Annotated in this window: 46 protein-coding genes (2 of these 46 only partly in view); 27 read left to right on the top strand and 19 right to left on the bottom strand. The window is 71.4% G+C overall.

The annotated features are described in order from the left end of the window. On the bottom strand, positions 1 to 525 hold the 5' portion of the coding sequence (locus JJ691_RS33865; RefSeq protein ID WP_211763636.1) for a TetR/AcrR family transcriptional regulator. Its footprint begins 102 nt before the window's first position; the window shows 525 of its 627 coding nt (coding positions 1-525); its start codon is at positions 523 to 525; the stop codon falls past the left edge of the window. A 160-nt stretch (positions 526 to 685) separates the two neighbouring features. On the opposite strand from JJ691_RS33865, the gene JJ691_RS33860 reads away from it, so the two are divergent. From JJ691_RS33860 to JJ691_RS33815, 10 genes are all read left to right on the top strand, one after another. Next, a complete protein-coding gene (locus JJ691_RS33860; RefSeq protein WP_211763635.1) occupies positions 686 to 1,717 on the top strand; it encodes an alpha/beta fold hydrolase in 1,032 nt (343 codons plus the stop codon). A gap of 130 nt (positions 1,718 to 1,847) precedes the next feature. Next, positions 1,848 to 2,879 (top strand): DUF3152 domain-containing protein, encoded by a 1,032-nt coding sequence (locus JJ691_RS33855; protein WP_249227189.1) that lies wholly within the window; start codon positions 1,848 to 1,850, stop codon positions 2,877 to 2,879. An 87-nt stretch (positions 2,880 to 2,966) separates the two neighbouring features. Further along, a complete protein-coding gene (gene moeZ / locus JJ691_RS33850) occupies positions 2,967 to 4,139 on the top strand; it encodes an adenylyltransferase/sulfurtransferase MoeZ (RefSeq protein ID WP_211763633.1) in 1,173 nt (390 codons plus the stop codon). Positions 4,140 to 4,292: 153 nt separating this feature from the next. Beyond that, entirely contained in the window at positions 4,293 to 5,090 is a 798-nt protein-coding gene (locus JJ691_RS33845; RefSeq protein ID WP_249227188.1) for a TIGR02569 family protein, read from the top strand. A 97-nt stretch (positions 5,091 to 5,187) separates the two neighbouring features. Beyond that, on the top strand, positions 5,188 to 7,629 hold the full coding sequence (gene nirB / locus JJ691_RS33840; protein ID WP_211763631.1) for a nitrite reductase large subunit NirB: 2,442 nt from the start codon (positions 5,188 to 5,190) through the stop codon (positions 7,627 to 7,629). Then, entirely contained in the window at positions 7,626 to 7,967 is a 342-nt protein-coding gene (gene nirD / locus JJ691_RS33835) for a nitrite reductase small subunit NirD (protein ID WP_211763630.1), read from the top strand. The genes nirB and nirD overlap by 4 nt, the downstream gene beginning before the upstream one ends. After that, complete coding sequence (locus JJ691_RS33830) at positions 7,964 to 9,076, top strand: uroporphyrinogen-III synthase (RefSeq protein WP_211763629.1); 1,113 nt, start codon at positions 7,964 to 7,966, stop codon at positions 9,074 to 9,076. The genes nirD and JJ691_RS33830 overlap by 4 nt, the downstream gene beginning before the upstream one ends. Beyond that, complete coding sequence (locus tag JJ691_RS33825; protein WP_211763628.1) at positions 9,076 to 9,813, top strand: sirohydrochlorin chelatase; 738 nt, start codon at positions 9,076 to 9,078, stop codon at positions 9,811 to 9,813. Before JJ691_RS33830 ends, JJ691_RS33825 begins: the two co-directional genes overlap by 1 nt. 25 nt (positions 9,814 to 9,838) lie before the next feature. Beyond that, positions 9,839 to 10,828 (top strand): pirin family protein, encoded by a 990-nt coding sequence (locus JJ691_RS33820; protein ID WP_211763627.1) that lies wholly within the window; start codon positions 9,839 to 9,841, stop codon positions 10,826 to 10,828. 101 nt (positions 10,829 to 10,929) lie between these two features. Beyond that, positions 10,930 to 11,805 (top strand): aminoglycoside phosphotransferase family protein, encoded by an 876-nt coding sequence (locus JJ691_RS33815; RefSeq protein ID WP_249228306.1) that lies wholly within the window; start codon positions 10,930 to 10,932, stop codon positions 11,803 to 11,805. Between the two features lie 86 nt (positions 11,806 to 11,891). On the opposite strand, the gene JJ691_RS33810 is transcribed toward JJ691_RS33815, so the two are convergent. From JJ691_RS33810 to JJ691_RS33800, 3 genes are all read right to left on the bottom strand, one after another. Beyond that, entirely contained in the window at positions 11,892 to 12,233 is a 342-nt protein-coding gene (locus JJ691_RS33810; protein WP_211763625.1) for an MGMT family protein, read from the bottom strand. Positions 12,234 to 12,236: 3 nt separating this feature from the next. Continuing rightward, complete coding sequence (locus JJ691_RS33805; RefSeq protein WP_211763624.1) at positions 12,237 to 13,004, bottom strand: alpha/beta fold hydrolase; 768 nt, start codon at positions 13,002 to 13,004, stop codon at positions 12,237 to 12,239. A 117-nt stretch (positions 13,005 to 13,121) separates the two neighbouring features. Then, on the bottom strand, positions 13,122 to 14,093 hold the full coding sequence (locus JJ691_RS33800) for a chitinase (RefSeq protein WP_211763623.1): 972 nt from the start codon (positions 14,091 to 14,093) through the stop codon (positions 13,122 to 13,124). A gap of 244 nt (positions 14,094 to 14,337) precedes the next feature. Between JJ691_RS33800 and JJ691_RS33795 the strand changes: the two genes are divergently transcribed. Further along, entirely contained in the window at positions 14,338 to 15,333 is a 996-nt protein-coding gene (locus JJ691_RS33795; RefSeq protein ID WP_211763622.1) for a chitinase, read from the top strand. A 109-nt stretch (positions 15,334 to 15,442) separates the two neighbouring features. Beyond that, positions 15,443 to 16,471 carry a chitinase gene (locus tag JJ691_RS33790; protein WP_211763621.1) on the top strand — a complete coding sequence of 343 codons (1,029 nt, stop codon included), beginning with the start codon at positions 15,443 to 15,445 and terminating at the stop codon, positions 16,469 to 16,471. Here the strand turns inward: JJ691_RS33790 and JJ691_RS33785 are convergent. Beyond that, the gene (locus JJ691_RS33785) at positions 16,468 to 17,244 is read right to left on the bottom strand and encodes a VOC family protein (RefSeq protein ID WP_211763620.1); all 777 of its coding nucleotides are present in this window, start codon (positions 17,242 to 17,244) and stop codon (positions 16,468 to 16,470) included. The genes JJ691_RS33790 and JJ691_RS33785 overlap by 4 nt on opposite strands. 293 nt (positions 17,245 to 17,537) lie before the next feature. On the opposite strand from JJ691_RS33785, the gene JJ691_RS33780 reads away from it, so the two are divergent. Further along, the gene (locus tag JJ691_RS33780) at positions 17,538 to 20,720 is read left to right on the top strand and encodes an ATP-dependent helicase (RefSeq protein WP_249227187.1); all 3,183 of its coding nucleotides are present in this window, start codon (positions 17,538 to 17,540) and stop codon (positions 20,718 to 20,720) included. A gap of 55 nt (positions 20,721 to 20,775) precedes the next feature. On the opposite strand, the gene JJ691_RS33775 is transcribed toward JJ691_RS33780, so the two are convergent. Together JJ691_RS33775 and JJ691_RS33770 are read right to left on the bottom strand one after the other, a co-directional pair. Further along, a complete protein-coding gene (locus JJ691_RS33775) occupies positions 20,776 to 21,969 on the bottom strand; it encodes a helix-turn-helix domain-containing protein (protein ID WP_211763618.1) in 1,194 nt (397 codons plus the stop codon). A 13-nt stretch (positions 21,970 to 21,982) separates the two neighbouring features. Further along, positions 21,983 to 23,188 (bottom strand): YncE family protein, encoded by a 1,206-nt coding sequence (locus JJ691_RS33770; RefSeq protein ID WP_211763617.1) that lies wholly within the window; start codon positions 23,186 to 23,188, stop codon positions 21,983 to 21,985. A 158-nt stretch (positions 23,189 to 23,346) separates the two neighbouring features. Between JJ691_RS33770 and JJ691_RS33765 the strand changes: the two genes are divergently transcribed. Then, complete coding sequence (locus JJ691_RS33765; protein ID WP_211771869.1) at positions 23,347 to 26,607, top strand: ATP-dependent helicase; 3,261 nt, start codon at positions 23,347 to 23,349, stop codon at positions 26,605 to 26,607. A gap of 12 nt (positions 26,608 to 26,619) precedes the next feature. Here the strand turns inward: JJ691_RS33765 and JJ691_RS33760 are convergent, their stop codons facing one another. After that, entirely contained in the window at positions 26,620 to 27,174 is a 555-nt protein-coding gene (locus JJ691_RS33760) for a hypothetical protein (protein WP_211763616.1), read from the bottom strand. 72 nt (positions 27,175 to 27,246) lie between these two features. Beyond that, positions 27,247 to 27,615, bottom strand: coding sequence for a DoxX family protein (locus JJ691_RS33755; RefSeq protein WP_211763615.1), 369 nt, complete (start codon positions 27,613 to 27,615; stop codon positions 27,247 to 27,249). Positions 27,616 to 27,782: 167 nt separating this feature from the next. Here JJ691_RS33755 and JJ691_RS33750 point away from each other — a divergent pair, with 167 nt between their 5' ends. Both JJ691_RS33750 and JJ691_RS33745 read left to right on the top strand, forming a co-directional pair. Further along, positions 27,783 to 28,844 (top strand): potassium channel family protein, encoded by a 1,062-nt coding sequence (locus tag JJ691_RS33750; RefSeq protein WP_211763614.1) that lies wholly within the window; start codon positions 27,783 to 27,785, stop codon positions 28,842 to 28,844. Between the two features lie 81 nt (positions 28,845 to 28,925). Beyond that, positions 28,926 to 30,329, top strand: a complete 1,404-nt coding sequence (locus tag JJ691_RS33745; RefSeq protein ID WP_211763613.1) for a M14 family zinc carboxypeptidase — start codon at positions 28,926 to 28,928, stop codon at positions 30,327 to 30,329. 118 nt (positions 30,330 to 30,447) lie between these two features. Here JJ691_RS33745 and JJ691_RS33740 read toward each other — a convergent pair whose 3' ends face one another. Next, the gene (locus JJ691_RS33740) at positions 30,448 to 33,507 is read right to left on the bottom strand and encodes an AfsR/SARP family transcriptional regulator (RefSeq protein WP_211763612.1); all 3,060 of its coding nucleotides are present in this window, start codon (positions 33,505 to 33,507) and stop codon (positions 30,448 to 30,450) included. 139 nt (positions 33,508 to 33,646) lie between these two features. Here JJ691_RS33740 and JJ691_RS33735 point away from each other — a divergent pair, with 139 nt between their 5' ends. The 3 genes from JJ691_RS33735 to JJ691_RS33725 are packed head-to-tail and all read left to right on the top strand — an operon-like array spanning position 33,647 to position 35,396. Beyond that, positions 33,647 to 33,874, top strand: a complete 228-nt coding sequence (locus JJ691_RS33735; RefSeq protein ID WP_211763611.1) for a hypothetical protein — start codon at positions 33,647 to 33,649, stop codon at positions 33,872 to 33,874. Then, entirely contained in the window at positions 33,874 to 34,482 is a 609-nt protein-coding gene (locus JJ691_RS33730; protein WP_211763610.1) for a hypothetical protein, read from the top strand. The genes JJ691_RS33735 and JJ691_RS33730 overlap by 1 nt, the downstream gene beginning before the upstream one ends. Next, the gene (locus tag JJ691_RS33725; protein WP_211763609.1) at positions 34,470 to 35,396 is read left to right on the top strand and encodes a sporulation-delaying protein SdpB family protein; all 927 of its coding nucleotides are present in this window, start codon (positions 34,470 to 34,472) and stop codon (positions 35,394 to 35,396) included. Before JJ691_RS33730 ends, JJ691_RS33725 begins: the two co-directional genes overlap by 13 nt. Before the next feature lie 785 nt (positions 35,397 to 36,181). Here the strand turns inward: JJ691_RS33725 and nudC are convergent. The 3 genes from nudC to JJ691_RS33710 are packed head-to-tail and all read right to left on the bottom strand — an operon-like array spanning position 36,182 to position 39,797. Further along, positions 36,182 to 37,150, bottom strand: coding sequence for an NAD(+) diphosphatase (gene nudC, locus JJ691_RS33720; RefSeq protein ID WP_249227186.1), 969 nt, complete (start codon positions 37,148 to 37,150; stop codon positions 36,182 to 36,184). Beyond that, entirely contained in the window at positions 37,147 to 38,517 is a 1,371-nt protein-coding gene (locus JJ691_RS33715) for a M16 family metallopeptidase (protein ID WP_211763608.1), read from the bottom strand. Before JJ691_RS33715 ends, nudC begins: the two co-directional genes overlap by 4 nt. Next, positions 38,514 to 39,797 carry a M16 family metallopeptidase gene (locus tag JJ691_RS33710; RefSeq protein WP_211763607.1) on the bottom strand — a complete coding sequence of 428 codons (1,284 nt, stop codon included), beginning with the start codon at positions 39,795 to 39,797 and terminating at the stop codon, positions 38,514 to 38,516. The genes JJ691_RS33715 and JJ691_RS33710 overlap by 4 nt, the downstream gene beginning before the upstream one ends. 102 nt (positions 39,798 to 39,899) lie before the next feature. On the opposite strand from JJ691_RS33710, the gene JJ691_RS53115 reads away from it, so the two are divergent. After that, positions 39,900 to 41,330: a M1 family metallopeptidase gene (locus tag JJ691_RS53115; protein ID WP_211763606.1), complete on the top strand. Its 1,431-nt coding sequence runs from the start codon at positions 39,900 to 39,902 to the stop codon at positions 41,328 to 41,330. Here the strand turns inward: JJ691_RS53115 and JJ691_RS33700 are convergent. Continuing rightward, on the bottom strand, positions 41,272 to 42,942 hold the full coding sequence (locus JJ691_RS33700) for a DUF2207 domain-containing protein (RefSeq protein WP_305873763.1): 1,671 nt from the start codon (positions 42,940 to 42,942) through the stop codon (positions 41,272 to 41,274). The two genes, JJ691_RS53115 and JJ691_RS33700, sit on opposite strands and share 59 nt — an antisense overlap. Before the next feature lie 95 nt (positions 42,943 to 43,037). On the opposite strand from JJ691_RS33700, the gene JJ691_RS33695 reads away from it, so the two are divergent. From JJ691_RS33695 to JJ691_RS33680, 4 genes are all read left to right on the top strand, one after another. Continuing rightward, on the top strand, positions 43,038 to 43,931 hold the full coding sequence (locus tag JJ691_RS33695) for a neutral zinc metallopeptidase (protein WP_211763604.1): 894 nt from the start codon (positions 43,038 to 43,040) through the stop codon (positions 43,929 to 43,931). After that, positions 43,928 to 45,100 carry a neutral zinc metallopeptidase gene (locus JJ691_RS33690; RefSeq protein WP_211763603.1) on the top strand — a complete coding sequence of 391 codons (1,173 nt, stop codon included), beginning with the start codon at positions 43,928 to 43,930 and terminating at the stop codon, positions 45,098 to 45,100. The genes JJ691_RS33695 and JJ691_RS33690 overlap by 4 nt, the downstream gene beginning before the upstream one ends. A gap of 178 nt (positions 45,101 to 45,278) precedes the next feature. Beyond that, a complete protein-coding gene (locus JJ691_RS33685) occupies positions 45,279 to 46,328 on the top strand; it encodes a neutral zinc metallopeptidase (RefSeq protein WP_249227185.1) in 1,050 nt (349 codons plus the stop codon). Positions 46,329 to 46,345: 17 nt separating this feature from the next. Next, positions 46,346 to 47,098 carry a maleylpyruvate isomerase family mycothiol-dependent enzyme gene (locus tag JJ691_RS33680; RefSeq protein ID WP_211763602.1) on the top strand — a complete coding sequence of 251 codons (753 nt, stop codon included), beginning with the start codon at positions 46,346 to 46,348 and terminating at the stop codon, positions 47,096 to 47,098. A gap of 5 nt (positions 47,099 to 47,103) precedes the next feature. On the opposite strand, the gene JJ691_RS33675 is transcribed toward JJ691_RS33680, so the two are convergent. Continuing rightward, entirely contained in the window at positions 47,104 to 47,706 is a 603-nt protein-coding gene (locus JJ691_RS33675) for a hypothetical protein (protein ID WP_211763601.1), read from the bottom strand. A gap of 43 nt (positions 47,707 to 47,749) precedes the next feature. Beyond that, positions 47,750 to 48,163 carry a hypothetical protein gene (locus JJ691_RS33670; protein ID WP_211763600.1) on the bottom strand — a complete coding sequence of 138 codons (414 nt, stop codon included), beginning with the start codon at positions 48,161 to 48,163 and terminating at the stop codon, positions 47,750 to 47,752. Between the two features lie 83 nt (positions 48,164 to 48,246). On the opposite strand from JJ691_RS33670, the gene JJ691_RS33665 reads away from it, so the two are divergent. The 3 genes from JJ691_RS33665 to JJ691_RS33655 all read left to right on the top strand — a co-directional run bounded on the left by JJ691_RS33665 (position 48,247) and on the right by JJ691_RS33655 (position 50,829). Then, entirely contained in the window at positions 48,247 to 48,930 is a 684-nt protein-coding gene (locus JJ691_RS33665; RefSeq protein ID WP_211763599.1) for a response regulator transcription factor, read from the top strand. Further along, positions 48,927 to 50,276: a sensor histidine kinase gene (locus JJ691_RS33660; protein WP_211763598.1), complete on the top strand. Its 1,350-nt coding sequence runs from the start codon at positions 48,927 to 48,929 to the stop codon at positions 50,274 to 50,276. Before JJ691_RS33665 ends, JJ691_RS33660 begins: the two co-directional genes overlap by 4 nt. 232 nt (positions 50,277 to 50,508) lie before the next feature. Continuing rightward, positions 50,509 to 50,829 (top strand): hypothetical protein, encoded by a 321-nt coding sequence (locus JJ691_RS33655; RefSeq protein ID WP_211763597.1) that lies wholly within the window; start codon positions 50,509 to 50,511, stop codon positions 50,827 to 50,829. An 85-nt stretch (positions 50,830 to 50,914) separates the two neighbouring features. Here JJ691_RS33655 and JJ691_RS33650 read toward each other — a convergent pair whose 3' ends face one another. The 3 genes in view from JJ691_RS33650 to JJ691_RS33640 are tightly spaced (each overlapping or abutting the next) and all read right to left on the bottom strand, a layout consistent with a single transcriptional unit that may run on beyond the window. After that, a complete protein-coding gene (locus JJ691_RS33650) occupies positions 50,915 to 54,988 on the bottom strand; it encodes a TIGR02680 family protein (protein WP_249227184.1) in 4,074 nt (1,357 codons plus the stop codon). Next, positions 54,985 to 56,226: a TIGR02678 family protein gene (locus JJ691_RS33645; RefSeq protein ID WP_211763596.1), complete on the bottom strand. Its 1,242-nt coding sequence runs from the start codon at positions 56,224 to 56,226 to the stop codon at positions 54,985 to 54,987. The genes JJ691_RS33650 and JJ691_RS33645 overlap by 4 nt, the downstream gene beginning before the upstream one ends. Further along, positions 56,223 to 57,671: the 3' portion of a DUF2397 domain-containing protein gene (locus JJ691_RS33640; RefSeq protein WP_249227183.1), read on the bottom strand. 135 nt of this gene lie beyond the right edge of the window; only the last 1,449 of its 1,584 coding nucleotides appear in the window; the start codon falls outside the window, past its right edge — the gene reads right to left on this strand; it ends in the stop codon at positions 56,223 to 56,225. Before JJ691_RS33640 ends, JJ691_RS33645 begins: the two co-directional genes overlap by 4 nt.

Raw genomic sequence — 57,671 nt, 5'->3', positions numbered from 1 at the left:
GAAGCGGGCGGTGACCTGGCTCAGGCCGGTGAGGCCGACGGCGAGCAGGCGCGCGCGGTCCCGGTCGAGGGCGGCGTCGGCCATGATGGTCTCGGTGATGGCGTCGACGCTGGCCGAGGTGGCGCGCTCGATGGCCTGCTGGACGGCGGGCTCGCCGCGCAGGTCGGACTCGAAGACCATGCGGTAGGCCTGGCCCTCGTTGTCGACGAAGTCGTAGAAGGCGCTGACCGCGGCCACCACGCGCTGCTTGTTGTCGGTGGTGGACTCCATGGCCTGGCGGACCGAGGCGACCAGGGCGTCGACATGGCTCTCCAGCAGCGCGAGGTAGAGCTCGAGCTTGCCGGGGAAGTGCTGGTACAGCACGGGCTTGCTGACGCCGGCCCGCTCGGCGATCTCGTCCATGGCGGCGGCGTGGTAACCGTTTGCCACGAACACGTCCTGCGCGGCGGCCAGCAGCTGGGCGCGTCGTGCCGACCTGGGCAGCCGCACTCCTCGCCCGATGCCCTGTTGTGCCGTCTCCGTCATCTCGCCTCCCGCCAGCGTCGCCCACCCTGATCGAGTCAGATCGGCCGGGTCAACAAACCTTACTCGTCGGTAGCGGCCTGTGGTGACTTCCCTAGGTCTGCACATGTACGGAAGGTGTCGGAACTTCGCTCCCGAGGTGAACAGGAGGCATCATTGGGGTATGACGACCGTATCCGCGGCCGCGCCACTCGGAGCCGGCATCCCGCTGACCCTGCCCGCGCGCCCGCGGACGCAGTCGCTGACCAGCGTGCCCCTCTCCACGGCGGCGCTGCCCCCGCTCGATCTGACGATCCCGCCCTGGCCGGGCGAGATGATGACCTCCGGCGGCGTGACGCTGCATGTCCGTCGCACGCCGGGGCCCAGCCCGGACGCACCGAAGGCGGTCTTCGTGCACGGCCTGGGCGGCTCCTCGACAAACTGGACGGACTTCGCCGGCCAGCTGTCGGCCAGGGTCGACGGCCTCGCGCTCGACCTGCCGGGATTCGGCCGCACGCCGCCGCCGGACGGCTATGACTTCAGCATGGGCGCGCACGCCGACACGGTGTTGCGCTTCCTGGACGGCCTGGACGAGCCGGTTCACTTGTTCGGCAACTCGCTCGGCGGTGCGGTCTCGCTGGCGGTCGCCGCGCAGCGGCCGGACCTGGTGCGCTCGCTCACACTGATCTCCCCGGCCGTGCCGGATCTGCGCCCCGACCTGCGGCGCTGCGCGAACCCGATGATGCCGCTGGCCTTCGTGCCGGTCATCGGTGACCGGGTGCGCCGCCGGCTGGCCTCGATGACGCCGCGCGAGCAGTCGCTGCAGATCCTGCGGCTGTGCTTCGCCCAGCCCTCGGTCGTCCCGGACCACCGGGTGGACCAGGGCGTTCGCGAGACGATCGAGCGCAACGGCCTGCCGTACTACCGGTCGGCCCTCGCGGCCACCACGATCGGGTTGATTCGATCTTGGTTGGCCCCCGCCCACAGGTCGATGTGGCGGGTGGTGCCGAAGGTCACGGCCCCCTCGCTGGTGGTGTGGGGCGCGCAAGACCGCCTGGTCAGCGTGCGCAAGGCCCCGCGAACCGCTCAGCTGCTGCAACGCGGTCGGCTGCTGGTGCTGCCCCGGGTCGGGCACTGCGCCCAGATCGAGCGTCCGGTCACGGTCGCGCGGGCCGTTCTGGGCATGTGGGAGGCCGTGGACCGAGCCCAGTGGTGAGCCCCGCCTGCGTGGCGCCCAGTCACGGATGTGGCACTCTGAGTCGGTGACCCGGACGACTGAGGAAGGCCGTGGCGAGGGCAGCCCCGCGAAGCCCACGCCGAGCAAGGTCTCGCCTATCCGTCCGGCCGTGACCCGTCGTCCCCCGGAGGAGCGCTACCGCAGCGGCGGCCGCCGCACCGCGGCCCAGCCGCTGGCCGCGTCGTGGCGTCCGGAGGGCAAGGAGGACAAGCCCGAGCCCGGCCGCGGCAAGCCCCGCAAGGGCGTGAAGGGCTTCGCCGCCACCTACGGCTGGCGGGTCTACGCCCTGCCGGTGCTGGTCGTGGTGACGGCCCTGGTCGTGTTCAACGTCGCCCGCACGCCCTCGTCCGACACGAACGGCGGCGGCATCGACGGCCTGGCCGCGCAGAACCCCGCCGCCACCTCGGGCCCGCCGGTGGCCACCGAGAACTCGGCTGTGCCGGTGGACCCGAAGACGGGCACCGCCGTGCTGCCCCAGGGCGACTCGTTCCCGCAGGCCGGCGCCGGCACCTGGCACCTGGTGCCGGGCAGCGGCTCGAAGGTCGGCAGCGGGCCGAAGCTCTATCACTACGCGATCGCCGTCGAGGACGGCATCGACGCCTCCGCCTACGGCGGTGACGACGCGTTCGCCAAGACCGTGGAGAACATCCTGTCCGATCCGCGCAGCTGGATCGGCGGCGGCTCGATCTCGCTGCAGCGGGTCGGGCCGGAGTTCCACAACCCCGACTTCGTGGTCAGCCTGACCACGCCCAACACCGACCACCGGCCGGACATGTGCGGCTACCAGATCCAGTACGAGGCGTCCTGCTGGAACCCGACCTACAAGCGGGTCGTGATCAACCTGTCCCGCTGGATCCGAGGCGCGCTGGCCTTCAACGGCGACATCGGCCTGTACCGCGAGTACGCCATCAACCACGAGGTCGGCCACGTGTTCAACAACCCGCACGTGGGCTGCTCCACCGAGGGCGGACTGGCCCCGGTGATGATGCAGCAGACCTTCGGCGTGTCCGACGACTACGTGTGGCAGCTCAACCAGGCCGACCCGTACAACCGGACCGCGGTGACCAAGGACGGCAAGGTGTGCCGACCCAACGCCTGGCCCAATCCGCAGGGCTCACCGGGCGGCCAGTCCAACCAGTGAGACGACTTTCCCATGGGGAAGACAGTGGGGCAGGCTGGACGTTGAAGTGGGGGCAGGATGAATTCCCCCTGCGTCGAGGAGGAGCAGATGCCGCTTCCGCCGCTCGTTGAGCCAGCCGCGGAGCTGACCAAACAAGAGGTCGAGCGCTACAGCCGCCACCTGATCATCCCGGATGTCGGGGTGGACGGGCAGAAGCGGCTGAAGAACGCCAAGGTGCTGGTGGTCGGCGCCGGCGGCCTCGGCAGCCCGGCGCTGCTGTACCTGGCCGCGGCCGGGGTCGGCACGCTGGGCATCGTGGAGTTCGACGTCGTCGACGAGTCCAACCTGCAGCGACAGGTGATCCACGGGCAGTCCGACGTCGGGCGGCCCAAGGCCGAGTCGGCCCGCGACTCGATCGCCGAGATCAACCCGTTCGTCAAGGTGAACCTGCACCAGCTGCGCCTGGAAGCGGACAACGTGCTGGACGTGTTCCGGGACTACGACCTGATCCTGGACGGCACGGACAACTTCGCCACCCGGTACCTGGTCAACGACGCCGCCGTGCTGCTGGGCAAGCCGTACGTGTGGGGCTCGATCTTCCGGTTCGAGGGCCAGGCCAGCGTGTTCTGGGACGACGCGCCGAACGGCCAGGGCCTCAACTACCGGGACCTCTACCCGGAGGCGCCGCCTCCCGGCATGGTCCCCTCCTGTGCCGAGGGCGGCGTGCTGGGCGTGCTCTGCGCGTCCATCGGCTCGATCATGGTGACCGAGGCGATCAAGCTGATCACCGGCATCGGCGAGACCCTGCTGGGTCGGCTGATGGTGTACGACGCGCTGGAGATGACCTACCGGACCATCAAGATCCGCAAGGATCCGGAGGCCAAGCCGATCACCGAGCTGATCGACTACGAGGCGTTCTGCGGCGTCGTCTCCGACGACGCCCGGTCCGCCGCGGCCGGCCACACCATCACCCCGCTGGAGCTCAAGCAGAAGATCGACGCGGGTGAGGACTTCCTGCTGGTGGACGTGCGGGAGCCGCACGAGTACGAGATCGTCAAGATCCCGGGCTCGGTGCTGATCCCCAAGGACCGGATCCTGTCCGGCGAGGCGTTCTCCGAGCTGCCGCAGGACAAGCCGCTGGTGCTGCACTGCAAGTCCGGCGCCCGGTCCGCGGAGGCCCTGGCGGCCCTGCACCAGGCCGGTTTCTCCGACGCCGTGCACGTCGGCGGCGGTGTGCTGGCGTGGGCCCGCGAGGTCGACCCCAGCCTGCCCACCTACTGACAGTAGTCGAGAGGAATGCCCCTCCCTGACGCGTTGGATGTCAGGAAGGGGGCATTCCTCTCGTTCAACGTCAGGAATGGTCCCTTCACTGCGTTGAAGACACCTGGTGGCGGTCCCCCCTTTTCGCGGCGCGGCAAGGTAGCGTCGCGGGCTGTGACGACCTCCCTGCAGCCTCCGCCGCCACATGTGTGCGCGGCTTTCGGCGCGAGGGGCGTGGAGCCGGAGCTGATCGACGGCGGTCCGGTCTGGCGCTGCGGCGAAGCGGCGATCCGGCCGGCGCCCAACCCGGCGGAGGCGGCCTGGGTGGCGCAGACGCTGGACGGGCTGACCGTGGACAACCTGCGGCTGGGCCGCCCCCTGCGCTCGACGGACGGCCGCTGGGTCGTCGGCGGCTGGTCCGCCACCCGCTACCTGTCCGGCCGGGCCGAGCCCAAGCACGACGAGGTCGTCGCGGTGTCGGTCCGCCTGCACGGGGCCACCGACACGCTGCCGCGGCCGCGGTTCCTGGACGCCCGCAAGGACGTCTTCGCCACCGCCGACCGCGCCGCCTGGGGCGAGGAGCTGGTGGAGCTCGACCACGACAAGGGTGGCCGGCTGTTCGAGCTGGTGGCCCCGTCCCGGGTGCCGATCGGGCTGAAGTCCCAGGTGGTGCACGGTGACCTGTTCGGCAACGTGTTGTTCGCCGGCACCGCGCCGCCGGTGCTGATCGACTTCGCGCCGTTCTGGCGGCCGCCGGAGTGGGCGGCGGCGGTGATCGTGGTGGACGCGCTGGCCTGGGGCGGGGCCGACCAGGGCATCCTCAAGCGCTGGGCGCACCTGGCCGAGTGGCCGCAGGCGCTGGTCCGGGCGCTGCTGTTCCGGCTGGCCGTGCACGCTCTGCACCCGCGCTCGACCTCGCAGTCGCTGCGTGGCCTGGAGCGGGCCACCACCCAGATTCTCGACATCGTCTGACGCGCACCAGTTTCTGACCTGCGGTGGGAGCACCACGTAACCCGCAGGCAACCCGGGTGACCCGGCGGGGTCACGGTTTCTGCCCAGCATTGGCCGCATGACGCGGACACTGGTCGTGATCGGCAACGGGATGGTGGGCCACCACCTCGTGCGCACGCTGACCGAGCGCGGCGGCGACTGGCGCGTCGTCGTGCTGGCCGAGGAGCCGCGTCCGGCCTACGACCGGGTGGCACTGTCCTCGTACGTGGACGGCTGGGACGCCGACAAGCTCAGCCTGCCGCCGGTGGACGTGGAGACCCGGCTGGGCGACAAGGTCGTGGAGATCGACCGCGCGGCCCGGAAAGTCGTCACCGCGCAGGGCTTCGTGCAGGACTACGACGCCCTGGTGCTGGCCACCGGCTCCTACCCGTTCGTGCCCCCGGTCTCTGGGCATGACCGCGCGCACTGCTTCGTCTACCGCACGATCGACGACCTGGACGCGATTCGGGCCCACGGCGGTGCCAGCGGTGTGGTGATCGGCGGCGGCCTGCTCGGCCTCGAAGCGGCGAATGCCTTACGGCTCATGGGAGTTCGGCCGCAGGTGGTCGAGCTGGCGCCGCGGCTGATGCCGTTGCAGGTCGACGAGGGCGGCGGTGCGCTGCTGCGCCGCGAGATCCTCCGACTCGGCCTGGATGTCCACTGTGGAGTATCGGTGTCCGGGGTCGAGGACGACCGGGTGGTGCTCTCCGACGGCAGCGAACTTCCCGCCGACATCGTGGTTTTCTCCGCCGGTGTGCGACCCCGCGACGATCTCGCCCGCACGTTCGGGCTGGAGGTCGGCGAGCGCGGCGGCATTGTCGTCGACGACGGGTGCCGCACGTCCGACGAATCCATCTACGCCATCGGGGAATGCGCCTGCGTCGGCGGTCGCGTGTACGGCCTGGTCGCCCCCGGTTACGCGATGGCCGAGGTGGTCGCCGACCGGCTCCTGGGCGGCGACAAGAAATTCCGCACCGCGGACACCTCGACCAAGCTCAAGCTTCTCGGCGTCGACGTGGCCAGCTTCGGCGACGCCCACGCGACCTCGCCCGGCGCCCTCGAAGTGGTGCACAACGACCCGGTCTCCGGCTCGTACAAGAAGATCGTGGTCTCCGACGACGCCAGGACGCTGCTCGGCGGCGTCCTCGTCGGCGACGCCAGCGCCTACGCGACGCTGCGGGCCTTCGTCGGCCGGCCGCTGCCCGACGACCCCGGTTCGCTGATCGCCCCGGCCGCCGCCACCAACATGGCGCTGCCCGACGACGCCCAGGTCTGCTCCTGCCACGGTGTCACGAAGGCGGCCATCGTCGAGGCCATCGGGACCGGGTGCGCCGACGTGCCGTCACTCAAGGCGTGCACCAAGGCCGGCACCGGCTGCGGATCCTGCGTGCCGACGCTCAAGCAGTTGCTCACCAGCTGCGGCGTCGAGCAGTCCAAGGCGCTGTGCGAGCACTTCAGCCAGTCCCGGGCCGAGCTGTTCGAGATCATCCGCGCCACCGGCATCCGCACGTTCAGCGCGCTGATCGCCGAACACGGCCGCGGCGCCGGCTGCGACCTGTGCAAACCGTCCGTGGCCTCCATCCTGGCCTCCCTGAACAGCGGGCACGTGCTGGAGGGCGAGCAGGCGACCCTGCAGGACACCAACGACCACTTCCTGGCCAACCTCCAGCGCAACGGCACCTACTCGGTGGTGCCGCGCATCCCCGGCGGCGAGATCACCCCGCAGAAGCTGATGGTGATCGCCGAGGTGGCCCAGGACTTCGGGCTGTACACGAAGATCACCGGCGGCCAGCGCATCGACCTGTTCGGCGCGACCGTGGACCAGCTGCCGCTGATCTGGCGGCGGCTGGTGGACGCCGGCTTCGAGTCCGGCCACGCGTACGGAAAGGCCCTGCGCACGGTCAAGTCCTGCGTCGGCAGCACGTGGTGCCGCTACGGCGTGCAGGACTCGGTCGGCCTGGCCATCGAGCTGGAGCTGCGCTACCGGGGCCTGCGCTCGCCGCACAAGCTCAAGGCCGGCGTCTCCGGCTGCGCCCGCGAGTGCGCGGAGGCCCGGAGCAAGGACTTCGGCGTGATCGCCACCGAGCAGGGCTGGAACCTGTACGTGGGCGGCAACGGCGGCTTCACGCCCCGGCACGCCGACCTGCTGGTGTCCGATGTGGACACCGAGATGCTGGTCAGGACCATCGACCGGTTCCTGATGTTCTACGTGCGCACCGCGGACCGCTTGCAGCGCACCTCGGCGTGGATCGAGGCCATGGAGGGCGGCCTCGACCACCTGCGGGACGTGATCGTGCACGACAGCCTGGGCATCGCCGCCGACCTGGAGGCGGCGATGCACGCGCACGTGCGCGACTACGCCGACGAGTGGCGCGGCGTGCTGGAGGACCCGGTGAAGCTGGCGCGCTTCAGCTCGTTCGTGAACGCGCCCGGCGTCCCCGACCCGACGATCTCCTTCCGCGAGGAGCGCGGCCAGCGTGTCCCCGTTCAGCTGGGAATTCCGGAGGTGATGGCCCGATGACCGCCGTACAGGAACGCACCTGGACCACCGTGTGCCGCTACACGGACCTGTTGCCCGGCCGAGGGGTCGCGGCCCTGCTGCCCGGCGGCGATCAGGTCGCGGTGTTCCGCACCGAGGACGGACTACACGTATTGTCCAACCATGACCCGTTCAGCTGCGCCGCCGTCCTCTCCCGGGGCATCGTCGGCGACCGTGGCGGCGTGCCGGTTGTCGTGTCGCCCGTCTACAAGCAGGCCTTCGAGCTGGCCACCGGCCGCTGCGTGGACGACGCCGGGGTCGCGGTGGCGACGTACCCGGTCGACGTGTGGGACGGCTACGTCCGGGTGGGCTCACCGTGACTGAGGTCGACCCGCTCGCCGGCTACACCGTGGGCCTCACCGCCGCGCGACGGGCCGACGAGCTCGCCGCGCTGCTGGTCCGGCGCGGCGCGGCCGTGCAGCACGCGCCGGCGATCCGGATCGTGCCGCTGCTGGACGACGCCCAGCTGCGGGCCAGCACCGAGCAGCTGATGGCCCGGCCGGTGGACGTCGTCGTGGTCACCACGGCCATCGGCTTCCGGGGCTGGATCGAGGCCGCCGACGGATGGGGCCTGGGCGACGACCTGATCAAGCACCTGGGCGAGGCCGAGGTGCTGGCCCGGGGGCCGAAGGTGCGTGGCGCGGTGCGGGCGGCGGGGCTGAGCGAGGCCTGGGCTCCGGAGTCCGAAAGCAATGCCGAGCTGCTCGAATACCTGCTGGAACGGGGTGTCGCCGGCAAGCGCGTCGCCGTGCAGCTGCACGGTGAGCCGCTGCCCGACTTCGTCAACGCGCTGAAGGACGCCGGGGCCGACGTCACCGAGGTCTCCGTCTACCGCTGGACCGCGCCCGCCGACACCAATCCGTTGGACCGCCTGCTGGACGCCATCGTCGGACGTCAGGTCGACGCCCTGGTCTTCACCAGCGCCCCCGCCGTCGCGTCGACCTTGGCCCGGGCCAAGGCCACCGGCCGGCGTGAGGCCGTGGTTTCCGCACTGCGCGAGGACATTCTCGTCGCCTGCGTGGGCAAGATCTGCGCCGGTCCGTTCCAGCCCTACGGCGTGCCGTGTGTCATTCCGGAACGGGCCCGGATCGGGTCCCTGGCCCGGGCGCTGGCCGTGGAACTGCCGGCCCGGGCGCGGCGGATCCAGTTCGCCAGCACCGAGGTCCAGATGCGGGGCCAGGCCGTTGTCGTCGACGGCGACCTGCGGCCCATCGCCCCCGCGCCGATGGCCGTGCTGCGGGCCCTGGCCGAGCAGCCCGGGCATGTCGTGTCCCGGCAGCGGCTGATGTCAGTGTTGCAGCGGGATTCCACGCCCGTGCAGGAGCACGCTGTCGAGACCGCTATCGGCCGGCTGCGCACCGCCCTGGGGCAGCCCAAGCTGGTGCAGACCGTGGTCAAGCGTGGTTACCGGCTGGCCCTGGAGGCCTGATGACCCTGGTGCTGGCCGCCCACGGCACCCGTGATCCGGCCGGCGCCGTTGTCGTCGAGGAGATCGCCGCCGCCGTCCGGCTGCGGTTGCCCGGGATCCCGGTCTCCGTGGCCTACGTCGATGTCCGCTCGCCGTCGTTGACCGAGGTGTTGCGATCGGTAGATGGGCCGGCGGTGGTCGTGCCGGCTTTTCTGGCCGCCGGCTACCACGTTCGGGTGGATGTGCCGGAGCAGATCCTGGCGTCCGGGTGTTCTTCGGTGGTCGTCACGCCGGCCCTGGGGCCGTCTGACCTGGTGCTTGACGCCGTGTACGACCGTCTTGTCGCCGCCGGGTGGGAGCATGGGGACGGCGTGGTGCTGGCCGCCGCCGGCTCATCGGATGCCCGGGCCGTGGCCGACGTGCACCAGGCCGCTCGCCGGCTGTCGGTGCTGATCCGGTCGGACGTACAGGTCGGGTTCATCACCTCGGCCCAGCCCTCAGTGCCCGAGGCGGTTGCAGCCAGCTCGGCCGCCGACCGCTGCCTGGTCTCCGACGCTTGTCCGGCCTCTGGGTCCGGTCGCGTCGCCATCGCTTCCTGGCTGCTCGCCCCTGGCCTCTTCCACCAGCGGCTCGCCGACATGGGGGCGGACCTGGTGTCCGAGCCCATCGGCGCGCATCCCCGCCTGGTCGACCTGGTCGTGCGGCGCGCCCTGGCCGCCGGAATAGTTGACCTCTCAACCATGTTGGTGGGACAGTAGGCACAATCCGTCGAGGAGGCCCGCCATGCCCGCCGTCACCGCCGACACGCTCACCCTGCCGCGGCTGCCCGAGCTGCCCGCCGCCGCCATCGAGTGGCGGCCCGTGCTGAAGGTGGTCACCGCCGGCAAGTTCCTGGAGGGCGAGGGCTTCCAGGTCCGCCGGCCGTTCCCCAGCGCCGAGATGCCGCTGGCGGACCCGTTCCTGCTGCTCGACCACATGGGCGCCGTCGAATACGGGCCCGGCGAGGCCAAAGGCGCGCCGTGGCATCCGCACCGCGGCTTCGAAACCGTCACCTACATGATCGACGGCGTCTTCGAGCACGAGGACTCCACCGGTGGCGGCGGCGTCATCACCGACGGCGGCACCCAGTGGATGACCGCCGGGGCCGGTGTTCTGCACAGCGAGCTGCCGTCCCAGGAGCTCGTCACCAAGGGCGGGCTGTTCCACGGCGTGCAGCTGTGGGTCAACCTCCCGCGTGCCGCCAAGTGGACTCCGCCGCGCTACCAGGACATCGGCGCTCGCGACGCCGCCCTCGTGTCGTCCGCCGACGGTGGGGCGCTGGTTCGGGTCATCGCCGGCGACCTCGACGGTCACCAGGGCCCCGGTGACACGTACACGCCGATCATCTACCTGCACGCCACCGTTGCCGCCGGCGCGCAGCTGGACATGCGCTGGCCCACCAACTTCAACGCCATGGTCTACGTCCTGTCCGGCCGCGGCACCGTCGGCCGCGAGGGCCGGCCCATCGAGGAGGGCCAGCTGGCCGACTTCGGCTACGGCGAGGCCGTCACCCTCCGCGCCGCCGACACCCAGCCCTCGGCCGCCGCCAACGCCATGGACGTCCTCGTGCTCGGCGGCCGCCCCATCCGCGAGCCCGTCGCCCGCTACGGCCCGTTCGTGATGAACACCAAGGAAGAGATCTACCAGGCCATGGACGACTTCCAGGCCGGACGGCTGGCCACCGTGCAACCCCAGCACCTGGCCCACCGCAGCGCCGCCGACACCGACCTCTGACCCCTCGGGCGAAAATCTGCCACATGCGCGCTCTTCGTGTGGCATCAGGGCGCAAATGGGAAGCGCATGTGGCAGAACCTGGGTTAGCTGGCTCGGTGGACATGGAAGATGTCGCCGTCCGGCTGACGAGCAGGTTCGGGTCCCAGGTCGAGGGCTGGCTGGCCGAGATCCCGGTCGTCGCCGCACGGCTGGGATCCCGATGGGGGCTCGTGCTCGGCGAGCCGTTCGCCAGCGGGGCAGCCTCGATCATCATGCGTTGTCAGTGGCCGGACGGAACCCTGGCGGTGCTCAAGTTCAGCCCGGATCGGGAGTTGTTGGCCAAGCAGGCCGAGATGCTCGCCCTCTTCGCGGCAACCGGCCGGGTGCCGGCGGTGTTGGCCGCGGACACCGAAGCCGGGGCGATGGTGCTGGAGGAGATCCGGCCCGGCACCGAGGCGGAGGACATGCCGCCGGAGTTTTTGCCGCAGCAGTGGGGAGAACTGCTCGCCGCGCTGCACTCCGTGACGCCGGCGGACTGGCCGTTGGATCTGCGTGGGCGCTGCGAGGAAGCATTCGACCGAATCGGCCGCCGGTTGTCCGAGCCCGCCATCGCCGCCCGGATCGACCAGGACACGTGGCAGCGGGCGATTCGGCGCTGCGAGACGTTGCTGGACACCCAGACTCGGCCCGTGCTGCTGCACGGCGATCTGCACCTCGGCAACGCCCTCGACGGCGGCCCCTCGCGCGGCCTGATCGCGATCGATCCCAAGGCATGTATCGGAGATCCATGCTTCGACGCCGTCGACTACGTCGTTGCCGCCGCCGGCCAGGAGGGCGTCGAGGCTCGCTGCCAACGAGTGGCGACGGCGTGCGGCCTCGACGGGGACCGGCTGTTCGCCTGGGCTCAGGTGATCGCACCGATGCTGGCCATTGCACACCTCACTTACGACGGCCCGGCGTCGGCGATCGACGAACTGCTTGCCCTGGCCGGCACCTGACACCCCGCTTTTTTGCCACATGTGGCGCACATTCGACTTCCAGCGCCACATGTGGACCACATGTGGCAAAAAGTAGGGGCTGGGGGCTAGAACAGCCCCAACTGTGGCTCCTCCGGCGGCTCGGGCACGGCCTCCTCCCAGCGGTACCTCCGCAGGTCGACCTTGCCGTCGATGGATGGAACGCCCTCGGCCTCCAGCAGGCTGAGCTGCTCGTCGGCCAGGTGCGGGGCGCATGTCCCGTTGGCCCGCAGCACCCGCTGCCACGGCAGGTCGTGCCCGTTCTGCAGCACCCGGCCGACCAGCCGCGCGGACGGGGCCCGGGAGATGTCGGCGACGTCGCCGTAGGTGGCGACCCGCCCGGCGGGGATGCGGGCGATCACCGCCCGCACCTGCTCGACGATCACCGGGTCGAGGATCTCGGCATCCATCGGTCAAGCCTCGCAGAGGAACCCGCGCAGCAGCGCACCCACCTCCGCCGGCCGTTCGAGGTACACGGCGTGACCGCAGTCGATCTCGCGCACGGTGAGGTCGGCGCCGAGCCGGTCCCGCAGCGCGGCCACCAGTTCCGGTGCCACGAAGTCCGCCTTCGTCGCTGGTACGAGAAGTGTGCGCGTACCTCGTGGCGGCAGCATCGGCCGGCGGGACATCTCGCTCCACGCGGTCACGGCCATCGGGGTGGAGTACCGCCGACGCCACCGGCCGTCCGACATCTGCACGAAGTTGGCCGGCACCTCGACGTCGACGCCCTCGGTCGTGTGCCACGTCTCGGCGAAGGTGGCCCGCGCGGCGTCGAGGTCGGGCCACGTGTCCGGCACCAGCTCCTCGAGGGCGATTTCCTCGCACGTCACCGGGGAGAGCCCGGTCGCCGGGTCCAGCAGCGCCAGCCGGGCCACCCGTTCAGGGGCCCGAGCGGTCACGTGCAACGCGGTCGCGCCGCCGTAGGAGTGGCCGACGAGCGGCACCCGGTCCAGCTCCAGGGCGTCGAGCAGATCGATCACGTCCGCCGCGTGCTGTTCGAGGTGCCACGGCGGCAACCGGGTCGAATCCCCATGACCACGCAGATCCGGCGCTATCACACGGAAATCGGCCAGCTCACGCTCGGCCAGCAGTCGCCACCGGCCGCCGTGGCCGGACAGCCCGTGCAGAAACACGACGGGCCTGCCGTCGGCAGGCCCGAACTCGTGGACGTGAAGTGTCATGGGCGGATTATCCGGCGCGCAGTGCTTTTTCACTGGGCCATTTTTCCCACCGTGAAGGGGGATGCGGGGCCACCGCCGATCCGCCGCCAGCTCGGCGGGGGGCCCCGCAACTCGTGGTCAGCCGGTGAACTTGCCGATCACCTTGCTGAAATCGTTGGGACTCTGGGAGACACCGGAGCAGGTGTCGCCGTCCCCGCCGGAGCCGCAGGCGCGGTCCCGGTTGGCCGACCAGTAGGTCAGCCGGGCCAGGTGGTTGGTCTGGGCGTAGGACAGGATGCTGTTGAAGTTGGCCAGCGTCACCGTCTCACCCGCGTTGTCGGTCTTGCCGTTCATGGACGAGATGCCCATGTGCGGGTAGGCCTGCGCGTCGGTCCAGCCGAAGGCGCTCTTGAGCTGGCTCTTCAGCCCCTCGGCGGCGGACTTGGTGTGCGCCCACATGTCGCCGCCGCTGCTGAAGTCGAACGGCATGATCGACCAGACGTCGACGTTCGCGCCCAGGGCCTTGCCCTGCTTGATCAGTCGCTGGCCGTCGCCGTCCGGACCGGAGGTGGTGGTGCCCATGGTCACCACGACCTTGAGGCCGGCGTTGTTCTGCTTCACGGTCTTCAGCGCGCCGAGGACCCGGTCCTGCACCGCGGGGGTGCTCATCTCGGTGGCCTCGATGTCGATGTCGATGGCCTTCAACGAGTACTGCGTGATCACCTTCTGGTAGGCCGCGGCCAGCGCCGACACACTCGAGCAGTGCTCGCCGAGCTTGGCGCCGCCCCAGCCGCCGAAGGAGACGATCACGTCGCCGCCGGCCTTGCGGATGGCGTTGATCGTGTTGGACGCGGCCGACGCGCCGCCGTCGAACACCGGCGTGCAGCCGCCGTTGGACAGCACGAACGCGATGGTGAAGGCCTTGAGGCCGGTCGCCGACATCGTCGAGGCGACGTTCGGCTGCCAGCCGGCGCCCAGGTAGATGTACGGCGAGGCGGTCACCGGGTTCACCGCGGCCGGAGCCGCGTCCGCGACCGTGCCGGCCAGCGCCCCAGTGCCCACGAGGCCGGCGGTGAGCAGGGCCGCCAGGCCACGTCGGGTCAGCTTCATCGACGTCCTCCGCAGGGTGAGTCAGGTCACTCCGGTGAAGCGCTTTCCACACTGGACTAGACCAGTCGAAACCGTCAAGAAGGTAGACGATCGGGATCGGTTCAGATGGTTTTTCTCGGCCGTCCGGCCCAGTCGGCATTGCGCCGAACCGCCGTCTGGCGGCGATTGCCCAATCTGGTCTATACCAATTGAGCACGCTCCACCGACCGCCGCGTGGTCCCCTGCCCGCTCCTGGAGGTCCGTCATGCGCTTGCGTTCCATGACCATCGCCGCGATCGCCCTCATGGGCGCATTCGTCGCGCCGATCGCGGCCACGGCCGCCGCGGCGCCGCAGTCCGCCGCCCAGCCACAGGCCGCCGGCTCGCCGATCCCCGTCGCCCCCTACGTGGACATGGGCGAGTGGCCGACGCCGGTGCTGTCCACGATGGCGAAGTCGGGCAACCTCAAGGGTTTCACCCTCGGCTTCGTCACCTCGGCCGGCTGCAAGGCCAGCTGGTTCAACGCCTACGACCCGCGGGCGGCCTGGCAGGCCGACGAGATCGCCAAGATCCGGTCGGCCGGCGGTGACGTCAAGGTGTCCTTCGGCGGCGCCAGCGGCATCGAGCTGGCCCAGGCCTGCACCAGCGTCAGCTCGCTGGCCGCCGAGTACAACGCGGTGATCAAGGCCTACGGCCTGAAGTACGTCGACTTCGACATCGAGGGCGCGGCGGTGGCCGACCCGACCTCGATCACCCGCCGCTCCCAGGCGCTGGCCCAGGTGCAGTCGGCCAACCCCGGCATCAAGATCTCGCTGACCCTGCCGGTGCTGCCCAGCGGCCTGGACACCAACGGGCTCAACGTGGTCAAGGCGGCCAAGTCCGCGGGCGTCAACCTCGACATGGTCAACATCATGGCGATGGACTACTACATGGGCTCGGCCAACCAGGGCGACCGGGCGGTGTCCGCGGCCAAGGCCACCCAGGCGCAGCTCAAGTCCCTGTACGGGCTGTCCGACGCGGCGGCGTGGAAGAAGGTCGGCCTCACCCCGATGCTGGGCGTGAACGACTCGCAGAACGAGATCTTCTACACCGCCGACGCCACCAAGGTGGTCACCTTCGCCAAGTCGGTGCACCTGGGCATGCTGTCGTTCTGGGAGGTCGGCCGGGACGCCAACGCCTGCACCGGCGCGCTGTACCGGTGCACCAACGTGCCGCAGTCGCCGTACCAGTTCTCCAAGATCTTCGCCGGCTACACCGGCTGATCGAGCGGGCCTCGCCCCACCCTGCCGGGTGAGGCCCGCGGTTGAACCGGGTCGGAAATTGGTGCGTACCAATATTCGACCCGGTTCGACTGCTTCTGGAGGATCCCCGATGACCATTCCCCCTGCCCGCCGCAAGGCGTTGATGGTCGGCGGTGTGATGGCGGCCGCCGTGGTGGTCGGCATGGGCGCGGTGTTCGGCGCCAGCTCGCATGACGCCAACGCCGCCGCCAACAACAGCGCGGTCCGGCCGGCCGCGGCCGGTGCCATCACGGTCGCGCCGTACGTGGACATGGGCCTGTCCGCGGACAAGCTGACGCAGTTCGCCAACGCCGGCGGCATCAAGTCGTTCAGCCTCGCGTTCGTCACCTCGGCCGGCTGCAAGGCCAGTTGGTTCAACGCGCACGACATCTCCGAGGGCTTCGGCCTGGCCCAGATCAACCAGCTGCGGGCGGCCGGCGGCGACGTGAAGGTGTCCTTCGGTGGCGCCACCGGCATCGAGCTCGCCCAGGCCTGCACCGACGTCAACCAGTTGGCCGCGCAGTACAGCTCGGTGGTCAAGGAGTACAAGCTCACCCACATCGACATGGACGTGGAGGGCGCGGCTGTCGCCGACAAGGCCTCCATCGACCGCCGCTCGCAGGCGTTGGCCTTGGTGCAGAAGCAGAATCCCGGCCTGAAGGTGTCGCTGACCCTGCCGGTGCTGCCCACCGGCCTCACCGCCGACGGCCTGAACGTGGTGAAGTCGGCCAAGGCCGCCGGTGTGGCGATGGACGTCGTCAACATCATGGCGATGGACTTCGGCACCGCCGAGAGCGACATGGGCGCGCGGGTGATCCAGTCCGCGCAGAGCACCGAGAAGCAGCTCAAGACCGTCTTCACCGGCCTGTCCGACGCACAGGCGTTCAAGATGCTCGGCATCACACCCATGCTCGGCGTCAACGACACCCAGACCGAGGTCTTCAGCCTGGCCAACGCCAAGGCGGTGGTGAACTTCGCCAACCAGCAGCACGTCGGCTACCTCGGCTACTGGGAGCAGAGCCGGGACGCGAACGCCTGCAACGGCGCGCTGTTCCAGTGCACCAACGTGCCGCAGCAGGCCTTCGACTTCGCCAAGGTGTTCGCCGGCTTCAAGGGCTAATCGTCGTACGGGTCGTCCGCGACCGAGCCGTACTCGGACTCGTCGGAGTCGTCCGGATCCAGCAGCGCGAACCTGGTGCCGAGCGGGTCGGCGAACACCGCCACCCGCCCCAGCGCCGACTGGTACGGCTTGAACCGCAGTCGTGCGCCGAGCCGGCGGGCCAGGGCGACGGACGCCTCGAAGCCCAGGTCCGGATCGACCGCGAACTGCGCGATCCACCGGGCCGGCACGTCTTCCGGCGTGCCCAGAGCCATCCGCACGCGGGCGAGGACCGAGTCCTCGCCCGCGTACCACACCATGTGGTCGAAGCGGCGGCCGTCGCCGAACTGCTTCTGGCCGTAGTCGAAGACCGCGCCGAAGAACCGGTCGGCCAGCGTCGCCCGCCAGGTGACCAGTTCGGCCCAGGCCAACGATCCCGGCACGCCCACGGTGAAGTGGTGGCCTTCGTCGCACTGGCACAGGCCGACCGCCGTTCCGGTCGGGTCGAGCAGGATCGCCTTGTCTCCCTTGCGATCCTTCAGTCGCCCACCGTACCGAGTGGCCAGTCGCGCGGTGGTGTCTATGTCGGGCGTGGCCAGATACGGGGTCCAGCCCAACGCCGGTTCGCTGGTCCTGCGCAGCCCGGCCACGGGCTCGCCGTACAGCGTGGCGGTGTCGCCGTCGAACTCCCAGCCGAACAGACGGCCGTAGAAGCGCTTGGTGACGTCGATGTCGGGTGTGGCGATCTCAAGCCAGCACGGGCTGCCGAGGGCCGGCTTCGTGATGACGGACATGGGGTCGCCTCCTCAAGATGTCGAAGGAAGTGGCCTGCCTTGATTATGTCATTACCAAGTCTTTACCTCAACATGCCGCGCGTTACGCGCGGGGCGAGGCCGCTCGTGACCGGTGCCTTCCCTGGCCGGATTTCGATCGCCGCGTCGGCGCAGGTGGTGGGTTGCGTCGGGTGCGGCGATCGAAATCCGGCGACAGTCCAGGCACCGGCGCGGCCTCGCACTCCTGCGTTGGCGGCCAACCCAGCCCGCATGGCGGAGACAACACTGTCGGGGTTGCGTGGTTCTATCGGGGGGTGGCACGCAGAAGCACTCCACTCGCCTTGGTGCGCCGGCCGGCCCAACCGCCGCCCCGGCCGCGGTGGGACGCGACTGCCCGTCGGGTCATCGACCACGAGGGCGGTCCGCTCCGCCTGATCGGCGGGCCCGGCACGGGCAAGACGACGCTGCTGGCCGGCGTCGCGGCCGACCGCGTCCTGAACACGGGCGTGGACCCGGAGAGCATTCTCGTGCTGACGTCCAGCCGGAAGGCGGCGGTGGCGCTGCGGTCGCAGATCACCCGGCTGCTCAAGGACCAAGGCCCGTCCCGCACCGCCCGCGAGCCCCTGGTCCGCACCGTCCACTCCTACGCCTTCGCGGTGCTGCGCCTGGTGTCCATCAGGGAGGGACTGCCGCCGCCACGGCTGCTGGCCGGTCCCGACCAGGACGCGATGGTGCGCGACCTGCTCGCCGGTGACATCGACGACGGCGCGGCGTACTGGCCGGACGGCCTGCGGCCGGCGCTCGGCATCCCGGGCTTCGCCGGGGAGCTTCGGGACCTCATCCTCCGCGCGGCCGAACGCGGCCAGGGCCCCGAGGACCTGGTGCGACTCGGCCGTGAGCAGGGCGTGCCGGAGTGGGTCGCGGCCGGCCGGTTCTGGCGCCAGTACGAGGAGGTCACGCTGCTGGCCGGCAGCGAGGCGCAGGAGTCGGCCGCGCCGGCCTACGACGCCGCCGAGCTGGTGTCCAGCGCTCTGCTGGCGTTCGACCTCGACCCGGACCTGCTGGCCGACGAGCGCGCCCGGGTCCGGCACCTGCTCGTCGACGACGCCCAACACCTCGACCACCAGCAGTTCGCGCTGATCAGGGCGCTGGGCGCGGCGGCCCACGAGTTCATCGTGGCCGGCGACCCGGACCAGGCGATCTTCTCCTTCCGCGGCGCGGATCCGACGCTGCTCACCGCCCACGCCGACGGCCCGGTCGAGGTGCTGAAGGTCGATCACCGGATGGCGCCGGAGATCCGCAAGGCGATCAGCCGCCTGCACGCCCGGCTGCCGGGCGCGGGCCCGCAGCGGGAACTGCTCGCCCGGGAGGACGAGGAACGCGGCAGCGTGCAGATCCGGCTGCTGGCCTCGGCGGCCCAGGAAGCGACCTGGATCGGCGACCAGCTCCGCCGCGCGCACCTGCTGGACGAGGTGCCGTGGTCGGAGATGGCGGTGCTGGTGCGGTCGACCGCGCACTCGCTTCCCGTGCTGCGCCGGGCTCTGCTAGCCGCCGGCGTGCCGCTGGCCGTGCCGGTGGACGAGCTGCCGCTGGCCCAACTCCCGGCGGTGCGGCAGTTCCTGGTGCTGCTCCGGTGCGCCGACGACGCGTCCGTGCTGGACCAGGACACAGCCGCGTACCTGCTCGAATCGCAGCTCGGCGGCGCGGACACGTTGGCGCTGCGGCGATTGCGCCGCGGCCTGCGCCGGCTGGAGCTGGCCGCCGGCGGCGACCGGTCCAGCGGCGAGCTGCTGGTCGACGTGATCAACGACAACGACCTGCTGGTGGCCCTGGAAGACAGCGAGGCCGCCCCGGTCCGCCGCATCGGCACGTTGATCAGGACGTCCCGGGACGCCATCGAGGCCGGTGTCAGCGTCGAGCTGGTGTTGTGGCAGCTGTGGAAGGACAGCGGCCTCGAACAGCGCTGGGCCACACAGGCCACCCGCGGCGGCCCGACCGGCGCGCAGGCCGACCGCGACCTGGACGCGATCGTCGGCCTGTTCGACGCGGCCGGCCGCTATGTCGACCGGCTGCCCGCCGCCAGCGTCGCCGGCTTCGCGGATTACCTTACGGCGCAACAGATCGTCGGTGACTCACTGGCCCCGACCGCGCCGCTGGGCGAGGCCGTCACGGTGATCACCGCGCACGCCGCGGCCGGTCGCGAGTGGACAGTCGTGGCCGTGCCCGGCGTGCAGGAGGGCAGCTGGCCGGATCTGCGCACCCGCGGCACTTTGCTTGGTGTGGAACGGATGCGGGACCTGCTCAACGGCGTCGACCCCGGCGATGTGGTGTCGGCGACCGCGCCGCTGCTGGCCGAGGAGCGCCGGCTGCTGATCGTCGCCGCCAGCCGGGCCAAGCGCACGCTGCTGGTCAGCGCCGTGCGGGGGGAGGACGAGCAGCCGTCCCGGTTCCTCGACGAGTTGGAGGGCACCGCCGCCGATCCGGAGGCGGCGGTCCGTCCGGTGTTCACGCCGCCGCGCGGGCTGGTGCTGTCCGAGCTGGTCGGCGAGCTGCGCCGGGTGTGCTGCGACGCCGAGGCCGAGCCGGCCAGCCGTCGCCGCGCCGCCAAGCAGCTGGGCCGGCTCGCGGCCGCGGGTGTGCCCGGCGCCCATCCCGGTTCCTGGTACGGGCTGCCGGAAGTGTCCACCGACAGTCCGTTGTGGACGGACGAGGAGACCGTCAGCGTTTCCCCGTCCACCATCGAGGTGCTGTCCAAGTGCCCGCTGCGCTGGATGGTCGAGCGGCACGGCGGCGAGGACCCGGCCCAGCTCGCCTCGATCACCGGCACCCTCGTGCACGCCCTGGCCCAGGCCGCCGCCAGCGGCGTCGACCGGCTCGAACTCCAGGTCCGGCTCGACCAGGCGTGGGCCGCCGTCGACGCCGGGGCTCCGTGGTTCTCCCGCCGTGAGCGCAACCGGGTGCAGAAGATGCTCGACACCTTCATGGCCTGGTTCGAACGCAGCCGGGCCGAGCTCACCCAGGTCGCCGTCGAGCGGGATCTGTCCATCGAGGTCCCCAAACAGGCCGACGGCCCCTGGCTGCGGGTGCGCGGCCGCGTCGACCGCCTCGAAGTCGACGACCAGGGCCGCCCCGTCGTCGTCGACATCAAGACCGGCAAACAGCCCGTCAGCAAGGACGACGCCCAGGAGCACCCCCAGCTGGCCGTCTACCAGCTCGCCACCCAACTCGGCGCTTTCGAGGAACTCGGCCTCGGCGAGGACCCCGGCGGCGCCCGGCTGCTCTACGTCTCCAAGGAGGACAAGAAAACCGGTGCGGCGGAACGGGTTCAGGCGCCGCTGGACCCGGACTCGTCCAAGGTGTGGCTGGCCACCGTCCAGGACGCCGCCTCCTCCTGCGTCGGTCCCGAGTACACCGCCACCGAGAGCCCCGACTGCCCCCGTTGCCCGGCGCGGACCTCTTGTCCGCTGCACGAGTCCGGACGGCAGGTGGGCGAATGACCTTGGCCCTGAACCACTCCCGCCGACGGGTGGGGGAAGGGATCCGGGCCGCCGGTCAGGTCGCGGAGTGAGAGGAGTTGATGCGATGGCGTGAGGACTGCGGCGAGGATGCCGCCTCGGCGGACGACCAGGCCCCGGTCGTGCGGAGCCAGGTGTCCACGGCCCAGCGCCAGCGCAGCGCCTCGGCCAGCGAGCCCTCCGGCGGGGAGAAACCGGTCAGCTCGCCGAGCCGGCGCAGGCGGTGCTTCACCGTGTTGGGGTGCACGTGCAGTGCCAGCGCGGTGGCGTCGACCCGACCGCCGTGGTCGAGGTAGGTCAACGCCGTCGACGCCAGCAGCCGGTGGAAGTCGTCGGTGCCGGCGAGGCCGGCCAGCAGGTCGTCGGAGAGCATGCGGCCCAGTGCGGGGAAGCCGTCGGTGACCAGGTCGACGGCCAGCTCGGTCAGGCGCAGCGGCCCGACCAGGCCACGGCAGCGTCCGGTCTGGAGCGCGGCCCGGCAGGCCTGGTAGGCGGGGGCGAGATCCCTGGGCAGCACGGGCGGCGTCACGACGATGAGGACGTCGGCCACCGCCGCGAGGTCGGGCAGCTGCACGGCGACGCCGCACACCAAGCCGTCCACGGTGACGCAGAAGGTCTCGGCCAGCGCCGCCTCGGCGCGGCGGGCCTGGCGCGGGTCGCTCACGTCGGCCAGCACCACGTGGTAGTGCCGGTCGTCGGCCAGGCCGGTGTTGACCACGCCGGTCGCCGGACCGCCCTTGAGCAGCTCGCGCAGCGCCTGCACGCGGGCGGCCTGAGCGGTGCGGGCCAGCCGCAGCTCGGCTTCCCGGTAGGCCTCGACCAGCCGGTTCTGCAGCCGGTTGGCGTAGCCATCCAGTTCGAGCAGCGCCGACACGAAGTCGTCGGCGAGCATCTCGTGCTGGCGCAGCCGGCAGCCGAGCTCGCGCAGCACGTGCGCGCGCCCGGTCTGGAAGCCGGCGAGCAGCGCGGACAGCGGGACACCCTGCAGCGCCCGGTCGGTGGCGAGCCGGTCGGCGACCTCCACACCCAGTCCGGTGGAGTCGATGAAGGCCGCCGACGCGACGCCCAGCAGGGCGGCGATGTGCCGCCGCACCTCGCCCACGGGCAGCGCAGCCACCTGCGGTGACTGCGCCCGCACCTCGGTCACGACGCCGTCGAGCACGTCCGGGTCGGCCCGCATCTGCTCCATGATGCGGCGCAGCGTGGCGCGCCCCGCCGTCTCCTCGGTCATCGTCGTGGTCACCTCAGGACAGCGATCCGAGCACGGCCGGGTCGACCTTGGCCACGCGTTCGCGCTGCGGGAAGGTGCCGACCGGCACCCGCGCCACCTCGGTCCCGGTGCGGTAGTCGACGACCGACACCGCGTTGGCCTGGCTCAGCGACACGTAGCAGTAGTTGCCGTCGGTGCTGGTCTGGCCCCAGTAGGGCAGGCTGTTGGTCGGGTAGTTGACGAACGCCCGGTCCACCAGGCCGTCGGTGGACACCAGCGCCACGTAGTCGTCGATGGTGCCGACGTCGCACAGCGTCGAGCCGTCGCCGGACAGAGCCAGGCCGTGGTGGGCCGAGTTCTTCGGGTAGTCGTCCGGCTTGAGCGTCTTGGCGTGGTCGCTGAACGGCTGGTTCACCGTGGCCACGATCTTGCCGGCGTTCAGGTCGTACTTGACGAAGCCGTTGAGGTAGGACAGCTCCGCGTAGAACGTGTTGCCGTCCGGGGCGATCAGGTTGGGCCGGATGCCGTGCGGGAACGTCCAGGTCTTGACCACCTGCAGGGTGGACGTGTCGATCTTGGTCAGCTGGAACGCGCCCTTGGCCCACTCCAGCGACTGCGGCAGCGAGATGTTGCCGATGCTGGAGTTGTAGACGTACTTGCCGTCGGCCGTGTAGTCGTTCTGGTGCGGGTAGTTGCCGGTCGGGGCCGAGCCGACGATCGCGCCGGTCGTGGTGTCGATGAACTGGGCCTTGTTGGCCGTCGTGGCCGAGACCACGAACCGGGTGCCGTCCGGGGACAGCGCGGCGTGGTCGGCGTGGAAGCCGTCCAGCCGGGTGTGCCACAGCTCCTGCTTGGTGGCCAGGTCGAAGGCGGCGACGTCGTCGAGGTTGCCGCGGGAGACGATGAGCCGGCGGCCGTCGGGGGTCAGGGCCGCGTCGTCGACGAACCGGTCGCCGCCCTCGATGCCCTTGACGGTCTCGTAGCCGATCCGCTGGATCGGGTCCATCTCGTTGATGCGCTGCTGGAGGTCGGGGATGACGTTGAAGCTGCCAAGGTTGGCAAAGCCGTTCTCGTCGATGAAACTCACCGAACCCGTTTGGCTGTTGCCCACGAGCAGCACGTTCTTGAGCGCGGTGACGTTCGGCGCGGCAGGGCTGGCGGTAGCGGCGGGCGTCGTTGCCACGGCGGCGAGCGTCGCGGCGACCACCGCGACGGCCAGGGGGATGCGCACGGTCGGCATCGGCCTAGTCTGGGTGAAATCGGTGTGACCCAGATAGACGCGTCCGGACCAATGTGAAACTTATTCATTGTCGATCGCCGACAACGGCTGCCCCGATCGGCCGACGGCGGGTCCGTTTCGGTCCCTGAGGTGCGACGACCTAGCGTGGTCACGTGCAACTGGTCAGCCCGCAGGAGGTGGCGGCCGCGCTCGGCCTGCCACCGCCCACGGACGAGCAGGCCGCGGTGGTCGCGGCCCCGGCGCAGCCGGCGCTGGTGGTCGCCGGCGCGGGCGCGGGCAAGACCGAGACGATGGCCGCCCGCGTGGTCTGGCTGGTGGCCAACGGCCTGGTCACGCCGGACCGGGTGCTCGGCCTGACCTTCACCCGCAAGGCCGCCCGCCAGCTCGGCGAGCGCGTCCGGGCCCGGCTGCGGCGGCTGGCCGGCTCCGAGCTGCTGGACCGGCTCGACCCCGGCGGCGACCGGCGGGCCCTGGTGCTGGCCACCGAGCCGACCGTGCTCACCTATCACGCCTACGCCGGCCGCCTGGTCGGCGAGCACGGGTTGCGCCTGCCGGTCGAGCCCGGCGCCCGGCTGCTCACCGGCACCGCGTCGTGGCAGCTGGCGCACCGGGTGGTGGCGACGTGGACCGAGGACCTGGACACCGACAAGGTGCCGGCCACCATCACCGGCTACCTGCTGGCGCTGGCCGGCGAGCTCGCCGAGCACCTCGTCGACCCGGACAAGCTCCGTCGGCACGCGGAGTGGCTCCAGCGAACCATCGAATCCGCGCCCAAGGGGCCGCGCCAGCGGGCCGAGCTGTCCACCGCGCTGCGGGAGATCATCGCCGCGCAGCGGTTCCGGGTGGCCATGCTGCCCCTGCTCGACGCCTACCAGCTGCGCAAACGCAAGGAGGCGGCGCTCGACTTCGCCGACCAGATGGCGCTGGCCGCCCAGCTGGCCAGCGGCTTCCCGGAGGTCGCGGCCGGCGAGCGGGCCCGCTACGGGGCCGTGCTGCTCGACGAGTACCAGGACACCGGCCACGCCCAGCGGGTGCTGCTGCGCTCGCTGTTCGGCCAGGGCGAGCCGATGCCCGTGACCGCCGTTGGCGATCCCGCACAAGCGATCTACGGCTGGCGCGGGGCCAGCGCGGCCAACCTGCCCCGGTTCACCACCGACTTCCCGCTCGGAGACAAGCGCCCCGCCCCGAAGTACGGCCTGCTCACCAGCTTCCGCAACCCGCCCGAGGTGTTGGCCGTGGCCAACGCCCTGTCCGGGCCGCTGCGCGCCGCCGGCCTCGACGTCGACGAGCTGCGGGCCAAGCCCGGCGCGACACCCGGCGACGTGCACTGCGCGCTGCTGCCCGACGTGCGCACCGAGGTCACCTGGCTCGCCGACGAACTCGCCGGCCGCTGGGAGGCCCAGTACGACGCCACCGGCAAGCCGCCGACCGCCGCCGTGCTGGTGCGCCGCCGAGCCGACATGGGTGCCATCGCCCACGCCCTGCGTGAACGGGGACTGCCGGTCGAGGTCGTCGGCCTCGGTGGGCTGCTCGACGAGCCGGAGGTGCGCGACCTGGCCAGCGCGCTTCGGGTGCTCATCGAACCCCTGGCCGGCACTGCCGCCGCCCGGCTGCTCACCGGCTCGCGGTGGCGGCTCGGCGCCGCGGACATCGCCGCGCTGTGGGAACGGGCCGGCCAGCTGGCCGGCCGGCAGCGTCCCAGCAGTGGTGACGACCCGTTGGCGGCGATCACCGACGCGCTGCCCGGCGAGCACGCCGAGCAGGCCGGACTGGTCGACGCCATCGACGATCCGGGCGAACCCGAGAACTACTCGGACGCCGGTTACAAGCGGATCCGGCGGCTGGGCCACGAGCTGGCCATGCTGCGCCGCCGGCAGGACCAGCCGCTGCCCGACCTCGTCGCCGACGTGGAGCGCACCCTGCTGCTCGACATCGAGGCCACCGCCCGTCCTGGCCGCGTCGGCCGCGCTCACCTTGACGCCTTCGCCGACGTCGTAGCCGACTACGCCTCGGCCAGCCCGTCGGCCACGCTCCCGTCGCTGCTCGACTACCTGCGCACCGCCGAGAACGCCGAGGACGGCCTGGAGCCCGGCGAGGTCGAGGTGGCCGAGGACCGGGTGCAGATCCTCACCATGCACGCCGCCAAGGGCCTGGAGTGGGAGATCGTCGTGGTGCCGCACGTGGTCCGCAATGTCTTCCCCGGGCCCCGCAAGTCGTCGTCATGGCTGAAGAACATCACCGAGCTGCCCGCCGACCTCCGTGGCGACAGCCAGGACCTGCCCAGGCTCAACCTCGCCGGCGCGGAGAACCGCAAGGAGATCGAGGAGGCGATCGCCATCCACAACGAGGAGTTCGAGGAGCGACGCCTCGTCGAGGAGCGGCGGCTGTGTTACGTGGCCCTGACCCGGTCGGAGCGAGTGCTGCTCGTGTCCGGCCACTGGTGGGGCGAGACCGGCGAGAAGCCCCGTGGCCCTTCGGAATTCCTGGACGAGGTGCACGCCGTGCTCAGCGAGGGCGACCGGCCGCCCGGCATGGTCGACGAGTGGGCCCCCGCACCGGCCGAGGACGAGGCCAACCCCTTGATCGCCGACGTCCGCACCGCCCGCTGGCCCGTCGACCCCCTGGCTGCCCGGCGGGAGGCGGTCGCCGACGGGGCGACGATGGTGCTCGCGGCACTGGCCGGCCTGTCCGAAGCTCCTCCTGAGTCAGAAGATGGGGTTGAAGAGGCCGACGAGGATCCCGAAGGCTGGGCGGCCGATGTCGATGTGCTGCTCGCGGAGCGGGAAGCGGCGCGGAGTCGGCGGGAGCTGGTGGCGCTGCCGGATCAGCTGACGGTGAGCCAGCTGGTGGAGCTGGCCGACGACCCGGACGCGCTGGCCCGCAGGCTGCGGCGGCCGTTGCCGTTCCCGCCGAATCCGCTGGCCCGGCGGGGCACGGCGTTTCACGCCTGGCTGGAGCAGCGGTTCAAGTCGAACCGCCTGTTCGACATCGACGAGCTGCCGGGGGCGGCGGACGACACGGCGGGGCAGGAGACGGACGCGGATCTGGCCCGGCTGCGGGCCGCCTTCCTGGCCAGTCAGTGGGCGGACCGGGTCCCGGCCGACGTCGAGGTGGCGTTCGAGACCGAGGTGGACGGGGTCGCGGTGCGCGGCCGCATGGACGCGGTCTACGCGGACCCCGACGGCGGCTGGACGGTGGTCGACTGGAAGACCGGCGCGGTCCCGGACGAGGACAAGCTCCCGTCGCTCTCGGTGCAGCTGGCCGCCTACCGCCTGGCCTGGGCGGCTCTGAAGAACGTGCCGGTGACGAAGGTCCGCGCGGCCTTCCACTACATCCGGCACGACCACACGCTGCGCCCGGCCGACCTACTCGACGCCGAGGGGCTCAAGCTGCTGCTCAGCACGGTGCCCAGGGCGTGACACAGCGCCTGACTACGGCAGCTGCTCGGCGCCGTCCCAGTGTTGGAGCAGCACCGCACCGGGTGCCGTGACGTGCGCGTACAGCACTTCGAGCAGCCAGCGGCTGAACGGCGACGGGCCGAACTCGCTGGCCCGGTCCTCGGGGGCGACCTCGACCCGGGCCGGGCCCTCGTCCCCGGCCCGGACCAGTCCGACGCCGTAGTAGTCGAGCTCGATGAGCGGCCACGGATCGTAGTCGGGACTTTCGGGCACCAGAACGGCGCACGGGGCGAGGGTCATCAGGGTGCCGCAGGCCTCCAGGGCCTGTTCGACGGTCGACTCGGTGACCAGGATGCCGACCAGCTCGATGGCCGACACCGGGACCACGTCGTGGAACGCCGGCTCGAACCAGGAGTGGAACCAGGACGGGTCCGGGGCCGGCGGCCAGCCGTTCTCGCTGCGCCAGCGGTGCACGTCAGCGCGCAGCCGAACCACCGCCGACACTCGCTGACCGAGCACGGCCACATCCGAGATCACTGTGCCCTGCCATCCCAGGGCAGACACAGCGTGCTGGGTTCGCGACTGCACGCGATCATCCTATGGTCAGGGTCGCCGCGGCGACAGGGTCTTGCAGATGGCCAATTGCAGGAAACCTACGGCTCAGACGGCCGAACGGCTCACTCGCAGCGCCCAGATCACCAATGGAACCTGGAGCGGAAGGCGGGCGACAGTGGCCAACTGCTCGCCCCGGGACCGGCCACGGGCGTCCAGGGCCATCTTGATGTTGGCCGGGAAGACGGCCGTGAACAGCGCGGCCGCGGCCAGTCCGCCCAGCCGCCGGGTGCGGGGCGCGGCGACCGCGGCGGCCACCGCCAGTTCGGCCACCCCGGACACATATGTCCAGGTCCGGGCCGTGCCCGGCAGCGCCGTCGGCACGATCCGGTCGTACGGCTCGGGATAGGCGAAATGGGTCACGCCCGCAGCGGCCAACAGGGCGGCCAGCGCGAGCGCCGGACGGGGGGATGTCATGGGCCGAGGGTGGCACGACGAGTCCCTTCGCGGCGAGGTGAAGCGGGTCTCAGCAGGTCGAACCGAAGATTGTGGGGAAGTTACCACGATGTGCCCATGATCGGTTGAAAACTAACCTAGGCGGGGGAGGTGATCACCGGCCGGCCCGCCCGTTACCCTGCGGCAGCATGAGTAGCAGCGGCGACGAGGGCCTCGCCGGGCAGCCGGGACACGCCCTGGTCGGCGTGGTGCGCATGCCGGCCTCCGGCATCAGCCCGATCCGCACGATCGTCCGCCGCCTGCTGTTCGCGCTGCTGGCGCTGGTGGTCGCGGTGGTGGTCGTCTACCTCGACCGCGGCGGGTACCGGGACGCCAACGCCGTCCCCGGCCACAGCCTCAGCGTGCTGGACTGCCTCTACTACTCGACGGTCTCGCTGACCGCCATCGGGTACGGCGACATCGTGCCGGTCACCGAGGCCGCCCGGCTGGTCAACGTCCTGGTCATCACGCCGCTGCGGGTGCTGTTCCTGATCCTGCTGGTCGGCACCACGCTGGAACTGCTCACCGAGCGGTCCCGGCAGTCGTTCAAGATCCAACGGTGGAGGTCGAAGGTGCGCGACCACGTGGTCGTCGTCGGGTACGGCACCAAGGGCCGCGCCGCGGTCTCCGCCCTGCTCGGGGAGGGCGTCGAGCCGGGGCAGATCGTCGTGGTGGACATGGCCAAGCCGGCGCTGGAGGCCGCCTCCGCCCGTGAGCTGGTCACCGTCACCGGCTCGGGCACCCGCTCCGACGTGCTGCGGGTCGCCGGCGTGCCGAAGGCCCGGGCGGTGGTGGTGGCCACCAACCGCGACGACACCGCCGTGCTGGTCACCCTCACCGCCCGCGAGCTGGCGCCCAAGGCCCACATCGTGTCGTCGGTGCGGGAGGCGGAGAACGAGCACCTGCTCCGGCAGTCCGGCGCCGACCAGGTGGTGGTGTCCAGCGAGACCGCCGGCCGGCTGCTCGGCATGGCGACCAGCACGCCGAGCGTGGTGGCCATGGTCGAGGACCTGCTCACCCCCGACGTCGGCCTGGCCATCGCCGAGCGCGACGTGGAGGACGGCGAGGTCGGCGGCTCGCCCCGGCACCTGTCCGACATCGTGCTCGGCGTGGTCCGCAACGGCGTGCTCTACCGGGTCGACGCCCCCGAGGCCGACGCCATCGAGACCGGCGACCGGCTGCTCTACGTCAAGAAGGTCACACCCGCCTGATTCCCGCCCTTCGTTGGGTTATGTCCGTCACAGCGCGGGCGCTACCTTCCGTGTCGGTCCCAACACCCTGCGGGAGGACACATGGCACGGCGTCTGCCCCTGCCGATCAGCGGCGTCGCGGCGGCCATCGCCGCCGCGGCCGTTCTGTTGCTGCCCCAAGCCGTGGCCACCAACAACGTGGCCGCGTCCGAGAGCACCCAAGCCAGCCAACCGACCTTCGTGTACCGGGTCACCGGCGCGTCGGCCAACGCCGAGAAGCTGTTCGCCTACGGCTTCGACGTGCTGGAGGAGCGCGACGGCAACGACCTGTTCGTGCTCGGCTCCGCCGCCGAGGGCGACCGGCTGCGCGCGGCCGGCTTCACCGCCAGCACCGAGACCGCGATGAACCCGCCGAGCTGGGCGCCGCCCAAGCCGCGCAGCGCGAACAACCCGACCGCGGCCGACGCCGGCGAGACGTACTACGGCGGCTACCACACGGTCAACGCCCAGTACGCGCACCTGGACCAGGTCGCCCAGGCCCACCCCGACCTGGCCACCACCTTCACCTACGGCCAGTCCTGGCTGAAGTCCAAGGGCAAGGCCGGCTACGACCTCAAGGGCATCTGCATCACCAAGAAGCAGGCCGGCGACTGCGCCCTCAACCCGAACTCGGCCAAGCCCCGGTTCTTCCTGATGGCCCAGATCCACGCCCGGGAGATCACCACCGGCGACGTCGCCTACCGGTGGATCGACTACCTGGTCAACGGCTACGGCACCGACAGCACGATCACCGCGCTGCTGAACTCCACCGAGATGTGGGTGGTGCCGATCGCCAACCCCGACGGCGTGGACATCGTGCAGCAGGGCGGCGACTCGCCCAACCTGCAGCGCAAGAACGCCGACAACGCCAACGGCAGCAACTGCGGCTTCGGCGGGCAGATCGGCGTCGACCTCAACCGCAACTACAACACCCACTTCGGCGGCGCGAGCACGTCCACCGATCCGTGCAGCGAGGTCTACAAGGGTCCGGCGGCCGACTCCGAGATCGAGAACACCTCGATGGAGAAGCTGTTCCGCAACCTGTGGCCGGCCCGTCGCACCGGCACCGGGGTCACCGACCCGGCGCCGGCCGACACCAAGGGCATCATGATGACGATGCACAGCGACGGCAGCGTGGTCATCTTCCCGTGGGACTACAGCTCGACCGTGCACACCGGCAACGACGCCTCGCTGCGGGCCATCGGCAAGCAGCTCGGCTCGCTCACCGGCTACCCGTACGGCCAGGCCGGCCAGGTGCTCTACAACGCCTCCGGCAGCACCGACGACTGGTCCTACGACAAGCTCGGCGTGGCCAGCTTCACCATCGAGGTCGGCGACAACGCCGGCCGCGGCTGCAGCGGCTTCCTGCCCAAGTACTCGTGCCAGTCCAGCTTCTTCTGGCCCAAGATGCAGCCCGCCCTGGTGTACGCCGCCCAGCAGGCCAAGGCGCCGTACCAGAACCACTGATACCAACCGGCGAGAAGAAGGGGCGGAAGCCGTCTCGGCCTCCGCCCCTTCTTCGTGTCGACAGCTCGCCGTGTTCGCGTCATTCCTTGCCGCGTAACGGTTCGTCCCCGCTATGTGGTCAGACAGCGGTCGTGGCGCACCGGAAGCAGGTCGCGGTCGGGTCACCGAGGGAGTCCAGGTGGACACGCGCGTACTGAGCCTCGACGAACTCGGCGGGGTACAGGGAGATCGCCTCGGTCCATCGTCGGCCGGCCAGCTCGACGTCGCCGGCGGCCCGGGCGATGTGGGCGAACCCCTCAAGGGCGCGAGCCTGGAACCGGGGCATGTCGTACTCCTCGGCGTGCTCCCGGGCCCGCTCGAACACCTCGGCGGCGCGGTCCAGATCGCCCTGACAGAAGATCGCCTCGCCGAGGGCCAGCAGGGCCTCGCACTCGGTGTTGCGTACTCCGGACTTCCGGGACAGCGCGAGTGCGTGCCGGCCGTCGGCGATCGCCCCGTCCAGGTCGCCGATCGACCGCTTGACGTCGCTCAGCCCCAGTCGGGCGAGCGCCTCACCGCGCTCGAACTTCAGCTCGACGCTGGCGTCGAGTTCCTGGTCGAACAACTTGAGGGCCATGGCGTGGTCGCCCCGCATGTGGTGCACCGTGGCGATGTTCCATTGCACGTAGACCACCTGGTCCCGGCGGTCGGCCGAGGATCGCGCGGCCGACAGGGCCTCCTCGAACAGGACCAGTGCCTCGTCGAGCCGGCCCGTCTCCCGGCAGATGACGCCCAGGTTGTTCACGATCGCCTGGCGCGAGGCGGGTGCCGAGGCGCGCCTGGAGATAATCTCCGCCAGGCGGAAGTTGTCGTGGGCCTCGCCCAACTCGTTGTCCGCGTAGTGCAGGGCGCCCAGGACCGACAGCTGCTCCGCCTCGCCCTCCTCGTCGCCGACCTGCCGGCTCAGCCGGATGGCGTGCTCGCACTGCTGCCGCGCCTCGGCCTTCTCGCCGCGCGCCTGACACACCTGCACGAGGCCGTACCGGCAGGCGGCCTCGCCGCGGATGTTGTCGTCGGCCTGAGCCGCCTGGATTCCCCGCTCGAATATCCGGCGGGCGTGCCGGTCGAAGTTGCGTGACCGGAGATACGGGTGGAGCACACAGGCCAGCTGCCAGGCGTGGCGGTGCCAGCCGTGCTCGGCGGCGAGCTGGGAGATCGCCGCGATGTTCTCGTACTCCGCCGCCAGCGCGCCCATCGGATCCCGCTGGGCGTCCGCGACGTCCACCGTCTCCGGCGCCGGCCCGAGGCCGGTGAGCACCCGGCGCAGCCCGCCCTGGAAGTGCTCGCACCAGGCCAGACTCGCATGCAGGTAGTGGTCCACCAGCTGGAACCGGGCTCGTTTCCGCTCCTCGGCGGAGTCGAACTCTTCGCTCAGCTCACGCGAGCAGTCCCGGACGAGGTCGTGGAAGTAGTACCGGCCGGAGGTCTCCTGCCGCAGCAGGTTGTCGTCCAGCAGCATCTCCAGCGCGTCCTCGGCGTCCGGCACGTCGAGCCCGCCGAGCGCGGCGGCGGCCCGCGCGTCGAAGTCCGGCCCCGGGTGCAGGTGGAGCAGCCGGAACAAACGTTGCGGCATCGGCTGGAGGTATCGGTGCGACACCTTGAGCACGGCCATCACGTTGCGGTCGCCGACGTCGAGCAGCCGGCTGCGACGCTTCTGGTCCTCGAGGCGCGAGACCAGGTCCGCCACCGTCCAGCTCTGACGGTCACGCAGGCGGGCGGCCGCGATCCGGATCGCCAGCGGCAGCCGACCACACAGTTCCACCGCGGTCGCCACCGCCGCTGGTTCGGTCGCCGTCCGGTTGGCCCCGGCGATCCGCGTGAACAGGGTGATGGCGTCCTGCGCCGGCATGAGGTCCAGCGACACCGAGACCGCGCCTTCGAGCGAGGTGAGCCGGCGGCGGCTCGTCACCACCACGAGAATCCCGGACGTGCCGGGCAGCAGCGGCCGCACCTGGGCCGCGTCCACCGCGTTGTCGAGGATCAGTAGTGCTCGCTTGCCGGCCATGTGGGCCCGCCACCGCGCCGCCCGGCCGTCCAGCCCCAGCGGGACGAGTTCCGACGCCGTGCCGGCCGCCTGCAGCAGCGTCTCCAGCGCCCGCGCCGGGCTGACCGGTTCCATGCCGAGGGTGAAGCCGTGCAGGTCGAGGAAGAACTGCCCGTCCGGGTACTCGTCGGCGAGCTGGTGGGCCAGCCGCACGGCCAGCGTGGTCTTGCCGATGCCGCCCATGCCGTTGATCGCCGAGATGACCAGCGCGGACGGGCCGGCCTCCTGGGCGTCCGCGAGCAGCCGGTCCAGCTCGGCCGACCGGCCCGAGAAGTCCCTGGTGTCGTTGGGCAGGAAGCGGTGGGCCGGCGGCGGCGCGTCCATCGGGGACGGCTCGACCGCGTCCGGCCCTGGCTGCTCCGGCGTGCCGCTGAGGATCTTCGCGTGGAGCTCGCGAATCTGCGGCCCCGGGTCGATACCGAGCTCGTCGGCCAGCAATCGCCGGCCCTGCTCGTACACGTCGAGGGCGTCGGCCTGCCGGCTGGTCCGGTACAGCGCGGTCATCAGGCTGGCGCGCAACGATTCCCGGTACGGGTGCTCGTCCACCAGTTCCCGGAGCTCGCCGATGACCGAGTCGGCCTGGCCGATCCGCAGCCGCAGGCTGATCCGTGACTCGACGGCGGCCAGCCGCTGCTCGTCCAGCGCGGTCGCGGTGCTCGAGATCAGCGGGCTGTCCAGGCCGAGCAGGGGCGCGCCCCGCCAGAGCCCGAGCGCCGAGGTCAGGTGGGTCACCGCTTCCTCGAGCCGGCCGTCGGCCTCCGCGCGTCGGGCGAGCTGCGTCAGTCGCCCGAATTCGTGCAGGTCGATCCACGACTCGGGGATGCCCAACTCGTAGCCGGCGTCGGTCGTCGTGATGCGCAGGTCGGTGAACGCCGCTCCGAGCGTGCGCCGCAGGCTGGCAATCGCGTTGTGGATCTGTTGGCGCACCGACTGCGGTGGATCGGCCCAGAGTTCCTGGGCCAATCGCTCGACGGTGACCGTGTGATTGGCATTGAGCAGAAGGATCGCCAGCAGCCTTCGTTGCCGGGAACCGTCAACGCGGACCTGTTTTCCCGATGCGCGCACCTCGAGCGGACCGAGGACGAGGAAGTGCATGTCCGTCCCCTCAGCTGGTTGGCAACCTCGGTGTGGCCGGTCGTCGACCCGGTGCGGCGGCAGTCGTCGCCAGCTTACAGTAGGAACGAGTAGCGGACGAGTAGTGGTCCTGGTACGGTTTCCTTTAGAGGTTTTGTGAATGGGTAAAACGGGGGGAAGAATGAAAACCAAATACCTTGTGCCGCTCGCCGTTGCGGTGCCGATAGCCATTTTCGGGGCCACGGTGTTGATCGGCGAGTTCGACCCCGGATCGCCCGGTGTCGTGGTCGTGCCGGCCAACCACGTCGTCCAGATCCTGCACCCGAACGAGGCCCTCGTCGGGCCGAGCGATCCTGCCAGGGACTACCCGCCCGTTGGAGCTTTCTGATGCCACAGCCCCCGACGGTGCCCGCTGCCACCACCGATCCGAGCTCGGATGAGTGGCGGGCCGCGTCTCGGGGGCTCGTGGTGACGGCCACCATGATGCTTGTCGGCCTGCTGTTGGCCGGCGTGACGCAACTGGCCGGCGTGGTGGACCCCGAGGGGGCTCGGGCCCGGCTCGTGTCCTACCGGATGCTGTGGCCCGAGGGCTGGTCCTTCTTCGTCGGACTCGCCGACAAGCAGGTGATCATGGCCTATCCCGTCGGCCCGGCCGGGGTGGCGCCGAACCCGCTGACGCAGCGGATGTCGTGGACCGACCAGTTGGCGGGCCTGGACCGGTCCGGCGACGTCCGCCTGGCCGAGCTCTTCCAGTTGGCCGTCCAGGTTCCGGACCAGTACTGGCACGAGTGCGGCCGCGCCGACCCGAGCGGCTGCGCGAGCCGGTCCGTGATCGAGCACCCGTTCCGGCTGCCGAACGGCTCGCACCGGGCCGGGCTGTGCGGCCTCACCGCCTTCGCCGGCACCCACCCGGTCCCGATGACCGGCGGTGATCCGCCGGCCGCCCGGCGCCGCGTCGACAAGATCGCGATCGTGGACCTGGCATGCGCCGGCTGACCAGCCGCTGGCGCTCGCTGCCGGGGTTGGCGCTGCGATGGGAATCCCGCACCCGTCCGCTGGCCGCCGGGCGCAGCCTGATCGCCGTCGCCACCCTGTCCGAGTTGCTGTTCACCGCCGACGCCGGCCTGTTCAGCGACGCACCGCGCTGCACGGCGATCGGTTCGATCTCGCTGTGGTGCGTCAGCGCCGCCACCACGCACGCGACGCTGCTGGCCCGGGTGTTGTCGGTCGTCGTCCTACTGCTGGTCGCGTCGGGATATCGGCCGCGTTGGACCTGTGTCCCGCACTGGTATGTCACGTTCAGCCTGTTCTCGTCGCTGCTCACCCCGAACGGCGGCGACGGCGCGGCGATGATCGCCACCCTGCTGGTCATCCCGATCTGCCTCGGGGACGATCGTGTGTGGCAGTGGGGGAAACCGCGCCACCCACCCTCGCCCGGTTGGCGGGGCAGCGCGTTCGCGGCACACATGGTGATTCGCCTTCAGGTGCTCATCGTCTACCTCGTCGCGGCCGTTTCGAAGATCTCCGATCCGGCCTGGCGGCACGGCGCCGGGATGTACTACGTCTTCAATGACCAGGAGTTCGGAATTCCGACCCAGTCCTGGCCGGTGATCCTCGATCTGACGCAGTGGGGTCTGCTGATACGGGTCCTCTCGTGGTCGGTCATCGCGTTGCAGCTGTTCGTCGCCGTGGGCAGCGTCGGGCCGTGGCGGCTGCGACTCGCGGCGCTGCTGGCCGGTGTGAGCCTGCATCTCGCGATCATTCTGGTGATGGGCCTGCCAAGTTTCGGGCTCACCATGATCGGTCTGCTGCTGGTCGGATACGGCGGTCGCGCCGCCGGCCTCGATCGGCCCGTCCAAGGCCGGATTCACGACCTGTCTGGAGACCGCTCGGCCACATCGGCGTTGTGAGGTGGGGGAGTCGCCCGTGGCGGCAGCGTCGCCGGCGAGCAGGTCGCCCGCGATTTTTTTCCGCCGGGAACGCAGCTGCGACGCCGTCCTGCACGGTCTGGGCTGGCCTCGTGACGACGCGTTGTGTCCTGGGAACGGGGTGGGTGAATAGTTCGACAATTTCTCTGCCTGTGATGCTCGGGTTATTAATTGTGGACGGGTTAGCCGTGTCGGATTCACTGTGGTGAGTATGCTCTGGTTGCTGGCTGTCGTTGGAGATGTCGAGTAGCCTCACGGTATCGACCGGGTAGTCGCCCGTGGCAGACTTTGATAGTGCCGAAAGGCAACGAGGGGCTGCTGCTCTGAGGTGTGGCGGGTAGCGGGTGAGAGGGGAATCCGCTAACCGTCACGCCCGGCAGTGTGTGCCGCCACTTCCGATTTCCCCGGGCCTCCTGGTCGTGGCGCTATTTATCCCGGGTACGACATCAACGCCCGGTCGGCGGACAAGATCAAGCAGGGCGGAATCCGGCAGTGGCCGATCGACCAGCTCGCGGACGGCTGGGACGCATGCATGCCAGCCCGACCGTTCCACGGTTGGGGGACAACGGATATTGGACGAGATCGAGCCGTTCGCTTTTCCAAGAGCTCACCGACGCCACTCGCGCCACCGCCGGCCGGGGATCTGTGTGCCGCTGAGGAATCACGTGGCGCTTCCGTGCCACTGCTGTCGAGCGGGCCGAACGGCCGGTCCCCGCTCGCGGGAACCGGCCGCTCGATCCGATTTGTTCGTGACTGGACGCCGACTGTCAGCCCTGCGCCCAGGACTCCAGCATCCGCCGGGCGATCGAGGTGACGCCGGGCAGGATCAGGCCGGGCCCGGTGCCGCCGTTGGCCAGGGCGGCGCGGACCTCGTCGCGGTGCACCCAGCGGGCGTTCTCGATCTCGCCGTCGGCCGGCACCAGCGGCGTGGCCGGATCGCCGACGGCGGCGAAGCCCACCATGAGCGAGCGCGGGAACGGCCAGGGCTGGCTGCCCAGGTAGCGCACGGCCTCGACGGTGATGCCGACTTCCTCGCAGATCTCCCGCACCACACAGGCTTCCAGCGACTCGCCGCCCTCGACGAAGCCGGCGAGCACGGAGTAGCGGTCGGGCGGCCAGATCGGCTGGCGGGCCAGCAGGACCTGGTCGCCGCCGTCGTGCACGAGGCAGATCACGGCCGGGTCGGTACGCGGGTATTCCTCACGTCCGCAGCCGGTGCAGTGCGTGGCCCAGCCGGCCCGCTTCGGCTCGACGACCGAGCCGCACTTGGCGCAGAACCCGGCGTTGTCGTGCCAGCTGAGCACCGCGACGGCGGTGGTGAGCAGACCGGCGTCCTCGGCGCTGAGCAGCCCGCCGGCCAGCCGGAGGTCCTGCCACACGGGCTCGTCGGTGTCGGGCAGCACGGCGTCCCAGCCCATGCCTTCCTGCACCGGCCCGTCGGGCTCGGCCCGCACGGCCCAATAGCAGACGCCGTCCTGCTCGCCGAGCAGCACAGCGCCGGCCGGCGGCACCGGGCCGAGCGGCTCGGTGGACCGGAAGTCCAGCACCGGCATGTCACCGGAGCGCCCCATCGGCGCCCGCCCGCGGCGGTCGACCGGCAGCAGCCGGGCCGACGGCCACAGCCGCGCCAGCTCATCGGCGTTGTCCCGCAACAGATCGTTGCGGGGCACGGCGGTCCGGGACAGCGCCGGCAGCTCGTCGAGCTGGAAGCCGGCGGAGGTGGTGCACGCAGTCACGGGAGCACCACACCGCCGATGGCCCGGAACTGCGGGGCCAGCACGTCGGCGTCGCCGACCACGATGCCGGTGAACCGGGCCGGCGCGAAGAACTTCTCCGCCGCCTCGGCCACCTGCTCCGCGGTCACGTCGGCCAGCCGCAGCGGCTGCTGGCGCAGCCAGTCGTAGGACAGGCCGACCCCGCCGAGCGCCGCCAGCGTCGCGCACAGCCCGGCCTGCGAGGAGGTCGAGGTGAGCAGCGAGCCGATCGCGTACTGCTTCGCGTTGTCCACTTCGGACGCGGACGGCGGCGACACCACCAGCCGGCCGAGCTCGTAGCGGGTCTCCCAGAACGCCGCCGGCGTCACGCCGCTGGCGGTGTCGGCCTCCACCAGCACGGTCGCACTGTCCTTGGTGAACTCGAAGTACGAGTGCGCGCCGTAGGTGTAACCCTTGTCCTCACGGATGTTCTCCACCAGCCGCGAGGAGAAGTAGCCACCGAACACCAGGTTTGCCACCTGCAGCGCCGCGTACCCCGGGTCGGTGCGGGGCACGGTCTGCGCGGACAGCCGCAGCTGCGACTGCACGGTGCCGGCCCGGTGCACCAGCCGCACGTCGCTGGGCGTCAGCTCCGGCAGCTTCGGCATGGCCGAGGCGCTCGCGTCCGACTGCCAGCCGGCCAGCACGCTGCCCACAGCGGACACCGCGGCGTCCGGGTCGATGTCGCCGACCAGCACCAGCAGCGAACCACGCGGCAGCACAGCGTCCTTGTGCAGCGCGCGCACCTGCTCCGGCGTCACCTCGCCGATCTCCGACGCCTCTGGCATCTCCTTGGCGAACGGGTGGTCGCCGTAGCGGTGCGTCTGCAGCGCCTCCCGGGCGATGACGCTCGGCTGCGACCGGGCCATGATGATGCGCTCGACGAGGCGCTCCGACTCGCGCGCCACCTCCTCGTCCCGGTACACCGCGCCGGTCAGGGCGTCGCCGAGCACGTCCAGCAGCACGTCCAGGCCGCTGGCCAGAGCGCTGCCGCCGAAGCTGAGCCGCTCCGGGTCGACGACGGCCGACATGTCGCCGCCCACGGTCGCGAGGTCGGTGTCGAACTGCGTCCGGTCGCGGCGCTCGGTGCCGGTCAGCACCGTGTTGGCCAGCACCTCGGCCCGGGCCGAGTGCAGCCGCTCGGTGCCGGCGAACGGAATGCGCAGCCGCAGCTCGACGATCGGCACGGATTCCTTGCGCACGGCGATGACCCGCAGCCCGTTGGGCAGCACGGTGTCCACAAGGGACGGTTGGCTGGCCGCGGCCTGCTCGCCCAGTGGCGGCAGCGGCCGCGGCCCCTGCTCGGTGTGGCCGATCTGCTCGGCCGTGCGGTAGCTGAGGGAAGTCACTTGTTTCCTCCGGCGGCGGGAACGACGAGCACGGCCCGGGAATCCGGCCGCAGGGCCTTGGCGGCGGCCGCCACCTGCTCGGTGGTGACCGCGCGGATCCGCTCCGGCAGCTCCGAGGCCAGTTCGGCGCGGCCGTGCAGCAGCTCCGCGGCGCCGAACGAGAGCGTGCGCGCGGTGATGCGGTCGTGGTCGCGGTGCATGGACGCGGCCCACCGCGCGGCCACCCGGGCCAGCTCGTCCTCCTGCGGGCCGGTCGCGGCCAGCTTCTCCAGCTCGTCGTCGATGACGGCCAGCAGCCGGTCCTCGGACACCTCCGGGGTGTGCATGGCGGTCACCGTGAACGTGTCGGGGTCACGGGCGTCCAGTGGCCCGAACAGGCCCGCGCCGACCGAGACGTCGGTGACCAGCGGCTCGCGGTGCACCATGCGCTGCTGCAGCCGCGAGGCGTCGCCGTCGGACAGCACCGCCGAGAGCACCACGTTGGCCAGATAGCCGTCCAGGTCGGCGGTCGGGTCCGGCAGCCGGTAGCCCACCGCGAGCGCCGGCAGCGGGGCGTGCGGGTCCTCGTGCACGGCGCGCAGCTCGCCCCGCGGGTGCGGCTCCGCGAACGACGGCCGCGCCGGCGTCGGCCGGGCCGGCACGTCGCCGAAGTGCTTGTGCACCAGCTCGGTCGCCCGCTCCACGGTGAAGTCGCCGGCCACCGTGAGCACCGCGTTGCCGGGCGCGTAGTAGGTGTCGAAGAACTGGGCGCAGTCGTCCAGGTTGGCCTGCTCCAGCTCGGCGAAGTCGCCGTAGCCGTTGTGCGCGTTGGGATACGTCGTGTACAGCACCGGCGGCAGCCAGATCCACGGGAACCCGCCGTACGGGGTGTTCAGCACCCGCAGCCGGATCTCCTCCTTGACCACGTCGATCTGGTTGTTGAGGTTCTCCTGGGTGATGCGGGGCGCCCGCATCCGGTCCGCCTCCAGGAACAGCGCCCGCTCCAGCGCCGCCGACGGCAGCGTCTCGAAGTAGTCGGTGTAGTCCGGGTGTGTGGAGCCGTTGAAGGTGCCGCCGGAGGACTGCACGTGCCGGAAGTGCGCCAGTTTCTCCAGGCTCTCGCTGCCCTGGAACATCAGGTGCTCGAACAGGTGCGCGAACCCGGTCCGGCCCTCGGGCTCGGAGCGGAAGCCCACGTCGTAGTGCACGCTCACGCCGACCACCGGGGCTGTGCGGTCGGGGGCGAGCACCACGCGCAGGCCGTTGGGGAGAGTGAACCTGTGCAGTTCCGGTGCGGCCATGACACAGAGACTACGACGTCGCGGGGTCCACCCACGGTCGTACCGCGTTGATCAACCCCTGGTGCGATGTCCGCCTACGGCTGAACTGGGGATTGTTCCCCCATGAGCTTGTCAAGCATGGTCGCCGCGGGCGCCCTGGCTGTGTCCGCGGTCACACCCGCGCCCGCCTCGTTGCTGCCCGATCTGGGCAACGACGGCTACCGGGTCGCCGCCTACGACCTCACCTACGACGTCGATCCGAGCACCACGAAACTGCCCGGCACCGCCAAGATCACCGCCGTCGCCGACCGTCGGCTGTCCGAGTTCCGGCTGGACTACGCCGGCGGCACGGTGGCCGAGGTCCAGGTCGACGGCCGTCCGGCGGCTTTCCATCTGGACAAACAGAAGCTGGTCGTCGATCCGGCGACGGCCGTCCGGGGTCCCTTCCTCGTCACCGTCGACTTCACCGCCGACCGCGCCGCCAAGGTGCCGTCCGTCGTGGACGCGACCGCGGGCTGGAGCAACGACTCCGACGGCGGCTTCGTCTGGTTCGGCCAGCCGGACCGCGCGCACTTGTTCTTTCCCTGCAACGACAGCGTGAACGACAAGGCCTACTTCACCTACCACGTGACGGTGCCGGCCGGCTGGACCGCCGCAGCGAATGGCTCCCTGGTCGCGCGTAGCGACACCAAGTCCGCATCCACTTTCACCTACGCCTCGGTCCATCCGTTCGCGACGCAGCTGGCCCAGCTGGCCGTTGGCAAGTACACGCTGGTGACCGGAACCGGCCCGAACGGCCTCCCGCTGCGCAGCGCCGTGCCGGATCCGGCCGCCGCGAAGCCGATGCTGGACCAGCTGCCGGGTTTCCTGGACTGGCTCCAGCAGCGCATCGGCCGCCGCTTCCCGTTCGAGACGGTCGGCCTGCTCGGCGCGGCCGGACCCACCGCGCAGCAGACATGGGCGCTGGAGACGCAGACCCTGCCGGTGTTCCAGGCCCGGGATCTGACCGACCCGAACAACGCCGCCGTGGTCGTGCACGAGCTGGCCCACCAGTGGTTCGGCGACTCGGCCGGCGTCGCCGACTGGAACGACATCTGGCTCAGCGAGGGCTTCGCCGTCTACTTCGACCACCTCTACACGGCCGAGCACGGCGGTCAGTCGCTGGCCGACCAGTTCCAGCTGGCCTACCAGCGGGATCCGGAGGTCCGTGCCCAGGGCATCACGCCGGCGAACCCGACCCGGCCCGACGTCATGTTCGGGCTCGCCCGTGGCTTCGGTTCCCTGGTCGTCTACGCGCTGCACGAGAAGGTCGGCGACCAGGTGTTCCAGCGCATCATCGACACCTACCTGGACCGCTACCGCGACGGCTCGGCCACCAGCGCCGACTTCATCAAGGTGGCGACCAGCGTCGGCGGCCAGGACCTCGGTCCGTTCCTGCACGACTGGCTGTACGGCAGCACCACACCGCCGATGCCGGGCCACCCCGACTGGACGCCTAAGCCTTCAACGAGCGCAGGTGGCCTCCCTGGGCCAGCACCCCGTCCAGGGAGCTGAGGAACGCCGGGAACCGGCTGGCGAACCGGTCCAGGTCGCGGGACACCTCCACCTCGCCGAACCAGTACAGGCCGGGCGTGCCGTCGGCGTCGGGGTCGAGGCCGCGGAACGTGGTCAGCCACCGCTCGGTCTGGCCCAGCACCACCGCGTAGGGCAGCGACCGGGAGAACACCATCTCCCGGTCGCTGTCCGGGATGTCCGTGGGCGACACGGTCGTCAGGTACGTCAGCAGGCCGCGCACCTGGTGCAGCAGCGCGCTGCCCCGCCGGGTGCGCGCCGGCATGGACCGCGCGCCGGCCGCGAGCGCCGCGCCGGCGACGACCACGGCCAGGCCCAGCAGCGCGTGGCCGATCGTCAGCGCCAACACCACCGTGAGCACGATGCCGAGCGCCGCGACGGTGACGCCGCCCCACCACCAGCGGCTGCGCTCGGTGTCAGGCCGCCGTGCGAACCAGTCCTTGGCCACCACGTCCGAGTACAGCGCACTGCGCACTGCCGCGAGGTTCACGCCCCTGCCGCGCAGCTGCGACAGCTGCACCTGGTCGGCGTCGCCGAGCAGCGACTTGTACACCGCCTTCTCGTACGCCGTGAGCGCGTCGTCGGCGGGGTTGCGACGCACGATGCGCCAGTCGACGACGCCCTGCTCGCTGGGCATCTCGTCGATCCACAGGTAGTTGCGCACCGCCAGGTCGATGACGGTCGCGGTCACGTCCACCACGTCGACGTGCTCGTCGATGACGGTGCCGACCTGTCCCGGCAGCACGCCGTCGGGGGAGGCGAAGGCCACGTGTCCGCCGGCGTCCTTGGCCAGCACCTGCACCGGGCCCACATCGCCGGCCAACGCCTTGGCGTCGCGGCCACGGGCGTACCAGAGCAGGCCGAGGCCCGCGAGCAGGATCACGACCAGCGCCGCCAGACCGATGCCGGTCTCCGGGGTCAGCGCGAACGCCGACGCCAGCCCGTTGGTCTGCTCCACGCGTTCGTTCACCGGCACCGTGCCGTTGGGCAGGCCGATGGCGAAGTCCACCCGCTGCCCGGGCGTGAGCGTGTCCTGCTCGGCGGTCGGCACACCGCCCTCGCCGATCTGCGACAGCCCACAGGCGGTGGTCGAATCCGGGTCGCCGGCCAGGCAGGTGATGGACTGCGGCTCGGCCGGCGTCACCACCGACACCGTGAGCCGATCGATCGTCACATCCCAGCCGCTGGCCACCTGCCAGCGCACGTCCTCGTGTGTGCCCTGGTCGGCGACGGCCCCGTCGACCACGTAGCTGACGGTCGACTCGCCGGCGCCCAGGTGCACCGTCAGGTTCTGGTCGTCCACCGAGGCGCTGCCGTTGCCCGTCACCTTGGCCTGCGTGACGGTGTACACACGCTCGGTGTCGGTGCCCGCGGCCAGCCGCAGCGGCGCGGTGCGGTTCGCGGACTTGCCGGCCGGCACGGTGATCCGCTCGCTGACCGTGAGCTTGCCGTCCCGCTCGACCTTCAGCCCGATCTGCGACTGCACGCCGTCGGACGGCGCCGCCGCGGCGTGCGGGCTGAGCAGAGCCCCGCCAGAGGACGTCAGCACGGAGAACGTGAGGGTGGCCACGGCCAGGCCCCAGTTGGTGAACACGGGAGCGGACAATAGTGCAGGCCGCCTATCCTTGCGGCCGTATCCACCAAGGGGGCGACGGCTGGCTGGTGCCGCCCATGGACGACAGGGCGTAGATGGACAACCGGGGCGCGTTCGACGATCCGCTGCGGGAACCCGGTTTTCCGAGTGTCACTCCGATCCGGACCCGGCGGCGCGTCCCGTTGGAACGGTACGTGTCGCTCGGCGCGCTGGCGCTCGTGCTCCTGCTGGTGTTCGGCATCGACTACATCGGTCCCACCGAGGCGGTCGCCGGCGTGGCCCAGGCCGAGGCCCCGCGACCGGTCGTGGCGCTCGCGACCAACCCGCTGCTGACCTACTCCGCCTCGCTGGCCACCAGCACGTGCAAGCTGCCCAAGTTCGGCCGCGAGCTGGAGCGGTTGCGCGCGTACCTGACCGCCGAGCTCAGCTGCCTCGACGCCGCGTGGAAGCCGCTTGTCACCGCGCTCAACATGCCGTTCGAGCCGACCAAGCTGGTCATGGACAAGAGCTCCGGCGAGTGCCGGTCGCGGGACGACAGCGCGCCGGTCGCGTTCTACTGCGGCGCCGACAACCAGCTGCACATGCCCATCGACACCGTGCTGCAGGGCACCGACGGCATCCCGGCCGTGATCGTCGGCGTGCTCGCCCACGAGTACGGCCACCACGTGCAGGACATCAGCGGGATCCTGCTCGCCGAGTCCCGCCGCGAGCAGAGCGCCGGCCGCGACACCGACGCCGGGCTGGAGCTTTCCCGGCGGTTAGAGCTGCAGGCGAACTGCTTCGCCGGTATGTTCCTCGCCAGCGTCGCCGGCCGGGGCTCGATCAGCCGGTCGATGGCCGCCGACGGCGCTGCCGCGTTCGCCGACGGCGGCGGGGAGAAGGACCACGGCAGCGCGGCGCACCAGGGTCGGTGGGCGGAGATCGGCTACCAGGAGAACAAGACCGCCGCGTGCAACACGTGGGCGGCGGCGCAGGGGGACGTCAGTTGAATCCGTGGAACACCGGCGACGAGCAGTACCGCCCGTTGCCGCCGCCGCTGCCGAGCCCGTATCCGCAGAGCGCATACCCACAGAACCAATATCCGTCGGGGCAGTCCTCGCCCTACGGCCAGCCGCCGCCTCCGCCGCCGGGGTACCAGCCGTACCCGATGCCGCCGGCCCGACCGGTCATGCCGCCACCGGTGCACGCCCAGCGCCCGACGGTGCCGCCGCCGGTGTCGCCCTATCCGCCACCGGTGTCGCCTTACCCGCCGCCTCTGCAACTAAGGCGGCCTTCGCGGCGTCCGTTCGTCACGCTGTTCCTGATCGGACTCGTGGTGCTCGGCGTCGTCGTGGTCGGGGTGGTCGGCAACGGCCGCAGCCGGCCGCGCACCGTGCCGTCGCCGACCAGCCTGCCGACCTCCGTGCCGACGACCTCGCCGGGCAGCGGCCCCGGCAGCACTCCGGACGGCGTCGACAAGCTCGGCGACAACCCGCTGTTCACCGCCAGCGGCCCGGGACCGGTGACCTGCACGCTGCCGCGCTGGCAGTCCGTGTCGTCCGCGTCCAACGCCTACTTCACCGCCGCGCTGCCCTGCCTGGACCGGGCGTGGCAGCCGGTGCTCCAGTCCGTGCACCTGCCGTTCCACGAGCCGAAGCTGGCCTTCCCCAGCGGCAAGACGTGGAGCAGCCCCTGCGGCTCGGTGTCGCAGGAGGAGGCCGCCGCGTTCTACTGCAACGGCGACCAGACCCTGTACATGCCGATCTCCGGGTTGCAGACCGACGAGATCGGCAACCGGCCCGGCGCCTACCTCGCGGTGTTCGCGCACGAGTACGGACACTTCGTGCAGGACCTCAGCGGTGTGCTCACCGCCGCCCACGAGAAGGAGTACGGCGGCAACAACCCGGACAGCCCCGCCAGCCTGGAGGTCTCGCGCCGCATCGAGCTGCAGGCGCAGTGCTTCTCCGGGCTGTTCCTGGCGGCGGCCGTCGGCCGCGGCTCGGTGGACGCCACCGTCGCCCGCGACGCCCAGAACACGCAGGACCGCGGCGACCAGCCCGGTGAGCGCCGCGACCACGGCACCAGCGACCACGCCTCGGGATGGTGGACCCAGGGGTTCGTGAAGAAGACGGTCGCGCAGTGCAACACGTGGGTGGCCAGCAGCGCCGACGTGCAGTGACGGGAGCCCTTCAGTGACCCAGCCGCCCGGCTGGCAGCCCCAGGGGCCGTCGTACCCACCGCTGCCGCCGCCCGTGCCGAGCCCGTACCCGCCGGCTTCGCCGTACGGCGCGGGCTATCCGCCACCCCCGCCGCCCCCACCGATGAACTGGTCGCGGCCGCCAGTCGTAGCACCAGTGATGCCGCCACCAGTGATGCCGCCGCCACAGAGCAACTGGCAGGGACTGCCGCCACCGCGGCGGCCCTCGCGCGGGCCCGTCATCGCGATCGTGCTGGTGGCGGTGGTCCTGGTCGGCGTCGCGGCGATCGGCCTGAGCCGCCTTGGCCATTCCCGCCCCGCGGCCGACGCCGGCGGCGCGCCCAGCGCGACGTTCACCTACGACGAGCCCACGACCACTCCCTCGCCGACGCGCACCACACACCGCACCACCACGCCGCCGCCGACCACCACCAGCCGGCGCACGAGCACCACGTCCGCGCCGCCGACCAGCACCCAGCCCGCCGGCCCGCAGCCGGTGCTCAAGCTCGGCGACAACCCGCTGTTCGAGGTCGGCGGCCTGCCCGCGACGACGTGCAAGCTGGCCCGCTGGAGCACCGACCCCGCCGGCGCGGAACGCTTCTTCCGCAGCGCGCTGCCCTGTCTGGACGCCGCGTGGGCGCCGGTGATGAAGGCCGCCAACCTGCCGTTCTTCACGCCCAAGCTGGCGTTCCCGCCCGGCACCTCGTTCAACACGCCCTGCGGCAACCAGACGATCGGGCACATCGTCGCCTTCTACTGCGGCAACGACAACACGCTGTACGTGCCCTTCGCCGGGCTCCAGACCGAGATGTACGGCGCGCACCCCGGCGTGTACCTCGCGCTGTTCGCCCACGAGTACGGGCACCACGTGCAGGCCATGGCCGGGATCATGCAGGCCTACGGCGGAGCCCGCTACGCCAAGGACAACGGCGACAGCGCCAACGACGCCGGCTGGGAGCTGTCGCGGCGGCTGGAACTGCAGGCGCAGTGCTTCTCCGGCATGTTCCTGGCCGCCACCTCCGGCCGCGGCGACGTGGACGGCAACATCACGCACGAGGCGCAGACCAGCCAGGACCGCGGCGACCACAACGGCCCGCCGCGCGACCACGGCACCGACGACCACGCCATGGGCTGGTGGAACTCGGGATTCCAGCGCAACAGCCTGTCCCAGTGCGACACCTGGTTGGCCAGCTCCGCCGACGTCGCCTGAGTGGCAGGCTCGGGGGCATGCAGACGCGTGAGTGGATCGCCGCCGTCGGCGGCCAGGGCGAGCGGCTCGCGGCCGCCGCCGAGCGGGCCGGACTGGCCGCGCCCGTGCCGACCTGCCCGGAGTGGGTGGTTCGCGACCTGCTGCTGCACCTCGGCGGGGTGCACCGGTGGGCCGCGACCTTCGTCGGCCAGGCCCGCACCGAGCCCATCGACATCGGCGAGCCGCACGAGATCGCCGACGCCGTGCCCGACGACGCCGGTCTGGTCGACTGGTTCCGTGACGGCGTGACCGAGCTGGTGGATGTGCTCACCGCCGCGCCCGCCGACCTCGACTGCTGGAAGTTCATGCGGACCGCGCCGTCGGGGTCGTTGTTCTGGGCTCGCCGGCAGGCCCACGAGACGACCATCCACAGCGTCGACGCCGAGGCCGCCGCCGGACTGGACTCGCCGATCCCGTCCCCGCTAGCCGTCGACGGCGTGGACGAGCTGCTGTGCGGCTTCTTGCCCCGCAACCGCCGCCTGCGCGCCGACACCGAGACGTCCGTGCTGGTCAGCGCGACCGACACCGGCGACAACTGGCTCATCCGCTACGGCCCCGAACGCCCCGCCACCGCGCGGGTGCCGGCACCCGTCAAGGCCGACACGACGCTGGCCGGCACCGCGTCGGAGCTGTATCTCGCGCTCTGGAACCGGCGTTCGTGGCACGGCCTGAGCAGCGACGACGGACTCGCGACACGGTGGGCGGACAACGTCCAGGTCCGTTGGTCATGACCCGGTCAGCTGCCCTGGGAGGCGTTCTCCTCGACCTTGCCGGGCCCATCCCCGGACTCGTCGTGGGGCTCGTCCGCTGACGCGTCCGTGAGCTCCGGTGCCGGAACAGCGATCGGCGCCAGCGGCAGTTCTGGCTCGCTTGAGCCGATGACCGGAGCCGCAGCCGCGGTCGCGGGCTTGGGCGCCGGCCGGTACCGGATCAGGTACGCGTACAGCGCCCCGGCCACCGCGCTCAGGCACAGCAGCAGCGCGGTGAGCCGCCCGTCCCGGTTGGCGCCGACCTGCGCCGCGTCCGAGGCGTGCGCGCTGAGCTGCCCGTTGTCATCGGTCACGGCGACGTCCAGCGAGGTGCCCTTGGACTGCCCGCAGCCGTCCAGCGGCACCTGCTTCTTGGCCCCGTTGACGGTGACCTCGACCGTGTCGTGCGCGTTCGCGCCCCCACACTGCGCCGAGGTCACCACTGTCGCCTTGGTGTGCAGGGCCGACGGCGCGTCCGTGTTCGGGAAGCCGAGGGTCGGCCACCACACGAGCACCGCCGCACCGATCCCGACCAGCCCGATGACCAGCAGGATCAGCACCCATCGCACCTGGGTCTGCCGAGCCGCCACCGCACCATCGTCCCAGACACCGGGGCGCGGGGCACCCAGGCCGTCAGGAACTGGGGGTCGTGGTCGGCGCGGCGCTGCTGGCGTGCGGCTGGGCGACCCGGACGGTCAGGGCCTGCTGGCCCTTCACAACGGCGGTCACGCGCTGGCCCTGCTGGAGCGGACCGCCCTCGATCTTGGTGGTCGAATCCGTGGTCAACGTCTCAGTGCTGCCGTCCTTCTTGGTGACGACGACCTGCGTGTCGGACGCCGACGCGACGGTGCCGGCCACCCGGCTCTCGCCGGCCGGCAGCGGCTTGGCCTTGCCCTTCGACGGCGCCGAGGTCGCGGTGGTGGACGGCGCGGGGGCCCCGGAGGCGGTCGTGGAGCAGCCCGCGACGGTCAGGCCGGCGACCGCGGTCAGGACGAGCGCGCCGAGGGTGCGGGCCAGGGGGCTGGTGGTTCGTGACAGGGAGGTCATGGCAACCACCGTCCCGGCCGGAGCTGAGCGGAGGCTGAAACGTCAGCGAGCCAGCACGCGTGCCGACCCTCCCGCCCAGCAGAATGGGGATCGTGTCGGTCGCTCGGATCTTGATCGTCGAGGACACCGAGGCGATTCGCGCCGCGGTGCGCTCCGCCCTGCGTGACAACGGCTACGAGGTGCTGGCCCGGCCGGACGGCCGCGAACTGGAGGCCGACCTCGGCCAGTTCCGGCCGGACCTGGTGGTGCTGGACATCATGCTGCCCGGCCGGGACGGCTTCCAGCTGCTGGAGGTGGTCCGGCGGGCCAGCAACGCCGGCGTCGTGATGCTCACCGCCCGCGACGGCGTGCCCGACCGGCTGCGCGGCCTGGAAGGCGGGGCCGACGACTACGTGCTCAAGCCGTTCGTGCTGGCCGAGCTGGTCGCCCGCGTCGGCGCCGTGCTGCGGCGGCTGGGCCGCACCCCGTCGGCCGTGCAGATCGGCGATCTGCTGGTCGACGCCGACTCCGGGGTCGTGCTCTACGCCGGCTCGACCATCGACGTCACCGCCACCGAGCTGCGGCTGCTGTGCTACCTGGCCGCGCAGCGGGGGCGCGTCGTCAGCAAGACCCAGATCCTGACCAGCGTGTGGGGCTACGAGGACTACGACCCCAACCTGGTCGAGGTGCACGTCAGCGCGCTGCGGCGCAAGCTGGAGGCGCACGGCCCGCGGCTGCTGCACACCGTCCGCGGGCTCGGCTACGTGCTACGGGTCGGTGCCACGTGAGAAGCGGCTCGCTGCGGCTGCGGGTCACCCTGTCGGTCACGATCGCGCTCGCGGTCGTGCTCATCGGGCTGGTCGTGGTCGTCGACGCCCTGTTCAGCCGGCAGACCGTGCAGGACGAGACCAACCTGATCCGGGACCGCGTGCAGCTGGCCACCCAGCTGGAGAACAAGCGCCTCGTCCCGGAACAGCTCTACGCCCGGCTCTCGCTCGGCGGCCTCATCCTGGTGCGGATCACCGAGCCCAGCGGTCTCGTCCTGGAGCCGAAGGGCGCGCAGCCCGCCGCCACGCCCCCGCCCAAGACCGTCACCTACCGCAACGGCACCCGGATCACCTTCTTCGCCGACGCCGAGACCCGGCCGCAGGCCAACCTGAACCGGCTGCTGATCACCGTCGGCGTCTCCGCCCTGGTCGTCACCGCCGCCGCCCTGATCTTCATCGTGCGCTTCGCGCTGCGGCCGCTGGACCAGATGACCACCCTCGCCCGCTCCATCGCCGCCGGAGACCGGGGCCGGCGGCTGGCGCCCGAGCGCACCGACACCGAACTCGGCCGTACCGCCGCCGCCTTCGACGACATGCTCGACGGGCTCGAGGGCGCCGAGCAGCAGGCCCGCCGGGCCGAGGCCCACACCCGGCAGTTCGTCGCCGACGCCGCGCACGAGCTGCGCACCCCTGTCGCCGGCTTGCAGGCCGTCGCCGAATCCGTGCTCCAGCAGAACGCCGACACCGACCCCGAGGAACGGGACCGGATGCTGCTGCTGCTCGTCCGCGAGTCCCGCCGTGCCGGCCGCCTCGTCGACGACCTGCTGGCGCTGGCCCGCATCGACGCCGGCCTCGACCTCCAGCACGAGCCCGTCGACCTGCGCCAGCTCGCCGACGCCGAGGCCGACCGCACCCGCGTCCTGGCCCCCGAGCTGACGGTCTCCGTCGACGGTCCGTCGGCCGTGGTCTACGGCGACCACCAGCGGCTGGCCCAGGTGCTGGCCAACCTCGTCAACAACGCCCGCCAGGCCACCGGCGGCGAGGGCCACGTGTCCCTGACCGTCGGCGCCGCCGCCGGCTTCGCCCACCTCATCGTCGCCGACAACGGCCCCGGCGTGCCCGACGCCGACCGCGAGCGCATCTTCGACCGCCTCGTCCGCCTCGACGAGGCCCGCGCCCGCGCCTCCGGCGGCTCCGGCCTCGGCCTGCCCATCGCCCGCGGCATCTGCCGCGCCCACGGCGGCGACCTGCGCTGCGAACCCCCGCCCCCGGGCATCCCCGGCGCCGTCTTCCGGATCACCCTCCCCCTGGTGACTTCCATCGACGCCCCCACCGTCGCCTTCGTCCGGCCGTCGAACCCGTCGTAACCGGCCACCCACCTCTACGTCAATCAGGAAACCCGGCCGCCGCGGACCTCGCGTCGCCCGGTCAGACGGTGCGCGTCGGCTCCCGGTGACCTCGCCCGCTGTCGGCCCGGCCGGACCGGGGCAGTTGGCGAACACAATTGCGATTTAGCCGTCGCGAAATGGCCCGATGGCCTATTTTGGCAATGCGTGCGTTTCACCCCAACGAGTCTGATCTTGACGATACGATCACGTCATGGCTGGGGAGACCGATGACCCGCTGATGCTGGAGATCATGCGGCATCTGGAGGTCGATTGGGAGTGGACGCGCCACTTCGATCCCGATGACAAAGAGGGAATCGCGGGGGCACGGGCGGCCGGCCGCCGGGCGGGCCGCGCGCTCAAGCTGAAGATCACCACCGTCGCGTCGGCCAGCAAGGATGGTCGGGTGGTGGTGATCGTCGCCATCAATCAGGAGATGGATCCGGTCGAGAAAGAACGCATGGACCAGCGAGCTCTCCTGCTGATCGACAACGCGCTCCGGGAACTGTCCAACGGGCGATTCGACACCGAGTGACCCGATGTGAAATTCATTCACCCTTGAAAAACAAATAGGAACGCCCGCGACCGGCACGGTCACGGGCGTTCACGTTTGACGTGGGTTAGGGGTCCTCGCGGTCCAGACCCGCACCGTCCCAGGTGGTGTGCGTACAGGCGACGCCCCGGCCGTTCTTGGGCCGCAGCACGTCGTAGATGTGCATGCGGGGGATCTTGGACGACACGCCCCAGCCGCTGGGCCAGGTGATGACCCAGTCCATGTCGAGGTCGACGAGCAGCCCCAGCATGCGGGCGATGGTGGGGTCGTCGAGCCGTTCGAAGGCCTCGTCGAGCAGCACCAGCCGGAGCGGGGCCTCGTCGCCGCCGCTGGAGACGGCGTCGTAGAACGAGGCGGCGGCGGCGAAGAGCGTCACGTACGAGACGAGGCGGGTCTCACCGGAGGAGAGCTGGCGCAGCCGCCGCACCCGGGGCTTGCCGTCGGGACCGGAGTCGCGCACCCGAACGGTGAACGAGTACCAGGTCCGGTAGTCCAGCGCCCGGGCCAGGATCTCGGCGTAGCCGCTGGAGTGGGCGTCCCGCTCGGCCTCGATCCGCTCGGTGATCACCTGCCGCAGCAGGTCGTCCTGTTCGGACGTCCGGTCGGCCAGCGGAGTGCGCACCAGCTCCAGCGCCTGCTTGGTCCGGTCGTCCAGGGCCGCCGACGGCCGCCACTCCAACTGGACGTGCACGCCCTGGCTGGAACGGGCCTGGTCGAGCACGTCGTTCATGCGCCGGCACAGGTCCTCGGCGACCTCGATCTGCCCGCGCAGCCGCTCGGCCAGGTCCCGGATCAGGTAGTCGGCGAAGATCGACTGGTATCGCTCGCCGAGGAAGCCGCGCTGCTCGGCCAGCCGCTGCGAGACCCGCAGCGCGGCGTCGGCCACGGGGCGGGGGCCGTCCTCGCCGGTGACGGTCACGGTCAGCACGCCGCCGGCCGTCTCGGCCCCGATGTCGTGGGTGCCGGCCAGCGAGGTCTGGAGCACCTGGAGCTTGCCGATCACGGTGCCCTCGCTCGACCCCTTGCGGTCAGCGGCCCCGTCGATCAGTGCCAATGCGCTGTCGACGTCGGCCGCCGCCTCGACCTCGGGGAACGCCGCGGACCACACGCCCGGCGCGGCCAGGGCCTGCTCGAACGCGGCGACCGCACCGGCGGCGTCGCCCTCACGGCCGGTGAGCTGGGCCCGCTTGGTCTCCAGCAGCGTCTCCAGCTTGGTGGCCTGCTCCCGCAGCTCGACGACCTTCTCCCGGGACTGTGGCAGCTGCTTGCGCACGGCCTTGCGCTCGGCGTCCAAAGTGGACAGCTGGCGCGCGACCTCCTCGGCCTCGCCGCCGATCGCGGAGCTCAGCTCGGCCATCGCATGCGAGCGATCGGCGTACTCGACGCACAGCGCGTCGGCCGCCGACTCGGCCTCGGTCCGGTCGGTCAGCGCGGCGTGATGGTGCTGCATCGCGTCGATCAGGTCGATCACGGTCCGGGCGCACCGGCCGGCCAGCGCCTCGGCCAGTTGCTCGGCCGCGCCCCGCGCCTCCGAGGCCGCGCGATTCGCCCGATCGAGTGCTTCCGTGTCGACGGTGTCACCCAGCCCGATGCCCGCCTCGGACGCGGCCTGCACCAGCTCGGCCCGCGCCGCGTGCCACCGCTCGTCGCTGGCCTGGTGCTCGCCGCGAAGCTCGTAGGCCCGCTCCTCGGACTCCTCGGCCGACTCCTTGGCGTTGGTCAGCTTGGCGTGCGCGGAGATCAGCTCGCCGTCGTCCGGGAACGCCTCGACGTGCTGCTCCCACTGCGCCGCGTCAGCCCGAGCCGAGTCGCACAGGCGTTCCGCGTCGGCCAGCTCGCTGTGCAGCCGTTCCACCGCCGAGCTCAGCTCGGCCAGCCGCCGCTGCCGCGCCGCTTCCCGAGCACCGGTGCCGACGAACTCGGCGACCGGCTTCGTCTGCGACCCGCACAGCACACCGGCCCGCCACGCGCCGCGCGTCGACAACACGAGGCCGGGCGTCTGGGTGCCGGCCGGCTCGTCGGCGACACCGACCGCGGCCAGCAGCTTCGCCACGACGTCAGCCGGTACCGGGCAACCGGGCTCGGCCGCCGGGATCAGCACGTCAGCCAGCGTCCGACCGCTCGCGGCCGGGCCGGCCAGGGCGATCACCTCGGCCAGCTCCGCGTCGGAAACCCTGCCGGTGGTCGACACCTTCGCCGTCAACAGGCCGCTTGCCTGGAGCGCCGCCTCCAGCCCGGCCTGCTCGACCTCCGGCAGCGTCGGCACGAAGTCGACGAGCCGGTGGAACGCCGACGGGTCGGACTGCTCGTCCGCGCCACCGGAACGCAGCGCGACGACCTCGGCCTCGTACTGGGTGATCGTCGCCCGCAGATTGTCCAGCCGCTGCTCGGCGGCCACGACCCGCTGCCGCAGCTCGTGCGACTTCGGCGACGCCCACTGCCGAACGCTGTCGCGAGCCGCCCGCGCCGCGCCACGGTCCTCGACCAGCCGCTCCGCGCTCGGCGGCTGCGGCCCGTCCTCCGCGGCCCACCGCCGCGCCTGCTCCCGCCACACGTCCACGGCCGTCGCCAGCTGCTGGCCGGCCTCGTTGCGCCGGCCAGCGGACTCCGTGGCGGTCAGCTGGGCCTGCCGGGCCGCGCGGTGCAGCTCCTCGACGTCACGCAGCTGACGGTCCGAGGCCAGCGCCCGCTCGTGCAGCGACAGCGTCAAAGCGTTGCGGCGACGGGCTTCCGTGGCCACCTGCTCGGCCTGCCGGCCGGCGTCGCTCAGTGTGTCCAAAAGGGACTGTGGGTCGATCGCCGGCAACAGCCGTCGGTCGATGGTCTGCGGCTCCGCCTCCGGATCCGGCTTCGCCCGCACCCGATCCTGCGTCACCTGCGCGTCGGTCGGCGGCATCGGCGGCACCTTCGGGCACAGGTCGCCGTCCAGGCCCGCGATGGTCAGCCGCTCACGCGCGTGCCCCGCCAGTTCGTCGGCGCTGTCGATGTCCAGCCCGAGCCTTCGCAGCACAGCCAGCACGGAGTCGACCGCACGGTCCTCCTGCGCCCGCTGGCGGCTCGCGGTGTCCAGCGCCGCCTCGGCCGCCGACCGCGACCGGGCGACCAGCTGCTCACGGTCCTGGAGGTCGCGCATCCCGCGGTACGCCGGCAGCTCCTTCAACGCCTCGATCCGGGCGTCGAGCTGGCTGTCCTGGGCCTCCTGCTCGGCGACGGCCTGCTCCGCGGTCACCCGACCGTCCCGAGCTGTCCCGAGCTTGCGCTGCAACGACTCCAGCTCGGCACCCAGCGCCGTCAGGCTCTTGCGGCTGGCCGCCACCTTGTCGCCGAAGCCGCGCAGACTGGCCAGCGCGTAACCGGAGTAGGTGCCGAGGAACGCCGTCAGCGCCGAGTCCGCGGTGGTCAGCCGGGTGATGTTCTCCCGGATCGACTCCAGGTCGTCGAACGACGTGGCCAGCCCCTCGACCATCGCCGAGTCCAGCGGCGGCAGCGCGTCGGACAGGATCTGCTCCAGCTGGCCTTCCAGCACCTTCAGACCGACGTCCGGGTTGCGCAGCGTGCGCTGCAGGTGCAGCAGGTCGGCGTAGCGGGCCGCCGGCACGCCGTAGACCGTCTCGGCCACCTTCGCGCGGAACGCGGCGTCCTCGAACATGCAGTCCGCGCCGATCAGGTCACGCAGCTGCGCCGGCCCGATCGGCACCCGGTCCGGTCCGGCCAGCCGCAGGTCCTTGCCGACCCGGGCCGAGGTGACGAACCGCCACGAGTCGGTGATCTGCTGCGAGGTCTTGGACGCCTTCACGCCGAGGCCGCAGGTCAGGTACTCGTCCTCGCCGCCGGAGTCGTTCTCCCTGCGCAGCTCGATCCACGCGTAGCCGATCCGGTTCGGGCCGCCGTCGTAGTCGTCCAGCATCAGCCGCCGGATGCTGACCGTGTCGAAGCCCTTGGAGCCGAGCTGGCGCAGGTCGCCGTCCAGGCACAGCGGCAGCAGCAGCTCCAGGGTGCGCGACTTGCCAGACCCGTTGGTGCCCTGGAAGATCGCCCGCCCGCCGGAGAAGTCGAAGACCTGCTCCGCGTACTGCCACACGTTGACGATGCCGCCCCGATTCAAGGTCCATCGGTGCAGCGTCCAACGCTTGTCGCTCACAGTTCACCTTCTCCATCGAACAGGGACCAGCCGGGCTCTTCGGGTTCGGCCGGCGGTGGGGGCGGGGCGTTGCGGGCCGGTGTGTCGTCCGGCTGCGGCGCCCAGCGGTGCGCGGTCGGGGCGATCAGCCAGCCCTGCTCCGGGTCGTCGACCGCCAGCCCCATCCGGACCAGGAGGTCGAGCACGTCGGCGGTGAGCCGGTCCAGATCCTCGGTGGCCTGCCGGGACCACGCCGCCGGATAGTCCTCGACCAGCTGCGCGCAGATCACCCGGACCTGGCCGTAGGTCACCGGATGGCGGCCGTCGGGGCGGGGATCCGGCGGCTCGGCGTCGTCCTCGAACAGCTCCGGATCGGGGTCGGCGATCAGCTCCGGCAGCGCCAGCAGCGCGATCCGGGCGACCGTGCCGGAACCCGGGAACAGCACGTCGGTGAGGTAGTCCTCGGGGTCGGTGACCGCGACGCCCTCCAGCCGCGTCTCGGTGACCAGTCCGAAGCTGCGCTCCAGCAGCCCCGACTCACGGCGCTGGTTGCGGCGCAGCCACTCCACCTGATCGGGTGGCAGATCGGTCTGCAGCACAACGGGATTCTCGACGAGCTTGCGCCGCACCGCATGCTCCGCGCCCCGCGGCCCGGGCCGGGCGGCCAGCTCGATCAGGTGATCCGGGCCGGTCGCCTCCAGCAGCGGGCCGGACAGCAGCTGGCCGAGCAGGTCGGTGTCGATGGTGATCAGCGCCTCGGCCGGGCCGTCGGTGCCCCACGGCGCGACGGTGCCCTCGGTCTCAGTGATCACGCCCAGCGACAGCAGATGCCGCAGCGCCGCCGTCAGCGCGCGGCGGTCCGGCAGGTCGTCGGTGACGGCCACACCGGCCTCGACCGCGGCCGCCCGCACGTCTGTGACCAGCCGGGACAGCAGCACCTGGCGGCCGACGCCGGTCAGCGCGGCGATCGTCAGCGCGAAGTAGGTGTAGCCGCGGGGCGACAGCGTCGGCTCGCCACGGGTCGGGTCCACGCCTGGCCCCGGCTTGTAGAGCCGGGCGAAGCGGCGCTCCACCACGAGCCGGTACGCCAGCAGTCCGGCGAACAGATCCTGAAGCGTGATGCGGTGCCGGTAGACGAGCGGCAGCAGGTCGCCATCTGGTCCGTCAACACGCAACAAAGGCCGCCTCAGCAGCACGCGTGCGCAGCGCACGACGTTCGCCGCGTCGATGTCGGACAGGCCGTCGAGCACGTCCTTCATGCGCCGGCCTCCAGCGCCACCGACGCGTTGTGCAGGGTCAGCGTGCCGCCCGCGGTCTTGATGGTCGTCGTCCGGCCTTCCTCGGGAGTGACGGTCAGCTTCAGCCCGCGCACCGGGTCGGCCGCCGAGCCGACGTCCTCGGCCCGCTCGCGCTGCGCCATCGCCATCGTCAACAACTCGCAGAACACGTCGAGGGCGCCGTGCGACAGCGAGCTCTCCTCGATCGTCGGCGCGGCCTCGACCAGCTCGGTCACCGCCTCCGAACGCTTCTTGTCGACGGCGCGCGCGTCGGCCAGCAGGGCCTGTTCGGTGATCGGGTCGTCGACGATCCGGGAGGTGCGGCCCCGCGCGCCGCGGTCGCCGCGGCTGCGGACGCTCACTGTCACGTCGAGCAGCGGGCCGTCACGCCATGGGGTGTGTTCGTCGTCGCCGTCGTGCTCGGGCGACGGCAGCAGGTTGCGGGCTGAGTAGAGGCCGAACGCGGCGGCGTAGAGCGAATGCGCCTGGTCCGGGGTCGCGCCGTCGAACCAGCCGGCGAGCTTGAGCAGCTCGGCCCGGCGACCCGGCAGCAGTCCACCGCCGGAGGTCGCCCGCTTCACGCTGGCCAGCAGCGACCCGATCGCCCGGCCGGTCGCCTCACGCAGCGCCGTCACCTGACTGGGACGACCCGGACGGTCGACGAACCAGTCGGTCAGGTCCTGCCAGTCGGCGTTGGTCCGGCCACGGGAGCGCTCGATCGCCACGCCCAGGTCCAGGTCGCCGGAACCCAGGTTGTTGGAGCCCAGCGCGTTGGCCGGCCCGAGCAGCCGCAGCAGCTCGCTGCGGCCCCGCGCCAGCTGCCCCAGCGACTCCGCGATCGCCGGCGTGTGCCGCAGCACGTCCTCCACGACCATCTGGATGTACTCGACCAGCAGGTTGCGGAAGCCGGAGATCTCGTCCGGGGCCAGGTGGTGCCGGGTGACGATCTGGCCCAGGTAGGCGTAGAAGTCCCGGACCGTCACCGCGAGCTCGGCGTGTTGCAGGAACAGGGTTGTGACCTGCTCGGCCAGCGCCTCCCGGGCCCGCTTCGCGCCCGGACCGCCCTCGGTGAACACCGCGTCCGACAGCGACCGGCCCAGCTGGCCCAGGCCGCGCTCGATGGCCGGCAGCAGCTCGCGCGACACCTCGCGAGCGCCCTCGGGCACCCGCAGCAGCTCGTCCACGTCGCGCTGCACCCGGACGGCGAGCTTGCTGACCTGGTAGCGCACGCTGCCGTGCTGGAACTCGGCGATGCTGGCGGCGATCACCTCGCGCCGGCCCGGCACCAGGTTTCCCCACTCCACCAGCTGCTTGAGCCGGGCGATCACGGTCTCGATCCGGGACTCGCCCGGGTCGATCAGGCCCTCCCGCTCGGCCGCGGCCAGCTTGGCCGCCACCTCCCCGGCCGACAGGTCGGCCAGCAGCGT

The sequence above is a fragment of the Kutzneria sp. CA-103260 genome (genome assembly GCF_018263855.1).
Taxonomy (GTDB): domain Bacteria; phylum Actinomycetota; class Actinomycetes; order Mycobacteriales; family Pseudonocardiaceae; genus Kutzneria.
Note: the sequence above shows the minus strand (reverse complement) of the source record. Positions and strands in the feature narration are given on the sequence as shown.

What these genes read in the sequence shown, in the direction of transcription:
- JJ691_RS33725 (WP_211763609.1), top strand. Translation starts at nt 34,470, where the DNA reads ATGCGCCGGCTGACCAGCCGCTGGCGCTCGCTGCCGGGGTTGGCGCTG.
- JJ691_RS33695 (WP_211763604.1), top strand. Translation starts at nt 43,038, where the DNA reads ATGGACAACCGGGGCGCGTTCGACGATCCGCTGCGGGAACCCGGTTTT.
- JJ691_RS33775 (WP_211763618.1), bottom strand. Translation starts at nt 21,969, where the DNA reads ATGACCGAGGAGACGGCGGGGCGCGCCACGCTGCGCCGCATCATGGAG.
- JJ691_RS33670 (WP_211763600.1), bottom strand. Translation starts at nt 48,163, where the DNA reads ATGACCTCCCTGTCACGAACCACCAGCCCCCTGGCCCGCACCCTCGGC.
- JJ691_RS33730 (WP_211763610.1), top strand. Translation starts at nt 33,874, where the DNA reads ATGCCACAGCCCCCGACGGTGCCCGCTGCCACCACCGATCCGAGCTCG.
- JJ691_RS33685 (WP_249227185.1), top strand. Translation starts at nt 45,279, where the DNA reads ATGCCGCCACCAGTGATGCCGCCGCCACAGAGCAACTGGCAGGGACTG.
- JJ691_RS33800 (WP_211763623.1), bottom strand. Translation starts at nt 14,093, where the DNA reads ATGAAGCTGACCCGACGTGGCCTGGCGGCCCTGCTCACCGCCGGCCTC.
- JJ691_RS33805 (WP_211763624.1), bottom strand. Translation starts at nt 13,004, where the DNA reads ATGACACTTCACGTCCACGAGTTCGGGCCTGCCGACGGCAGGCCCGTC.
- JJ691_RS33680 (WP_211763602.1), top strand. Translation starts at nt 46,346, where the DNA reads ATGCAGACGCGTGAGTGGATCGCCGCCGTCGGCGGCCAGGGCGAGCGG.
- JJ691_RS53115 (WP_211763606.1), top strand. Translation starts at nt 39,900, where the DNA reads ATGAGCTTGTCAAGCATGGTCGCCGCGGGCGCCCTGGCTGTGTCCGCG.
- JJ691_RS33665 (WP_211763599.1), top strand. Translation starts at nt 48,247, where the DNA reads ATGGGGATCGTGTCGGTCGCTCGGATCTTGATCGTCGAGGACACCGAG.
- nirD (WP_211763630.1), top strand. Translation starts at nt 7,626, where the DNA reads ATGACCGCCGTACAGGAACGCACCTGGACCACCGTGTGCCGCTACACG.
- nirB (WP_211763631.1), top strand. Translation starts at nt 5,188, where the DNA reads ATGACGCGGACACTGGTCGTGATCGGCAACGGGATGGTGGGCCACCAC.
- JJ691_RS33795 (WP_211763622.1), top strand. Translation starts at nt 14,338, where the DNA reads ATGCGCTTGCGTTCCATGACCATCGCCGCGATCGCCCTCATGGGCGCA.
- JJ691_RS33710 (WP_211763607.1), bottom strand. Translation starts at nt 39,797, where the DNA reads ATGGCCGCACCGGAACTGCACAGGTTCACTCTCCCCAACGGCCTGCGC.
- JJ691_RS33770 (WP_211763617.1), bottom strand. Translation starts at nt 23,188, where the DNA reads ATGCCGACCGTGCGCATCCCCCTGGCCGTCGCGGTGGTCGCCGCGACG.
- moeZ (WP_211763633.1), top strand. Translation starts at nt 2,967, where the DNA reads ATGCCGCTTCCGCCGCTCGTTGAGCCAGCCGCGGAGCTGACCAAACAA.
- JJ691_RS33755 (WP_211763615.1), bottom strand. Translation starts at nt 27,615, where the DNA reads ATGACATCCCCCCGTCCGGCGCTCGCGCTGGCCGCCCTGTTGGCCGCT.
- JJ691_RS33735 (WP_211763611.1), top strand. Translation starts at nt 33,647, where the DNA reads ATGGGTAAAACGGGGGGAAGAATGAAAACCAAATACCTTGTGCCGCTC.
- JJ691_RS33820 (WP_211763627.1), top strand. Translation starts at nt 9,839, where the DNA reads ATGCCCGCCGTCACCGCCGACACGCTCACCCTGCCGCGGCTGCCCGAG.
- JJ691_RS33750 (WP_211763614.1), top strand. Translation starts at nt 27,783, where the DNA reads ATGAGTAGCAGCGGCGACGAGGGCCTCGCCGGGCAGCCGGGACACGCC.
- JJ691_RS33810 (WP_211763625.1), bottom strand. Translation starts at nt 12,233, where the DNA reads ATGGATGCCGAGATCCTCGACCCGGTGATCGTCGAGCAGGTGCGGGCG.
- JJ691_RS33745 (WP_211763613.1), top strand. Translation starts at nt 28,926, where the DNA reads ATGGCACGGCGTCTGCCCCTGCCGATCAGCGGCGTCGCGGCGGCCATC.
- JJ691_RS33785 (WP_211763620.1), bottom strand. Translation starts at nt 17,244, where the DNA reads ATGTCCGTCATCACGAAGCCGGCCCTCGGCAGCCCGTGCTGGCTTGAG.
- JJ691_RS33740 (WP_211763612.1), bottom strand. Translation starts at nt 33,507, where the DNA reads ATGCACTTCCTCGTCCTCGGTCCGCTCGAGGTGCGCGCATCGGGAAAA.
- JJ691_RS33825 (WP_211763628.1), top strand. Translation starts at nt 9,076, where the DNA reads ATGACCCTGGTGCTGGCCGCCCACGGCACCCGTGATCCGGCCGGCGCC.
- JJ691_RS33655 (WP_211763597.1), top strand. Translation starts at nt 50,509, where the DNA reads ATGGCTGGGGAGACCGATGACCCGCTGATGCTGGAGATCATGCGGCAT.
- JJ691_RS33645 (WP_211763596.1), bottom strand. Translation starts at nt 56,226, where the DNA reads ATGAAGGACGTGCTCGACGGCCTGTCCGACATCGACGCGGCGAACGTC.
- JJ691_RS33815 (WP_249228306.1), top strand. Translation starts at nt 10,930, where the DNA reads ATGGAAGATGTCGCCGTCCGGCTGACGAGCAGGTTCGGGTCCCAGGTC.
- JJ691_RS33790 (WP_211763621.1), top strand. Translation starts at nt 15,443, where the DNA reads ATGACCATTCCCCCTGCCCGCCGCAAGGCGTTGATGGTCGGCGGTGTG.
- JJ691_RS33860 (WP_211763635.1), top strand. Translation starts at nt 686, where the DNA reads ATGACGACCGTATCCGCGGCCGCGCCACTCGGAGCCGGCATCCCGCTG.